The sequence below is a fragment of the Lederbergia sp. NSJ-179 genome, assembly GCF_022867885.1.
Classification (GTDB): domain Bacteria; phylum Bacillota; class Bacilli; order Bacillales; family Bacillaceae_C; genus Lederbergia.
In genome coordinates, this window is record NZ_JALIFP010000033.1 from 1 (window position 1) to 46,213 (window position 46,213).

40 protein-coding genes, 3 pseudogenes and 1 other annotated feature are annotated in these 46,213 nt (G+C 39.9%); of the genes and pseudogenes, 31 read left to right on the forward strand and 12 right to left on the reverse strand.

What is annotated here, in order from left to right; translation table 11 throughout:
• Positions 1-873 precede the first annotated feature (873 nt).
• The 6 genes and pseudogenes from MUB24_RS23540 to MUB24_RS18120 all read left to right on the forward strand — a co-directional run bounded on the left by MUB24_RS23540 (position 874) and on the right by MUB24_RS18120 (position 9,986).
• On the forward strand, positions 874-1,260 hold the full coding sequence (locus MUB24_RS23540) for a PolC-type DNA polymerase III N-terminal domain-containing protein (RefSeq protein WP_313898473.1): 387 nt from the start codon (positions 874-876) through the stop codon (positions 1,258-1,260).
• Positions 1,203-4,256, forward strand: a pseudogene (locus MUB24_RS18100) (PolC-type DNA polymerase III); the annotation flags it as partial. The gene MUB24_RS23540 and the pseudogene MUB24_RS18100, both read left to right, overlap by 58 nt.
• A 42-nt stretch (positions 4,257-4,298) precedes the next feature.
• Positions 4,299-5,267: a ribose-phosphate diphosphokinase gene (locus MUB24_RS18105; protein WP_244706548.1), complete on the forward strand. Its 969-nt coding sequence runs from the start codon at positions 4,299-4,301 to the stop codon at positions 5,265-5,267.
• Positions 5,268-5,362: 95 nt separating this feature from the next.
• Positions 5,363-5,585, forward strand: a binding site (T-box leader).
• 65 nt (positions 5,586-5,650) lie between these two features.
• Positions 5,651-8,065: a leucine--tRNA ligase gene (gene leuS / locus MUB24_RS18110; RefSeq protein ID WP_244706550.1), complete on the forward strand. Its 2,415-nt coding sequence runs from the start codon at positions 5,651-5,653 to the stop codon at positions 8,063-8,065.
• Positions 8,066-8,190: 125 nt separating this feature from the next.
• The gene (locus MUB24_RS18115; RefSeq protein WP_244706552.1) at positions 8,191-8,508 is read left to right on the forward strand and encodes a rhodanese-like domain-containing protein; all 318 of its coding nucleotides are present in this window, start codon (positions 8,191-8,193) and stop codon (positions 8,506-8,508) included.
• Positions 8,509-9,803: 1,295 nt separating this feature from the next.
• Positions 9,804-9,986 (forward strand): sporulation protein Cse60, encoded by a 183-nt coding sequence (locus MUB24_RS18120; RefSeq protein WP_244706554.1) that lies wholly within the window; start codon positions 9,804-9,806, stop codon positions 9,984-9,986.
• 303 nt (positions 9,987-10,289) lie between these two features.
• Here the strand turns inward: MUB24_RS18120 and MUB24_RS18125 are convergent, their stop codons facing one another.
• Positions 10,290-11,570, reverse strand: coding sequence for a BaiN/RdsA family NAD(P)/FAD-dependent oxidoreductase (locus tag MUB24_RS18125; protein WP_244706556.1), 1,281 nt, complete (start codon positions 11,568-11,570; stop codon positions 10,290-10,292).
• Positions 11,571-11,811: 241 nt separating this feature from the next.
• On the opposite strand from MUB24_RS18125, the gene MUB24_RS18130 reads away from it, so the two are divergent.
• Positions 11,812-13,425 (forward strand): putative polysaccharide biosynthesis protein, encoded by a 1,614-nt coding sequence (locus tag MUB24_RS18130; RefSeq protein ID WP_244706557.1) that lies wholly within the window; start codon positions 11,812-11,814, stop codon positions 13,423-13,425.
• A 171-nt stretch (positions 13,426-13,596) separates the two neighbouring features.
• On the opposite strand, the gene MUB24_RS18135 is transcribed toward MUB24_RS18130, so the two are convergent.
• A complete protein-coding gene (locus MUB24_RS18135; protein ID WP_244706559.1) occupies positions 13,597-13,905 on the reverse strand; it encodes a hypothetical protein in 309 nt (102 codons plus the stop codon).
• 107 nt (positions 13,906-14,012) lie between these two features.
• On the opposite strand from MUB24_RS18135, the pseudogene MUB24_RS18140 reads away from it, so the two are divergent.
• Positions 14,013-14,186, forward strand: a pseudogene (locus MUB24_RS18140) (16S rRNA pseudouridine(516) synthase); the annotation flags it as partial.
• Between the two features lie 47 nt (positions 14,187-14,233).
• On the opposite strand, the gene MUB24_RS18145 reads toward MUB24_RS18140, so the two are convergent.
• Positions 14,234-14,452: a DeoR family transcriptional regulator gene (locus MUB24_RS18145; protein WP_244706561.1), complete on the reverse strand. Its 219-nt coding sequence runs from the start codon at positions 14,450-14,452 to the stop codon at positions 14,234-14,236.
• Positions 14,453-14,615: 163 nt separating this feature from the next.
• Between MUB24_RS18145 and MUB24_RS23325 the strand changes: the two genes are divergently transcribed.
• The 4 genes from MUB24_RS23325 to MUB24_RS18160 all read left to right on the forward strand — a co-directional run bounded on the left by MUB24_RS23325 (position 14,616) and on the right by MUB24_RS18160 (position 17,971).
• Positions 14,616-14,747 carry a hypothetical protein gene (locus MUB24_RS23325; RefSeq protein WP_280517058.1) on the forward strand — a complete coding sequence of 44 codons (132 nt, stop codon included), beginning with the start codon at positions 14,616-14,618 and terminating at the stop codon, positions 14,745-14,747.
• Between the two features lie 50 nt (positions 14,748-14,797).
• Positions 14,798-16,219: a dipeptidase PepV gene (gene pepV, locus MUB24_RS18150; RefSeq protein ID WP_244706563.1), complete on the forward strand. Its 1,422-nt coding sequence runs from the start codon at positions 14,798-14,800 to the stop codon at positions 16,217-16,219.
• Positions 16,220-16,252: 33 nt separating this feature from the next.
• Entirely contained in the window at positions 16,253-17,107 is an 855-nt protein-coding gene (dat, locus tag MUB24_RS18155; RefSeq protein WP_244706565.1) for a D-amino-acid transaminase, read from the forward strand.
• A gap of 426 nt (positions 17,108-17,533) precedes the next feature.
• Complete coding sequence (locus tag MUB24_RS18160; RefSeq protein WP_244706567.1) at positions 17,534-17,971, forward strand: hypothetical protein; 438 nt, start codon at positions 17,534-17,536, stop codon at positions 17,969-17,971.
• Between the two features lie 84 nt (positions 17,972-18,055).
• On the opposite strand, the gene MUB24_RS18165 is transcribed toward MUB24_RS18160, so the two are convergent.
• Complete coding sequence (locus MUB24_RS18165; RefSeq protein ID WP_244706569.1) at positions 18,056-19,012, reverse strand: nuclease-related domain-containing protein; 957 nt, start codon at positions 19,010-19,012, stop codon at positions 18,056-18,058.
• A gap of 122 nt (positions 19,013-19,134) precedes the next feature.
• Here MUB24_RS18165 and thpR point away from each other — a divergent pair, with 122 nt between their 5' ends.
• The 3 genes from thpR (at position 19,135) to MUB24_RS18180 (ending at position 21,726) form a co-directional block, all read left to right on the forward strand.
• Positions 19,135-19,674 carry an RNA 2',3'-cyclic phosphodiesterase gene (thpR, locus tag MUB24_RS18170; protein WP_244706571.1) on the forward strand — a complete coding sequence of 180 codons (540 nt, stop codon included), beginning with the start codon at positions 19,135-19,137 and terminating at the stop codon, positions 19,672-19,674.
• 53 nt (positions 19,675-19,727) lie between these two features.
• On the forward strand, positions 19,728-20,678 hold the full coding sequence (locus MUB24_RS18175) for a nuclease-related domain-containing protein (RefSeq protein WP_244706573.1): 951 nt from the start codon (positions 19,728-19,730) through the stop codon (positions 20,676-20,678).
• A 232-nt stretch (positions 20,679-20,910) separates the two neighbouring features.
• Positions 20,911-21,726, forward strand: coding sequence for a phosphotransferase family protein (locus MUB24_RS18180; protein WP_244706575.1), 816 nt, complete (start codon positions 20,911-20,913; stop codon positions 21,724-21,726).
• Here MUB24_RS18180 and MUB24_RS18185 read toward each other — a convergent pair.
• A complete protein-coding gene (locus tag MUB24_RS18185) occupies positions 21,721-21,999 on the reverse strand; it encodes a YtzH-like family protein (protein ID WP_244706577.1) in 279 nt (92 codons plus the stop codon). The genes MUB24_RS18180 and MUB24_RS18185 overlap by 6 nt on opposite strands.
• A 152-nt stretch (positions 22,000-22,151) precedes the next feature.
• Between MUB24_RS18185 and trmB the strand changes: the two genes are divergently transcribed.
• Positions 22,152-22,790 carry a tRNA (guanosine(46)-N7)-methyltransferase TrmB gene (trmB, locus tag MUB24_RS18190; RefSeq protein WP_244706579.1) on the forward strand — a complete coding sequence of 213 codons (639 nt, stop codon included), beginning with the start codon at positions 22,152-22,154 and terminating at the stop codon, positions 22,788-22,790.
• Here trmB and MUB24_RS18195 read toward each other — a convergent pair.
• Positions 22,783-22,959 carry a hypothetical protein gene (locus MUB24_RS18195; protein WP_244706581.1) on the reverse strand — a complete coding sequence of 59 codons (177 nt, stop codon included), beginning with the start codon at positions 22,957-22,959 and terminating at the stop codon, positions 22,783-22,785. The two genes, trmB and MUB24_RS18195, sit on opposite strands and share 8 nt — an antisense overlap.
• 74 nt (positions 22,960-23,033) lie before the next feature.
• On the opposite strand from MUB24_RS18195, the gene MUB24_RS18200 reads away from it, so the two are divergent.
• Entirely contained in the window at positions 23,034-23,930 is an 897-nt protein-coding gene (locus tag MUB24_RS18200; protein WP_244706583.1) for a YtnP family quorum-quenching lactonase, read from the forward strand.
• A 205-nt stretch (positions 23,931-24,135) separates the two neighbouring features.
• Here the strand turns inward: MUB24_RS18200 and MUB24_RS18205 are convergent, their stop codons facing one another.
• Positions 24,136-24,447 carry a hypothetical protein gene (locus MUB24_RS18205; RefSeq protein ID WP_244706584.1) on the reverse strand — a complete coding sequence of 104 codons (312 nt, stop codon included), beginning with the start codon at positions 24,445-24,447 and terminating at the stop codon, positions 24,136-24,138.
• A gap of 103 nt (positions 24,448-24,550) precedes the next feature.
• On the opposite strand from MUB24_RS18205, the gene MUB24_RS18210 reads away from it, so the two are divergent.
• The 4 genes and pseudogenes from MUB24_RS18210 to moaA all read left to right on the forward strand — a co-directional run.
• On the forward strand, positions 24,551-25,729 hold the full coding sequence (locus MUB24_RS18210) for a hypothetical protein (RefSeq protein WP_244706586.1): 1,179 nt from the start codon (positions 24,551-24,553) through the stop codon (positions 25,727-25,729).
• Between the two features lie 89 nt (positions 25,730-25,818).
• Positions 25,819-25,959 (forward strand): hypothetical protein, encoded by a 141-nt coding sequence (locus MUB24_RS18215; RefSeq protein ID WP_244706588.1) that lies wholly within the window; start codon positions 25,819-25,821, stop codon positions 25,957-25,959.
• Between the two features lie 176 nt (positions 25,960-26,135).
• Complete coding sequence (locus tag MUB24_RS18220; RefSeq protein ID WP_244706590.1) at positions 26,136-27,206, forward strand: M42 family metallopeptidase; 1,071 nt, start codon at positions 26,136-26,138, stop codon at positions 27,204-27,206.
• Between the two features lie 313 nt (positions 27,207-27,519).
• Positions 27,520-28,347, forward strand: a pseudogene (gene moaA, locus MUB24_RS18225) (GTP 3',8-cyclase MoaA); the annotation flags it as partial.
• Positions 28,348-28,463: 116 nt separating this feature from the next.
• Here the strand turns inward: moaA and MUB24_RS18230 are convergent.
• Positions 28,464-28,916: a hypothetical protein gene (locus tag MUB24_RS18230; protein ID WP_244706591.1), complete on the reverse strand. Its 453-nt coding sequence runs from the start codon at positions 28,914-28,916 to the stop codon at positions 28,464-28,466.
• Between the two features lies 1 nt (position 28,917).
• Positions 28,918-29,661 (reverse strand): helix-turn-helix domain-containing protein, encoded by a 744-nt coding sequence (locus MUB24_RS18235; protein WP_244706593.1) that lies wholly within the window; start codon positions 29,659-29,661, stop codon positions 28,918-28,920.
• A gap of 191 nt (positions 29,662-29,852) precedes the next feature.
• Between MUB24_RS18235 and MUB24_RS18240 the strand changes: the two genes are divergently transcribed.
• Positions 29,853-31,244: an NAD-dependent succinate-semialdehyde dehydrogenase gene (locus MUB24_RS18240; protein ID WP_244706595.1), complete on the forward strand. Its 1,392-nt coding sequence runs from the start codon at positions 29,853-29,855 to the stop codon at positions 31,242-31,244.
• A gap of 27 nt (positions 31,245-31,271) precedes the next feature.
• Positions 31,272-31,802, forward strand: coding sequence for a DUF84 family protein (locus MUB24_RS18245; RefSeq protein WP_244706597.1), 531 nt, complete (start codon positions 31,272-31,274; stop codon positions 31,800-31,802).
• Between the two features lie 111 nt (positions 31,803-31,913).
• Here the strand turns inward: MUB24_RS18245 and MUB24_RS18250 are convergent, their stop codons facing one another.
• On the reverse strand, positions 31,914-32,354 hold the full coding sequence (locus MUB24_RS18250; protein ID WP_244706599.1) for a YtoQ family protein: 441 nt from the start codon (positions 32,352-32,354) through the stop codon (positions 31,914-31,916).
• Positions 32,355-32,523: 169 nt separating this feature from the next.
• Here MUB24_RS18250 and MUB24_RS18255 point away from each other — a divergent pair, with 169 nt between their 5' ends.
• The 4 genes from MUB24_RS18255 to MUB24_RS18270 all read left to right on the forward strand — a co-directional run bounded on the left by MUB24_RS18255 (position 32,524) and on the right by MUB24_RS18270 (position 39,897).
• Positions 32,524-33,543, forward strand: coding sequence for a PTS sugar transporter subunit IIC (locus tag MUB24_RS18255; protein WP_244706601.1), 1,020 nt, complete (start codon positions 32,524-32,526; stop codon positions 33,541-33,543).
• 1 nt (position 33,544) lies between these two features.
• Positions 33,545-33,862 carry a thioredoxin family protein gene (locus MUB24_RS18260; protein ID WP_244706602.1) on the forward strand — a complete coding sequence of 106 codons (318 nt, stop codon included), beginning with the start codon at positions 33,545-33,547 and terminating at the stop codon, positions 33,860-33,862.
• Between the two features lie 745 nt (positions 33,863-34,607).
• Positions 34,608-39,662 carry a GH92 family glycosyl hydrolase gene (locus MUB24_RS18265; protein WP_244706605.1) on the forward strand — a complete coding sequence of 1,685 codons (5,055 nt, stop codon included), beginning with the start codon at positions 34,608-34,610 and terminating at the stop codon, positions 39,660-39,662.
• 76 nt (positions 39,663-39,738) lie between these two features.
• The gene (locus tag MUB24_RS18270) at positions 39,739-39,897 is read left to right on the forward strand and encodes a hypothetical protein (RefSeq protein ID WP_244706606.1); all 159 of its coding nucleotides are present in this window, start codon (positions 39,739-39,741) and stop codon (positions 39,895-39,897) included.
• Between the two features lie 223 nt (positions 39,898-40,120).
• Here MUB24_RS18270 and MUB24_RS18275 read toward each other — a convergent pair whose 3' ends face one another.
• Together MUB24_RS18275 and MUB24_RS18280 are read right to left on the reverse strand one after the other, a co-directional pair.
• Positions 40,121-41,062, reverse strand: a complete 942-nt coding sequence (locus MUB24_RS18275) for a phosphatidylglycerol lysyltransferase domain-containing protein (RefSeq protein WP_244706608.1) — start codon at positions 41,060-41,062, stop codon at positions 40,121-40,123.
• Positions 41,043-42,662 carry a lysylphosphatidylglycerol synthase domain-containing protein gene (locus MUB24_RS18280; RefSeq protein WP_244706610.1) on the reverse strand — a complete coding sequence of 540 codons (1,620 nt, stop codon included), beginning with the start codon at positions 42,660-42,662 and terminating at the stop codon, positions 41,043-41,045. The genes MUB24_RS18275 and MUB24_RS18280 overlap by 20 nt, the downstream gene beginning before the upstream one ends.
• A gap of 257 nt (positions 42,663-42,919) precedes the next feature.
• Between MUB24_RS18280 and MUB24_RS18285 the strand changes: the two genes are divergently transcribed.
• The 4 genes from MUB24_RS18285 to MUB24_RS18300 all read left to right on the forward strand — a co-directional run bounded on the left by MUB24_RS18285 (position 42,920) and on the right by MUB24_RS18300 (position 45,900).
• Positions 42,920-43,735: a DUF1444 domain-containing protein gene (locus MUB24_RS18285; protein WP_244706620.1), complete on the forward strand. Its 816-nt coding sequence runs from the start codon at positions 42,920-42,922 to the stop codon at positions 43,733-43,735.
• Positions 43,736-44,338 (forward strand): YtpR family tRNA-binding protein, encoded by a 603-nt coding sequence (gene ytpR / locus MUB24_RS18290; RefSeq protein ID WP_244706612.1) that lies wholly within the window; start codon positions 43,736-43,738, stop codon positions 44,336-44,338.
• Positions 44,339-44,495: 157 nt separating this feature from the next.
• Positions 44,496-44,705, forward strand: a complete 210-nt coding sequence (locus MUB24_RS18295) for a hypothetical protein (protein ID WP_244706614.1) — start codon at positions 44,496-44,498, stop codon at positions 44,703-44,705.
• 253 nt (positions 44,706-44,958) lie between these two features.
• Positions 44,959-45,900, forward strand: coding sequence for an alpha/beta fold hydrolase (locus MUB24_RS18300; protein ID WP_244706616.1), 942 nt, complete (start codon positions 44,959-44,961; stop codon positions 45,898-45,900).
• Positions 45,901-46,213 lie beyond the last annotated feature (313 nt).

A 46,213-nucleotide genomic window follows, 5' to 3' on the forward strand; every position in this document is an offset into this window, starting at 1 on the left:
AACTTTTTCATTATAACCACCTATTGGGTGAAATGACTAAATTCACCTTTTTTTGGTATTATACCTGATTCTAATAGACTTTGAGTGGTTTTTAGAAAAAAATTAGTCACGGATTCAGGACTTATTTAAGGAATTGGACATTCTCCGAAATTATAACATCTTTTGCACAACAAGGTTTTGTGATAAAAAAGATGTATGAAGAGCCTCATAAGAGTAACCCAGATATCCCTGCTAACTATATGATCGTAGCAAAAAAACTTTGAAGGAATATTAGGTCTTAAATTAGATGAATCACTGGAGGAATGTTTAAAAAGGGAAATTTTAGAAGAAACAGGAATGGAAATATTTTCTTATGAAAGATTTGATATTTTTTCTGATCCGTCTAGAATTGTATCTTATCCAGATGGAAATAAACTTAGAATAGTGACTATAGCATTTATTGTAAAAGATTTCGAAGTGGGTGGTTTAATACTTAGTGACGAATCATTGGACACATAAGCATATAATTGAATCTTATTTAGAAAGAGTAAGGTACAAAAATATTGGTTTTAAGAAGAAAAAGGTGAAACATGCGTTTTCTATATAAAACCTATAGGTATATTCTGTCCAAAGGCCCCAAACAAGTTGAGTCATTAAAATTTTATGCTAGATTACAATTTGAATAAGAGAGCTTTGGTTTGTACGCGCTCTCATTACTTGTTGGAAATTGGAATAACAAAAAGGTGTAATTTTTGTATTGGGAATGCGTACAGGTACTTATATCACGGGTGTGCTTCAGTAAAATCATTCTTTTTAGTTGAGATAACACAAAACTACAAAGCCTACCCTTATGACAAAGATTGTAAAAATGGGAATATAGGAGGGATTACAACAATGGTTCTTAAACAACATCAAGAGGAGGTTCTAAAAAAGATATTAAAAGTGTGTAATATTGAAGACTCTATAGTAGAAAGTAATTTTAAACAAGGCTATTTAGAAAAACTTGTTTGTAATCGAACAACTAAAACATGGACGTTTCACGTAAGTAATTTAACTATTATCCCGTGTGAGGTTTACAAATTATGGAATAAAAACATAATGGTAAGATTTCCACATATTGAAAAGTGTGAAATCATTATTGATTTTGGAAAAGAAGTTGATATTAGCACTATTATTGATGAGTATTGGAATCTCCTTGAAGAATGGATTGAATCCAAAGGGAATCATTTGAAATTTTTGTTATCCCAACGACTGGGCTTTCTGTCAACCATAATAAAATAATTGAAATAGGTGCAATCAAATGTAGAAGTGGAAAAGAAATCGACAGGTTTTCAACTTTTGTAGATCCTCAAGAGAAAATACCCTATCATATTACTGAATTAACGAACATAACAGATCAGATGGTTAAAGGCGCTCTAGATATAAAGGATGCCCTAGAAAAGTTTTTGGTGTTTATAGAGGATTCTGTATTAGTTGCTCACAACGCAAGTTTTGATATGGGATTTATTAGAAAACTAGCAAAGGAATTAAAGCACCAGGATATAAGGAATCCAGTCATTGATACCCTTGAATTTGCAAGGTTTCTATTTCCCGAAATGAAGAACCACCGATTAAATACACTAGCAAATAAATTTAAAGTTCCTCTAGACAATCATCATCGTGCCATTGATGATTCGATAGCATTGAGTAAGATTTTATTCTCTTTATTAATTGAAGCAAAAAAAAGGGGGATAACCAACCTAATTCAGCTAAATAGTTACTCAGGCCTAAATTTAACCAAGTCACGACCTTTTCATTGTTGTATATACGCCAAAGATCAAACAGGGAAAAAAAACCTTTTCAAACTAGTATCCTTATCCCATACTAGATTCTTCAATAAAGTACCGTGCATACCAAAAAGTTTATTAAATACAGAAATTAGAAAAGGATTAATTATTTCTTCAGGTTGTGAAAAAGGAGAACTGTATGAAACAGCACTAAACAAAACACTAGAAGAGTTAGAAGCAATAGCTACTTTTTACGATGTACTTGAAATACAACCTGCTGACAATTATATGCATTTAGTTGAACAAAAATTAGTTGCGAGCAAAAGACATTTAGAGGAAGCCATTCAAAGGATATATACCGTAGGTAAGAAATTAAATTTGCCTATAATTGCAACAGGGAATGTTCATTACTTACATAAGCATGATAAGCTCTGTAGGGATATTATTATCAATGGAATTACTGGTTTCAGTCCATTAAAGAATATAAAAAAACCAGATTTACATTTTAGAACTACACAGGAAATGTTGGAATTATTTTCACACCTAGGAGAAAAAGCAGCGTATGAAGTTGTGGTAAAAAATACTAATGAGTTAGCGGATGAGTTCGAAAATATAGAATTGTTCCCAGAAAAACCATTTTTCCCTGTTTTTAATGGTGCCGAAAAAGAAATAAGGGACACTTGCTATAAAACTGCGGTTTCTTTGTATGGAGATAAATTACCAAATATAGTGGTGGAAAGGCTTGAGAAAGAGCTAAAACCAATTATCGAATTTGGATTTGCAACGCTGTACCTGATATCGCAACGACTAGTTAAAAAATCAAAAAAAGACGGATATCTAGTTGGATCTCGTGGGTCTGTTGGTTCATCTGTAGTTGCTTTAATGCTCGATATTTCAGAGGTGAATCCATTACCTCCTCATTATATTTGTCCATCCTGTAAATATAGTGAGTGGTTTACTGATGGAAGTGTTAGTAGTGGATTTGATTTACCCAATAAAAATTGTCCCAAATGCAATGAAGCTTTGAAGATGGATGGACAAGATATTCCCTTTGAAACATTTCTAGGCTTTAAAGGAGATAAGGTGCCAGATATCGATTTGAATTTTTCGGGTGAGTATCAACCAGTTGCACATAATTATACTAAAGAACTCTTTGGGGAGAAAAATGTGTTTAAAGCAGGAACTGTTGGGACGGTAGCAGAAAAAACAGCTTTCGGATTGGTAAAAAAATTCGAAGAAACAAATGGACTGACGTGGAGAACTGCAGAGGTACTTCGCTTAGCTGATACTTGTACTGGCGTTAAAAGGAACACGGGTCAGCACCCAGGGGGAATAATTGTTGTTCCCAATTATATTGAAGTGGAAGATATAACACCGGTTCAATTTCCAGCTGATGATGTAGATGCTGAATGGAAAACAACACATTTTGATTATCATGCCTTTGATGACAATCTTTTAAAGCTAGACATCCTTGGACATACCGATCCAACAATGATGAAAAAACTACATGATTTAACTAATATTAACCCTACTGAAATTGATATGAATGATAAAAAAGTGTTAAGTTTATTTAACTCACCAGATGCTCTAAATGTCACAGCAGAACAAATTAGGAGTGATGTCGGAGTATATGGAATTCCAGATTTTGGCTCTAGATTTACGAGAAAAATGCTGAGTGAAACAAGACCCGAAAAATTCTCGGATCTAATTCAGATATCGGGACTTTCACATGGGACGGGAGTATGGCTTGGAAATGCACAAGAGCTAATCAAAAATGGAACATGTACAATTTCAACAGTGATAGGTTGTCGAGATAATATCATGTTATATCTGATATACAACGGAATGGACTCTGCTCTTGCATTTAAAATTACTGAAAGTGTAAGACGTGGCAACGGGTTAACCGACGAATGGATAGAAGAAATGAAAAAAGTAGGAGTTCCTAATTGGTATATACAGTCTTGTCTAAAAATCGAGTACATGTTTCCGCGGGCACACGCAGCTGCATATTGTATTTCAGCGGTTCGTAGTGCTTTCTATAAACTCTATTATCCAATTGAATTTTACAGCGCTATTTTTTCAGTGAATTATAATGGGAATTTTGATATTACAACGTGTTGTCAAGGTTATGATGCCATCTTAAATAAAATAATAGAAATTGAGAGCCAGGGTAATCAAATGACGGCTAAAGATAAAAATTCATTAGAAATGTTAGAGTTAGCATTAGAAATGACAGCACGTGGATTTCATTTTAAAAATATTGATTTGTATAAATCTGCAGCAACAAGTTTTGTTATTGATGATCATTCATTAATAGTCCCTTTTTCAGCCATTCAAGGTATTGGAGATAATGCAGCAAATAATATTGTCAATGCGACTAAGACAGGAGAAATTTTATCCATAGAAGATTTCCAAAATAAAGCAAAGATTTCAGCTACAGCTATACAAGCGTTAAAAGACTTAGGGTGTTTTCATGGAATACCAGAAACCAATCAATTGACCTTATTTTAAACTATAATGGTAGAAATACGAAGATGGTAGGGGGAATTTCTTTTGACAAATACAGACATTAAAATATTCGGTGGCAGTTCCGGAAAGTCTTTTGCGCAAAAAATGTGTGATTACATAGGAATTGAAATAGGGAAATCGGAAGTCCTTACATTTTCTGATGGCAATATTTTTGTGAAAATTAATGAAACGGTTCGAGATCATGATGTTTATCTTGTTCAACCAATTGGTCTAAAGCCCAATGATGAATTTACCGAAATTCTTTTTTGGATGGACGCTTTTAAAAGAGCGAGTGCAAACTCCGTAACGGCGATTATCCCTTATTTTGGTTATTCTAAAGGGGATAAAAAAGATGAGCCTCGAGTTTCGATCAGAGCAAGGGTTTGTGCCGAATGCATGGAGTTGGCTGGAGCGGATCGAATATTGACGATGGACTTACATAGTCCACAAATTCAAGGTTTTTTCAAAAAGCCTGTGGATCATCTATTTGCACTTCCAATTCTTTGTGATTATGTCCAAAATATGAAAATAGAAGATTTAGTCGTCGTTTCGCCAGATGTTGGCTTTGCAAAAGTGGCAAGAAATTTTGCTACTACTTTACAAGTACCAGTTGCAATCGGTGATAAAATGAGGAAATCCCACGATGAAAAGGCAAAGGTCCTAGAGATTATCGGGGATGTAAAAGGAAAAAACGCACTGATTGTCGATGATTTTAGTATTTCAGGAGGTACATTAGTCGATTTAGCCAAAGGACTAAAGGAAAGAGGAGCGAACAAAATCTATGCTGCGTTATCCCATCTCATGCTTAGTAAAGCAGCAGTCGAAAAGCTGGAAAATAGTCCAATTGAATTGGTGATCGGCACAGACTCTGTTGAGAACAAAGCAACCCTTTCTAAGAAAATTAGAACGATTTCGGTAGCGCCATTATTTGCAGAGGCCGTTGTTAGAATTCATAACCGGGAATCGATTAGTTCTTTGTTTGATACCACTCCCCACAAATTTAATAGAAAATAAACCGCCCTTCCAGCCCGACATCCGAATTTTTGCTAAAACTCCGCTTGCTATTATGTATATTTTTGATTACAATTGGAAATATCTTATTGAATATAGTCGAAACGTGAACAAAGGATTAGTAATGATCTCAAACTGTAAAGAGAGTTGGCGGTTGGTGCAAGCCAATCAGAATGAATCATGAACTCGCCTTTTAGTTGTATGAATGAATCAATCAATGTAGTAGTTCATACCGTTTTCCGCGTTAAGGATCATGAAAGTGAATGCAGTTTGCATTAATGTGGGTGGTACCGCGGGAGTGTAAAGTCTCTCGTCCCAAGGGGTTTCTTTGGGATGGGGGACTTTTTTATATAAGGAAGAGTTTATGCTCGATTGGAGGAAAGAACATGACTTTTAATCATAAAGAATTAGAGAAAAAGTGGCAAATGTATTGGGAAAAGAATAAAACGTTTCAAACAGATACTCATCGGGACGGGAAGAAATTTTATGCATTGGATATGTTCCCGTATCCATCAGGAGCCGGACTTCATGTTGGGCACCCGGAAGGATATACAGCGACCGATATTTTATCACGGATGAAGCGGATGCAAGGCTATAATGTCCTCCATCCGATGGGCTGGGATGCATTCGGTTTACCGGCTGAACAATATGCTTTAGATACGGGAAATGATCCGTCTGAATTTACCCAGCATAATATTGAAACCTTTAAAAGGCAGATTCAAGAACTTGGTTTTTCCTATGATTGGGATCGGGAAATTAACACAACAGATCCCCATTACTACAAATGGACCCAATGGATCTTTTTGAAATTATTTGAAAAAGGTCTTGCGTATGTCGATGAGGTCCCGGTTAATTGGTGTCCGGCACTTGGCACTGTTTTAGCGAATGAAGAAGTGATTGATGGAAAAAGTGAACGCGGTGGACATCCGGTCGAACGGCGTCCAATGAAGCAATGGATGTTGAAAATCACAGAATATGCGGATCGCTTATTAGATGATCTAGAGGAGTTAGATTGGCCAGAAAACATTAAAGATATGCAGCGCAATTGGATCGGTCGTTCAGAAGGGGCAGAGGTTACCTTTAAGATTGCTCATTTCGCTGAGTCGTTCACAGTCTTTACGACCCGACCAGATACATTGTTCGGTGCCTCCTATGCTGTCTTAGCTCCAGAGCACCCCTTCGTGGAAAAAATCACAACAACGGAGCAGAAGCAAGCAGTGGAGACGTATATTCAGAAAATCAAAGCCAAAAGTGATTTGGAAAGAACCGATTTAGCCAAAGAAAAAACAGGTGTTTTTACAGGGGCTTATGCGATTAACCCTGTCAATGGTAAGCAAATTCCGATTTGGATTGCCGATTATGTCTTGATGTCTTACGGAACGGGTGCGATTATGGCCGTCCCAGCGCACGATGAGCGAGATTATGAATTTGCCAAAACATTCGGCTTAGAGATTATCGAAGTCGTTTCAGGTGGAGATGTGGCGAAGGAAGCATATACCAGTGATGGCAAGCATGTCAATTCGGAATTCCTTAATGGGTTAGGAAAGGAAGAAGCCATTTCTAAAATGATCGAATGGCTTGAAAAAGAAGGCGTTGGCACGAAAAAAGTCACCTACCGTCTTCGGGATTGGCTCTTTAGTCGCCAACGTTATTGGGGCGAACCGATTCCGATTATTCATTGGGAGGATGGGACAATGACAGGTGTCCCTGAAGACGAATTACCGCTTATTCTACCGAAAACCGATGAAATTAAACCATCGGGTACAGGAGAGTCGCCTTTAGCAAATATTTCGGATTGGTTGCATGTTGTGGATCCAGAAACAGGCAAGAAAGGGCGCAGAGAGACGAATATCATGCCACAATGGGCAGGTAGCAGTTGGTATTATTTACGTTATATTGATCCTCATAATGATCAGGTATTGGCTGATCCGAAATTATTGGAAAAATGGCTCCCCGTTGATATGTATATCGGTGGCCAGGAGCATGCCGTCCTACACCTACTCTATGCACGTTTCTGGCATAAATTTTTATACGATCTTGGGATTGTTCCAACAAAAGAGCCTTTCCAAAAATTGTATAACCAAGGAATGATTTTAGGGGAAAATCATGAGAAAATGAGTAAATCGAAAGGCAATGTCGTCAATCCTGATGAAGTGATCGAGAGTCATGGTGCCGATACATTGCGCTTGTATGAAATGTTTATGGGACCATTGGATGCTTCGATTTCTTGGTCTACGACAGGTCTTGATGGATCACGTCGCTTCCTTGATCGTGTCTGGCGTCTATTGATCCAAGATGATGGTACACTCTCTGATAAGATCCAGGATACAACTGGGGGCGACCTTGAAAAAGTCTACCATCAAACCGTTAAAAAAGTAACAAGTGATTATGAGCAACTGCATTTTAATACAGGCATTTCCCAATTAATGGTGTTCATTAATGAAGGCTATAAAGCAGAGGTTTTACCAAAAGCATATGTAGAAGGCTTTATTAAAATGTTGGCACCGATTTGCCCACATATTGCCGAGGAAATTTGGGAGAAACTAGGCCATACAGAGACGATCACCTATGAAAAATGGCCGGAATATGACGAAGGAAAACTCGTGGATAATGAGGTTGAGATTGTCGTTCAGTTGAATGGAAAAGTGCGCGCCAAACTAAAGGTTCCCCGTGACGCTTCCCGCGAGGAACTGGAACAATTGGCCTTGAAGGATGAAAAAGTTAAACAACAATTAGCCGATAAAACAATTCGTAAAGTGATTGCCATTCCAGGCAAACTTGTCAATATTGTGGCGAATTAAAGGGAGGTCCCATCCATCGGGAAATCGATGGGTGGGGTTTTTTCGAATAAAGCCCATTCATTTGACTAACAGAAGACGCGAATAGATAATAGAGGATAATCAATTCATTTCGAAAGGAAGATTAGATGAGTGAAATAAAAACGATTACCCCAGAAGAGCTACAGCAAGGACTGGAAGCAGGGGAAAAATATAATTTAGTCGATGTCCGTGAAGATGAGGAAGTAGCAGAAGGTATGATTTCAGGAGCCGTTCATATTCCAATGGGGCAAATTCCAGAGCACCTCGACCACTTTGATCCAGATCAAGAATATATTCTTATTTGCCGTTCAAGTGGACGAAGTGGCAGAACATGTGAATATTTGAATGAACTTGGCTACAAAGTTACAAATATGGTTGGCGGCATGTTGAAATGGCAAGGGGAAACAACGCCAAAGGAAAAATAATAGGTTGACTGAAAGAAAAATCTAGAAAATGGAGAAGGCATTACCACGTAGTGTCAGTTCTAAGGAGTAAATATTTTTCGGGCTACATTTTGCGTTTTTAGAGATGACTCGACTTTTCGTAGATCCAACTACACATTGGATCTACGTTTTTGAGGAACGCTCGACTTTTCGTAGATCCAACCACACATTGGATCTACGTTTTTGAAGAACGCTCGACTTTTCGTAGATCCAACCACACATTGGATCGACGTTTTTGAAGAACGCTCGACTTTTCGTAGATCCAACCACACATTGGATCGACGTTTTTGAGGAACGCTCGACTTTTCGTAGATCCAACTACACATTGGATCTACGTTTTTGAGGAACGCTCGACTTTTCGTAGATCCACCCACACATTGGATCTACGTTTTTGAGGAACGCTCGACTTTTCGTAGATCCACCCACACATTGGATCGACGTTTTTGAAGAACGCTCGACTTTTCGTAGATCCAACCACACATTGGATCGACGTTTTTGAGGAACGCTCGACTTTTCGTAGATCCAACTACACATTGGATCTACGTTTTTGAGGAACGCTCGACTTTTCGTAGATCCACCCACACATTGGATCTACGTTTTTGAGGAACGCTCGACTTTTCGTAGATCCACCCACACATTGGATCTACGTTTTTGAGGGTCTCTCGACTTTTCGTAGATCCACCCACACTTTAGATCTACGTTTTTGAGGAGCGCTCGACTTTTCGTAGATCCATTCTCACTTTGGATCTACGTTTTTGAGGGTCCCTCGACTTTTCGTAGATCCACCCACACATTGGATCTACGTTTTTGAGGAACGCTCGACTTTTCGTAGATCCATTCTCACTTTGGATCTACGTTTTTGAGGGTCCCTCGACTTTTCGTAGATCCACCCACACATTGGATCTACGTTTTTGAGGAACGCTCGACTTTTCGTAGATCCATTCTCACTTTGGATCTACGTTTTTGAGGGTCCCTCGACTTTTCGTAGATCCACCCACACATTGGATCTACGTTTTTGAGGAACGCTCGACTTTTCGTAGATCCAACCACACTTTGGATCTTCGTAGTGTGTGAGTGGTTGACATGATCGGTCAAATAGAAATAGTAAAGTCCTATAAACCCGCGCCATGATCGGTTTTTAGTTTTTTTAGAGGTCAACAAGATCGGCCTATTTAAGTAGCAACCCCTTTTATTGCATTCTGTAACAAAAATATATTTTCTGAATAGTATAAAATCCACCGATATTGGCAAGCATGCTAAAAAGGGGTGGAGTAATTATGGTACAAGTAAAATTGTTTGACTGTGAGCATGAAGAAGATTTGGAAGAAGAAATGAATCAATTTCTCGAACAAATCTCTCCAAGAGATGTAATTGACATTAAATATAATGTCGCTCTGATTGGGGATGCTTCTGGGGAACAAGTTTTTTGTTTTAGTGCTTTAATCATTTATAAAAATTAAAAGCAGGCGCATCTGAAAGGACGCCTGCCTTTTTGGTATTTATCTACATAGGATTGAGAATAACCGATTTTTTATCCTAACTTGTCCTGATTGTGCCCGAAATTCAGTTTTAGCCAGTAAAGGGGTAACGATTCTCTTATAATCGTGCCCGAAACTCCGGTCTTATCTCGTAAAACGGTAACGATCCCCGCATAATCATGCCCGAAATTCAGTAATCTCTCAATTCCGATAACGATTACGCTTTATAGGCCTACGAGTCAACACTCAGCGCCAACGCTTGGTACTCCAAACAAATGTCCTCCGCTATTTTATCCCTCTCGTATCATTTTTTGCTGATAAAGCCGCATTCATCCCCGCAAGTCTACCTGTCACAAGGGCTGCCGTGATATTATACCCCCCTGTATAGCCATAAATGTCCAATACTTCCCCACAAAAGTGAAGACCTGGCATAAATTTAGAAGCCATTGTCTTTGGCTCAATTTCCTTCACACTCACGCCACCACCGGTTACAAATGCCTTTTCTAATGGCAAGGTTCCATTGACTTTGAAAGTGAATTGCTTACAGGCTTTAGCAAAGGCTCGTAGTTTTTCAGTCGGAATGGTGGCAAAAACTTCTGAAGCGTCGATTCCACATTGCGTCAATAAAAATAATAAGTAACGTTCAGGCAGTAATCCCTTCAGTGCATTTTTGCCACTCTTTTTTGCTTCGTTCTTCTTTATTTTTTGGATTTCTTGAAAAAGTGCCTCCTCGCTCTGACTAGGCAGCGCATCAATGGCCATCACCACTTCATGCTGCTTTGATTTTTTCAATTGCTTCACAACAAATTGACTACAGCGCAGAGCGGCAGGGCCAGAAATACCGAAATGAGTAAAAATCATATCCATTTTATGGGTAATCAGTGGTTTTCCATTTGGTTTTAAAACACTAAGTGAGACATCTCGCAATGATAAACCTTGAAGCTGTTTTTCTTTAATAAACCGTTCATTTGAAGTGATGGGGACTTCGGTTGGGAATAATTCTGTAATCGTATGTCCTGCCGCCTGTGCCCAGGGATACCCATCCCCGGTTGAACCAGTTTGCGGAACAGATGCCCCTCCTGTAGCGATCACAACAGCAGGAGCGAAAAGTTTCTCGCCTGTTTTTAAGAGAATGCCTTTCGTTCGCTCCTCTTCATAAAGAACCTTCTCCACAGCTGTGTTTAACATGACATCTACCTTTAACTGGCTCATCCGTGTTAAAAGCGCATCGACAACCGATTGGGCTTGATTTGATACGGGAAACATGCGTCCATGATCTTCTTCTTTTAACTCAATTCCAAGCTTTTCAAAAAACCGAATGATATCCTCATTGTTAAAAATGGAGAAGGCACTGTAAAGAAAGCGGCCATTTCCAGGGATATGACGGATGATTTCCTCCAGTGGCAAACGATTAGTCACATTACAGCGACCCCCACCGGAAATCGCTAATTTTTTACCTAGTTTATTGCCTTTATCGATTAATAAAACTTTTGCCTTATATTCAGCGGCTGCAATGGAGGCCATCAATCCAGAAGGACCTCCACCAATGACGATTACATCATACATGTTCCTATTCACATCCAAGTTCAGTTTCTGTTATTTAAAATACTATGAACAATTCGCAAACTCAAGCGTGATCTCATTGTCAAATTCAGTCGATCGTTGTAAACTAGGGAAGAGTGTAGATTAGCGTTTTTAACTAGAATGAATCAGTAATGGCTTGGTGGCTATATAAGTGGAACTTTAGTCGCCTACATAGGTGCATGGATTGAAAAATGAAAATAAATAATGGAGAGTTCGAGTATGTATGTCATCTAAACTAATTCGAGGAACATTTATCTTAACGTTAGGAACCATTTTATCAAAAGTATTAGGGCTCCTCTATATCATTCCCTTCAAAGCGATTATTGGGGGAGAGGATGCGTATGCTTTATATAGTTATGGTTATACACCTTATACGATCTTTATCAGTATTGCTACGGCTGGAGTACCGATGGCCGTTTCCAAATATATTGCCAAATATAATGCGCTTGGTGAATATGAAGTAGGTCAACGACTCTTTCGCTCAGGGATGTTGGTCATGTCGTTGACCGGTGTTGTCTCTTTTTTGATTATGTATGGACTTTCTACACCGATTGCGGAAATTGTGCTCAAAGGAGCAGAAACGGAGTATACCATTGCCGATGTTGCTTCTGTCATAAAAGCGGTTAGTTTTGCTTTGATTGTGATTCCAGCGATGAGTTTAATTCGCGGTTTTTTCCAAGGTCATCAATCAATGGGACCATCTGCTGTTTCAACAGTGGTCGAGCAATTAGCCAGGATTCTTTTCTTATTAGCCGGAAGCTTTGCTGTGATTTTTATCTTGAAGGGTAGTATTGTGACTGCGATTGGGGTCGCCACGTTTGCCGCTTTTATTGGTGGAATTGCAAGTCTGGTTGTGTTGCTTTGGTATTGGAAAAAGCGAAAACCAAAATTAGATGAGCAACTTTTGCAGAATAAAGGTAACTTGCATGTGTCCCTTGGAAATATGTATAAGGAAATTGTCGTCTATGCTTTTCCTTTTGTGATGGTCGGAATTGCCAATCCGCTCTATCAATTTATTGACCAATTAACATTTAACCGGGCAATGGCCGCCGGGAGTCAAGCTGTCAATTATTTAGAAGCGTATGGAACCTTGGGGCTGACTCATAAATTAGTGATTATTCCTGTGTCCTTAGCAACGGCGTTTGCGATGACATTAGTTCCTTTGATTACAGAATCCTTTGTCAATCAAGATCGGAAAATTTTATTTCGACAACTTGATCAAACCCTACAAGTCTTATTATTTATTACATTACCAGCAGCCTTAGGACTTACCATATTAGCAGAACCTTTTTACACCGTATTTTATGGGTATTCCTCCCTTGGAACGGATGTTTTAAAAACATATGCCCCTGTCGCTATTCTATTTGCCTTATATTCTGTGACAGCCGCTATTTTACAAGGCATCAATGAACAGCGATTTACGATTTTAAGTCTCTTGACAGGGATTCTCATTAAATTAAGCTTGAATATCCCATTTATCAAAGCCTTTGGCACAGATGGGGCGGTTTACGCCACCATTCTAGGCTATTTTGTTTCGATTATCATTAATGCGATTGTCATTAAAATATTTGCCGAATATCCATTAAGGCTTGTGTTTAGAAGGGTAATTTTAATTGTGATTTTCAATATTATCATGCTAGTTCCTGTTTATTTTGTTTATCTTGGTTTGCACTCCATTATGAATCCGGAATCTAGACTGCAAGGGCTTTTACTTATTATGATTTGTGCCACAATAGGGGCAGCGATTTATGGGCTTTTAAGCTTAAAATCTGGACTAGCTGATCGTTTATTTGGAGAACGATTGACGAGGTTGAAAAGAAAGTTAGGAATGAATTAAATTTTCTAATTGAGATATATTGAGAGTCAGGATGTTTAGAGCAGATAGTATGTAAAAGCCCGATTACTCCGGGCTGAAAACTTTCCTGTGGAGACAAGACTAAGGCTAGTGAACAAGGGGAAAATATCTATTCTTTATTGAGAGCTCTTCCCCTTGTTTATTAAGCCAATTTTAGTAATAGCCAACTTCCTCATATCCTGGTTGACTAGGATATTCTGGGTATCCCCGTTGGCCTTCTAATCTTGACACTCTTCGATCGAGGCGATTGAACTGGCGTTCCAGTCTTTGCACCTGGTTTTCCAAGCGATTGACTCTGCGTTCAAGTCTTGATTGATCAGGCCAACCGGGGAAAAGTTGTTGTGGAAACATTTCCCCCTGAAAGGACTGTGGTGCCTCGCCTTGAAACTGTGGAACCTCTCCTTGAAATTGTGGTGTCATTTGGCCAGGAAACGGCATTGGCATTTGTTGGCGGTAATTCATTATACGTCACTCCATTTCATTATCTCTTGCATCATCAGCCTATGTTCATGTTGGAAAAAGTGTATAGGCTCGGGCCTACCGGAAAGGAAAAACTTAAGGGTGAGGAATTCGAGGGGAAGTTTCATCAAGTAAAAAGAATATCTGAAGCGGTTGGTAAAAAAGTGGTGTATTTGAAACGGATTTCCATGGGTCCGTTGCAATTAGATGAAGATTTGCCGTTAGGGGAGTATCGGGAATTAACGGAAAATGAAGTAAGGCAATCGCAGAATATAAAAAAATAACTGCCCCCAATATTTCTGGGCAGTCATTCTTCTTTATATGCTATCGGTCAAGTCACCTTAACCTTTTTCTCGGTTGTTGTCCATTTTCCACGTCTTGGGCTACTGATTAGGTTATTGTATTCTAACACATTCAAATCCCTTTGAATGGTGCGAGGTGTGCTTCCAAATTCATCCACAATGTCTCGTGTCGTGACGGTTCCGTTTTCCAAAATATATAAGTAAATGGATTTGATCCTGGTAAGCATTCTGTTCGTTGATGGTTTCAAATAACCACTCCCTCATCTTTAATCCCATGGCAGTCGGTTGACATCTATGCCCAGTCAAAGAGATGGTAATTCCTCGCAGACAACTCCTTTTTAAATTTATATTTTATTTTCAGACAGTTCTATTTTAACGCATTAATGGAAAAATGAAAAGGGGTTTTGATGTGTGGGCTATTTCCAAGCGAAGAAAATCGTCACGACTGTATTGCTTATTCCGTTTATCCTCATTGTAGGACTGCTAGTGATTGTGAGATTTTTCTTCTCACGCAAATTCCAATTTTATGAAATGGAAAAATAGGTATATAATATAGTGAGAAAAATGTTATTGATAAAGGAGTCATGATTTTTATGGCGAAAATCGATTGGAAAGCGGAGGTAGAAAAAAGAAAAGACAGCCTCCTTTCAGATTTACAAGGGCTTTTGCAAATTTCAAGTGTGCTTGATGAAAGAGAGGCGACGAAGGAAGCCCCTTTTGGAAAAGAAGTGAAAAAAGCCCTTGATTATATGTTAGCGCTTGGCACTCGTGATCAATTTCAAACAAAAAACACGGGGAATGTAGCCGGACATCTAGAAATGGGAAAGGGAAAAGGTTTAATAGGGATATTAGGCCATGTGGACGTTGTACCGGCTGGTGATGGTTGGTCCGTGGCTCCTTTTTCAGGCGTTGTGAAAGATGGAAGAATTTATGCCCGTGGAGCCATTGATGATAAAGGACCTACAATTGCTGCCTATTATGGCATGAGGATCGTGAAAGAACTAGGTTTGCCCCTTGAGAAAAGAGTGCGACTGATTATCGGGACAGATGAAGAAAGTGATTGGCGTTGTGTGGATCACTATTTCAAGGTGGAAGAAATGCCAGAAATGGGGTTTGCGCCTGACGCTGATTTCCCGATCATTATAGCGGAAAAGGGGATTGCTGACTTTGACCTTGTACAGGATACTAAGGATGAAACGCGAGGGCAGGCCCCTGTCACATTGGTATCCTTTATGTCTGGCTTACGCTATAATATGGTTCCTGATCATGCAAAGGCGATTCTCGATATAAAGGAAGGCAATACAGAGATTATTCAAATGTTCGAAGATTTTCTCGATAGTCAAGATCTCAATGGAAAATATTATGTCGATAGTGGCTATTCCATCATGGAGCTTCACGGGATTAGTGCCCATGGATCAGAACCAGATAAAGGAAAAAATGCTGGATTATTACTGGCGAACTTTTTGTCTACACTAGAACTTGACCCTAGGGGACAGGAGTATGTAAAAGCAGCAGTGGAATTCTTTTTTGGTGATTCACACGGACGTGCTCTTGGTGTTGCTTACCAAGATGATCTTTCAGGAGAATTGACGATAAACGTTGGAAAACTGTCGTATAACGAACACGAAGGTGGTCTGTTCGGTTTGACCATGCGGTATCCTGTGACGTTTCCGATTGATGAGGGAATGGAAACGATCCAAAGATCAAGTGCCAAATCAGGTTTTCGAGTTGGACATTACTCAAATTCGAACCCACATCATGTTCCAGAGGATTCCCCATTGATTCAAACGTTAAAGGCCGTTTACGAGGAACAAACCGGCCAAACGGCGGAACTATTAGCGATTGGTGGGGGGACGTATGCAAGATCCCTTGGTTCTGGCGTTGCCTTTGGAGCGTTATTCCCCGGCCGTCCGGATGTCGCTCATCAAAAGGATGAATATATGGAATTGGATGATCTTTGGCAAGCGACTGCGATTTATGCACAAGCGATTTATGAACTTGCGAAAAAAGGATAGAAAAAACATTTTGAAAAATAGGGGATGATCGGGATGGGAAAGGTATTAGTGAATAATCAATTAATGGATCGTACGGAGGCGATCATTGATATCGAGGATCGGGGTTATCAATTTGGGGATGGCGTTTATGAAGTGATTCGGGTCTATGACGGAGCGGTTTTTACAGCGGATGAACATTTGGACCGTTTTTTTCAAAGTGCAAATAAAATTAAAATAGACGTCCAGTTTGATCAAAAGCAATTGCTCGCGCTCATTCACCAGTTGATTGAGGAAAATAATGTGCATGATGGATCTATTTATATGCAGCTCACGAGAGGTGCCTCACCACGGAATCATATATTTCCAGGAAGTGAAATTAAACCTGTTTTGACCGCCTATACAAAGGAAGTTGCAAGACCAGAGGGAAATCTAGAAACAGGTGTAAAGGCCATGATTGCAGATGATATTCGCTGGCTCCGCTGTGATATCAAAAGTTTGAACCTATTACCAAATGTGTTAGCGAAACAGGAAGCCACAGACCATGGTTGTTATGAAGCCATTCTTCATCGGGATGGAACAGTGACAGAAGGTTCCTCCTCCAATGCTTATATAGTAAAAGATGGGAAAGTGATGACCCATCCTGCCACTAACTTGATTTTAAATGGGATTACACGACAAGTGATCTTGAAACTTTGCCAGGCGCATCAAATCCCCGTTGCAGAAGAAGAATTTCAAATAGAAGACTTAAAAACAGCGGATGAAATCTTTATTTCAAGTACAACTTCTGAAATCATGCCGATTGTGGAGCTTGATGGACAATCAATAGGAGACGGCAAACCCGGTCCGTTTACACGAAAATTACAAACCTTATTTTTAAAAGAAATAGAAGCAGCAAAATCCGATGTTTAAGGAGAGAACTCCTTAAACACCGGATTTTTCTTGGGCAAGCCTTCCCCTTGAAAATTCATCTACTTAAGACAAAGTTGAATCATAAAAACGAGTTCATAACACCGAAAATGAGTTGGTCGTTAAAGAATTGGTCCCATAGCCGGGTTTAAAGAGCCCAAAATCAGTTTGAATTCGAAAATTGGTTCCATAGTCGGGTTTATAAGGCCCAAAATCAGTTTGAATTCGAAAAATGGTCGCATAGCTGGGTTCAAAGAGCCCAAAAATAGTTTGAATTTGAAAATTGGTTCCATAGCCGGTTTCAAAGAGCCCAAAATTAGTGGGAATTCGAAAAATTGGTCCCATAGCCGGTTTAAAGAGCGCAAAATGAGTTGGAATTTGGAAATTGGTTCCATAGCCGGGTTCAAAGAGCCCAAAATGGGTTAGAATTTGAAAATTGGTCTCATAGCCGGGTTTAAAGAGCCCAAAATAAGTGTGAATTTGAAAATTGGTCTCATAGCCGGGTTTAAAGAGCCCAAAATGAGTTGGAAATCGAAAATTGGTCCTATAGCCGGGTTTAAAGAGCCCAAAATGAGTTGGAATTTGAAAATTGGTTCCATAGCCGAGTTTAAAGAGCCCAAAATAAGTGTGAATTTGAAAATTGGTCTCATAGCCGGGTTTAAAGAGCCCAAAATGAGTTGGAAATCGAAAATTGGTCCTATAGCCGGGTTTAAAGAGCCCAAAATCAGTTTGAAATCGAAGAATTGGGCCCATAGCAGGGTACATAGAGCCCAAAATGAGTTGGAAATCGAAAATTGGTCTCATAGCCGGTTTCAAAGAGCCCAAAATGAGTTGGAAATCGAAAATTGGTCCCATAGCCGGGTTTAAAGAGCCCAAAATGAGTTAGAATTTGAAAATTGGTCCCATAGCTGGGTTCATATAGCCTAAAATTAGGTAGAAATTCAAAACTGGTCAATCAGGGTTGTTTATAGTAATGATCTCCTTTTTTGGAAGATAAAAAGTGTACCTCTTTTCTCCCGCGGGCGTTAAATGGGTGGCGAGGATTTTTTGAATTGTTTTTTTAGAATAAATGGTCTCACACCATTCATGGATCCTACTAGTTGTGATTTTTCTATGAGGAAATAGGAGGGCGAATTCCTTTACACTTCGCATGACGGAAGACTCAATATTTTCTTGGCGACCACATGTTTCACATATCATTTTTTTATACGTAAAGGGCTTTAGAAAGCCTGTACATGATGGACAAATGATCCCTTTTTTCAATTTATCGTATTCATATTGTGGCAATTGTTCATAGGCGGATTGCTCTTTATGATGGACAATGAATTGGTCAACCACTCTCTTCTGTTTACGCGTGATCACCGGAGTGGAAGCATGCAGTTTTTTCAGGAATCGGTTCAATTGTGTAGGTAAAATAATCGGCAGGTTCTGGGGGGCTTGGTATAAGGTGAATTCCGGATGGATGAAGATGATATAAGGTTCAATAGGTATATCGTGTCCCCATTTTTGGAGTAATTGACGAAGTAAAAATTCGCTTCTTCTGAGTTGGAGTAAAGGGTTCTTAATTTCTTTTCCTGTCAAAGCTACATACCAATTGTCTTGTTCAAGATAAAATTCGCCTTCGAAATTTTTGACTTCAAAAAGAAATATTCTTGTTTGCCAAATAAGCAGACTGTCGATTTGAAATTCTGTATGGTTTGATGGTAAAAGTAAATCATAAAGAATCAAGTGGTTCTTTAATTCTGTTTGTTGTAAACGGTTGTAAAATTCCAGTTCACCCAAATATCCTTTGTATAGGTAATCAAGATGCTGTTTTTCTTCTGTTGCTAGCTTCATCCGCGGATGTAAATACTGAAAAATTTGTAACTCCCTGGATTTAGTAGGTTTATCGTGGCGATTTGTCGTCATTATCCCATTCCTTTCTTTTTCCAAAAATAATAATATCTCTTTAATAATAGGGAAATTTCTGACTAATATCAAGAAGAATAATTTTGTCCAGAATTTATCGACTAAAAGAAAGGATAATCCGCATGTCCAATCATTATTTTTTTGCATTGGCCTTACCAGATCAAGTGAAGCAGGAATTAGCTTCATTATGTACACAGCTCCAAGATCCCTTTCCTTTTAAAAAATGGGTACATCAAGCTGATTATCATATCACATTAGCATTCCTTGGAGCCGTCGAACAAGACAACTTAATAGAAGCTATGCAATGTATGGAGGAGAACCTTTACAAGCATAGAGCTTTTTCCCTTCGAATCGATCATCTTGATACATTTGGGAAGCGAATTTTTTGGGCAGGTGTAGAGAAGTCTGAAGCCTTATTGGATCTGCAGCAGATGGTTTTTACATGCTGTGAAATGGCAGGCTTTGAATTGGAGAAACGTTCCTTTCACCCTCATATCACCTTGGCGCGCAAATGGGATGGGGAGCAATGGATGAAGAAAGAGCAACTCAGACCCTATTATCCTTCATTATCGTTTTTAGCAGATGAGGTTGTTTTGTATCAGACCGATCCTCACCAAACACCTAAATATAAGAAAAGAAAGACGTTTCGATTAGCTCACTGATCCATATTTTTGATACAATAGATTCATCAGAATTAAGGAAGGTTACGCAAAAAATGGCTCAGCTACTTAAATTGCAAGATTATGTTTCACGATATGAAACAGACTTATCCCGCTACCCCTCTCAATTTATCCGTCTAAAGAAACAACAATGGATGAAAGTAAAAGCTGCTTGGGAAGCCCATGCAGGTACTTCCTCTATCTTTGTAGAGGAGATAGAAGAAATACCTGCTAAATCAATGAAGTACGGTAAACTCAGGCAGCTATTTAAAAGGGGCTCGCGTGACATAGAAATTCCGGATGAATCACAAAGTGAAAACATCTCTGTGCAAGACAAGGAGGAAAACCTTGACTTTTCTGCGCCCCTTGAAGCTCAAACGGAACTGGAATTAAAGCAGAGTTTTCTCGATCATTTGCTTCTATTCCAATTAAAATGGGCCAGTTCAACGATCACAGAAAAATCATTTGTGGATTCTCGTTTTTATACAGATCGACGATTAAAACATTTTCTCCAACGATTTCCAGATAATTATTTTCTTTTCTATGAACCCATTTTTTTGTTAAAAAAAGCTCCAGTAGAACTGGAAGTATTGCTTCTCTCTCCTACGGAAATTTGGTGTTTGTCTTTTTTAGAAGAAGAGGGTCAAGCAGTGTATATCGGGGATAATCAACATTTTTGGTCGATGAAAAAGAAAGAGAAAGAAAGGAAGATTTTGAATCCGATGATGTCTGTCAATCGCATGGGAAAAATCGTCACACAACTTTTTCAGTTGTATGAGGTGAATTTGCCGATTCGCAAGGCGATCGTCTCAAGGGATGGGTTTATAGACTATCCGGATGCGCCCCAGGATCTTACTATTTTAGATCAACGCACCTATGGGGATTGGTTTGAACGAGCAAGAAATACACCATCACCGATCAAAATGATGCAAATGCGGGCTGCGACAGCATTATTAGATTACGGACAATCGACTTCCTTCAACAGGCCCAATTGGGAATTGGAATAAGGATGTTTTTTCATGAAGAAGGAATCCTATTGGTTGTAAGAGAAATTTAGCGTCCTAAAATGTCGAATAGAAATCGAACTTTCAACAAATGGCACTTGACGAAAAATGACGTTTAACGATAAAATTATGAAATAGGGATGGCTATTCTATTTGAGTCAATAGCCGTCTTTTTTCTTTTATCGAAGGTTTAAAATACAATATTATTTGTTGATATAATTGAAGGTGAAATTAGGTGGAACATTTATTGGGGCAGGATTGGGAAATCATACCTGCCGGTGGAGCAACCGGTGAAGCTTTTTTTGCAATCAAAAATGATCAGAAGCTGTTTCTCAAACGGAATTCGTCCCCATTTTTGGCTGTTTTATCGGCGGAGGGGATCGTCCCGAAGTTGATTTGGACAAGAAGGATGGAAAACGGTGATGTCATAACGGCCCAGCAATGTTTAGCCGGAAGAGAGTTTACAGCGGGGGAAATGGCGGGAGAAGAAGCACCAAAACTTTTACGTAAAATTCATGAGTCTAAGCCACTTTTGAATATGATGGAACGGATGGAGAAAACACCTTATGGGCCGAATTCGATCCTTCAAGATTTAGAAGCGACATTAGATCGTGCTTTTTATTCTTTTTCCACGATAAGGGAAGCGATTCGCTTTCTCAAAAAGGAATTGACAAGTATTGCCTGCAATGAGTGGGCGGTGTGCCATGGGGATGTAAATCATAATAATTGGCTGCTAACAGATCAAGGAGAAATCTTCTTAATCGATTGGGATGGCGCCACGATCGCCGATCCCGCTTTTGACTTGGGGGTTCTTCTTCATTGGTATGTTCCAAAAAACAAATGGTCCCGGTGGCTCCATGATTATGGGAGTCCTTTGACCGAAAACTTAGAAAGGCGTATGAAATGGTATACGATTGCCCATACTTTATTATCGATTCAATGGCACGAAAAAAAGGGGCACAGGCGTGAAGTCAATTATTGGGTAAAAGACTTGGAAAATTTTATGCAGAATGATTATGCCTGTACTTATCCTTTGACGAGACATTTATGATAATGTATTGATTACTTGTACCCACTGGGAAAGCTGGTCCTGGTGGGCGTTTATATGTTGATCAAGATCGTTCTGGTTTTTTCCTGATTGAGAGTAACTGTATATATCGTGTAAAAGAGGTTCTATTTCTTGTGGGACAGCATTTTGGGCAAGCAGGGATTTAATTAATCGTTCAACTTGCTCATATTCTGCTACAGATCCACTTCTATCCTCTAAATGATTATTTAAAATATCTTGTAATAACTGGACTTGATGTTGATGATTTAAAGACATCTTTCTCTTCCTTTCCAATGAGTTGCTTGTAGTTTGCGCAGACAAAGGGCCTTTATGCGCAGCTTGATTTTGGTAAAGAACGAGAAGGAATGAAGGTTTTAGCATTTCTTGCAGACAAAAACAGGAATAAGAAATTAGAGGTGGATGGAAACATGCGTGTCAGACATAAACCATGGGCAAAGGAGAAGATTGAGCAATACCCTCAATATGTGATTCCTCATCCAACAGCCTATGCCGGAAATTGGGCGGATTTGTTCGGAAATCATCACCCCATTCATATTGAAGTAGGAACAGGGAAAGGTCAATTTATTTCGAAAATGGCAATTGCTCACCCTGAGGTAAATTATATTGGCATTGAGGTTCAACAAAGTGTGATTGTATCCGCACTGGATAAGGTCATCGAGACGGGTTTATCAAATGTCAAATTACTACATAGCGACGGGGCGGATTTACGAAAGTTTTTTGCAAAAGGGGATGTCGATCGTATTTATCTTAATTTCTCTGATCCATGGCCGAAAAATCGTCATGAAAAAAGACGGTTAACCTATCATTCCTTTTTAAACATTTATGAGGAGATTCTCATAGATCAAGGGGACATTCATTTTAAAACGGATAATCGCGGATTATTTGAATACTCTCTTGTTAGCTTCTCTCATTATGGGATGAAGTTGAATGCGATTTGGTTGGATTTGCATAATAGTGATTTTGAAGGCAATATCATGACCGAGTATGAAGAAAAATTCGCGGCAAAAGGTCATCCGATTTATCGATGTGAAGTACAGTTTAAGTAAAGATGTAAGGATCAAAGGCTAAAACCGCAACATCCTGTTGCAACGCCTTTGTGACCGACGTCCTGTCTGCCTGATCAAAGGCTAAAAACGCAACATCCTGTTGCAACGCCTTTGTGACCGACGTCCTGTCGGCCCGATCAAAGGCTAAAACCGCAACATCTTGTTGCAACGCCTTTGTGACCTGCTTCCTGCAGGCCCAAAATCCGGGGCGGGCTAGGCTCCCCATTTAGGAGGACTTTTTGTATGGAAAAATTGCAAATTGGAGCGATTACGTTGCGATGGCTCAATGGTGGAGATACATTTATGGACGGAGGAGCGATGTTTGGTGTTGTTCCTAAAGCATTATGGGCTCGGAAATATCCTGTAAATGAGAAAAATCAAATTGAGTTGCGATGTGATCCAATTTTTTTGCAAGTGAATGGGAAAAATATATTGATCGAAGCGGGGATCGGCAATGGAAAATTGACAAAGAAGCAATGGCGGAATTATGGGGTAACAGAGGAGTCAAAGCTAGAGCAGGACTTGGCAGAGCAGGGGCTCACTTCGGAAGATATCGATATCGTCTGTATGACCCATCTTCATTTTGATCATGCTTGTGGTTTGACGAAACCGACGGACAAGGGATTTGTCTCAACGTTTCCCAATGCCAAAATCTATACTTCACAAGTGGAATGGGATGAAATGCGGAATCCGAATATTCGGTCCCGAAATACATATTGGCGAGAAAATTGGGAAGCGATCGTAGATCAAGTGGTCCCGTTTCAAGAGAAAGTCGTCATTGAGGATATTCTTCAAATGGTCCATACGGGTGGCCATAGTGATGGACATTCCATTATCATCATTGAAAGTGAAGGGGAGCGGTTGGTCCATATGGCTGACTTAATGCCAACCCATGCCCATCAAAATGTCCTTTGGGTCCTAGCCTATGATGATTATCCAATGGACTCGATCCGCGAAAAACAAAAATGGATCCCAGAGGCGATTCAATCCGGTTCCTGGTTTACCTTCTATCATGATGGCTATTATCGGGCGTTGAAATGGGATAAAGATGGCAATATCATTGAGTCTGTGGAACGCAAACGAGCGGATCATGGAAAATTATTGAAGGAATTGAACAGCAATACTCAAAAAAGGAAGTAAAAGCAGAAAGCACATCAAACTTGATGTGCTTTCTGCGGTTATATGCCAACATCAAAATCGGTTTCATAGTCGCTTCCATAAAGCCCGAAATCCGGTTCGGCAGCCAAAACCTGTACCATAGCTGCTTCATCGATCTCGAAATCCGGTTCAGAGGTCCAAACCAGTCAAAAAGCAGGTTTCATAAAGCTCAGAATCTATTCCAAGATTAAACGGGATACACATCCAAGACACTACCCGTATAGGCATCGGCAATAAATTCAAATGCTTGCCGTTCCCCTTGATGGGTTCTCATGATTCCTCCGCGATAGATTTTTGTTTTGATGGCATGCTTTTGATAATCTTCTGGCTTCATTTGCAGCCATGAGCCATCAATACTACCCTCTTTTTTAAAAGCATTTTTAACACTGGTCAGCACTCTTTCTCCAGATAAAGGAACCTTTTCTTCTACTACTTTTCGCAGACAATAGCCGCCTATAAGTCCGGTTATGGATCCGGCAATAAATGATTTCCAATTCATCCTTCGCACCTCCAATATCTCTATTTTTTCAGTATACAGGAATAAGCAAGATTCTTCGAGAGTGGGCAAATAATGAATTTCTCCTATACAAGATCCCTCGATTGTGATGCTTGGAAAACACGGGATTGTCTTTTTTCTCTTATTTTTGTTGGAAATGATTTTGCTTGTTCTCTTCATCATTGCGATCACTGCTCTAGTGTATCTCCTTATTTTGCGATTTTTTGGCAGTGACCAATTAAAAGATTTAATCAACTATGTTCAGATTATATTATCGGTAGGGATCGTCGTTGGTTACCAAGTCTTTATTAGAGCGTTTAGTTTTGTCGATTTGGAGATTTCTTATGTTTTTGATTGGTGGCATCTTTTCATTCCACCGATTTGGTTTGCCGCACCGTTTGAATTATTGCTTCAGCATCATTATGCAAGCGAATATATCCTTTTATCTATTTTGGTCCTTGTGATTCCGTTTCTTTCACTCGCTATTTATATTTGGTTTATGCCGAGCTTTGAGGGAAATTTGCAGAAATTGATGGGAGAAACGGGGAATATTAAAATACGGAAATTTTCTTTCACTCGTTTTTGGGAGTCTATTATCTGTTTTGGTCAAGAAGAGAAACGGTTTTTTCGCTTTTCCTCCATTATGATGAGTAGAGAAAGAGAATTTAAATTAAAGGTCTATCCTTTATTAGGGATGGCGCTCGTTTTCCCGTTTATTTTTATTATGAATGAAGTCATGACGGAATCTATGGAAAGTCTAACCACTAGTAAAATATATTTAAATATCTATTTTAGCACGATTATAATGAGCTCGGCTGTTCACATGCTGAAATTTTCCAAAGACTATAAAGGGGGCTGGATTTTTAAGACGATTCCGATCGAACATACAGAACGATTTTATCAGGCGACTCTTAAGGTTTTTCTCGTAAAATTATATTTGCCGGTCTTTTTACTCATCTCGATTGTATTTATGGTTATTTTTTCATGGAGGATTTGGCTGGATTTATTGGTTGTATTACTAACAGCTATATTGTATACATTGCTTTGCTACAAGCTATTAAATAATGAACGTTTTCCCTTTACGGAACCGTTCGAATCCGCACAACAGGCAGTTAATACGGGAAAGTTTTTCTTGGTCATGTTTGTTGTTGGGGTGTTTGCTTTCTTTCATTTTATCGCTTTAGTGATTCCCTATGGAATACTTGGTTACTTCATTCTTCTTTTAATAGGAACGACTATTAGTTGGAAAGCCGTCTTTTCTAGTAGGGAAGCAAAGGTCAACTAAAAATATACATTTTCTTACAGGAACACTTGTTCTTTAAGCTGTGGTCTGATATAATTTAATCAACCTCCAACTGAAAGGAGGTGAGATCGATGGAGCACGTACTTCTTTTTGTTGCCTTCATGAATGTTGTCGTCGCAGGAATCAATCTTGTAACCGCGATCATGAATTATCGTAACAAAAAGAGCCTTCTTCGTCGGCAGCGAAGAAAGCTCGGTGAACTCGAGGAATAGGGGGAAACCCCTTTCCTCCTCCATCATCTTATGTATATCATACCCGATTTATGCTGTTTAGACAATGATAAGATAGGATTTCATACCTATTTACTAAACAAATCAATAGTCAACATGAAGAAAATTAGCTAACATAGGAGTATACATAAAATTTTTTTGAAGTGGGAGGAAGATTCATGAATCAAGAAACCCTTACGATGTTTAAAACTCTAACAGAGTTACCAGGGATTGCTGGGAATGAGCATGCTGTTCGTGAATACATGCTTGAAGAATTGGCAAAATATGCAGATGAACTTGTGCAGGATCGTTTAGGAGGAATTTTTGGAATAAAGCGTGGAGATGAGCAAGGTCCCACGATTATGGTGGCGGGACATATGGATGAGGTGGGCTTCATGGTCACACAAATTACCGATAATGGGATGATTCGTTTTCAAACAATCGGTGGTTGGTGGAGTCAGGTTTTACTGGCTCAGCGTGTGCAAATTGTGACAGCGACGGATAAGGTGGATGGTGTTATCGGTTCGATTCCCCCTCATCTTTTAACAGATGCTCAGCGCAATAAACCGATGGATGTCAAAAATATGTTAATTGATGTAGGGGCAGATGACCGCAAGGATGCAGAACAAATGGGTATCAAGCCTGGCCAAATGATTGTTCCTGTGTGCCCATTTACTCCCCTTGCCAATCCGAAGAAGATTATGGCAAAAGCATGGGATAATCGTTATGGCTGTGGCTTGTCGATTGAACTGTTAAAGGAATTACAAGGAGAGACTCTCCCAAATGTACTTTATTCAGGTGCAACCGTTCAAGAAGAAGTTGGTTTACGCGGGGCGGCAACCGCGGCAAACATGATTCAACCAGACATTTTCTTTGCCCTAGATGCGAGTCCGGCAAATGATGCGTCCGGTGATAAAAATGAATTTGGACAGCTCGGAAAAGGTGCCCTTCTCCGGATTTTTGACCGTTCGATGGTCACTCATAAAGGAATGCGTGAATTTGTCCTTGATACAGCCGAATCTAATAACATCGCTTATCAATATTTTGTTTCACAAGGAGGTACAGATGCTGGGCGGGTTCATACAGCGAATGAGGGTGTCCCAAGTGCGGTGATCGGTATCTGCTCACGCTATATTCACACCTCTTCCTCGATCATCCATGTCGACGATTACGCAGCAGCAAAGGAATTACTTGTGAAACTGGTTAAAGCATGTGACCATGCAAACGTAAAAGCAATTAAGCAACAATAAAAAATGACCCCTTGGGGTCATTTTTTATGGATAGCAGAAAATACGCTCGGATAGCAGAAAATACGCTCGGATAGCAGAAAATACGCTCGGATAGCAGAAAATACGCTCGGATAGCAGAAAATACGCTCGGATAGCAGAAAATACGCTCGGATAGCAGAAAATACGCTCGGATAGCAGAAAATACGCTCGGATAGCAGAAAATACGCTCGGATAGCAGAAAATACGCTCGGATAGGAGAAAATACGCTCGGATAGCAGAAAATACGCTCGGATAGCAGAAAATACGCTCGGATAGCAGAAAATACGCTCGGATAGTTTCCCTAGGAGTAAAAAAAATTCGATTAACCGGTGGGGAGCCGCTGATGAGAAGAAATCTTTCCGCATTGATTGCCCTACTTACGCAGTTAGATGAGGTAGAGGACATCGGCCTTACGACCAATGGCATGCTGTTAAAAGCACATGCGCAAGATCTTTATCAAGCTGGACTAAGAAGATTGAATATAAGTTTGGATGCATTAGATCCTCCATTATTTGGCCAGATTAATGGTCGTGGCATCAAACCTGCTTATATTTTAGAAAATATTGCCTATGCACAAAAAATGGGTTTTGAAATAAAAGTAAATATGGTTGTTCAAAAAGGAATCAATGATCAAGAAATCATCCCGATGGCACGATATTTTAAAGACAACGGGATCACGCTCCGCTTTATCGAATTTATGGATGTCGGAAATGATAATGGGTGGAGCTTCAAGAAGGTTGTAACAAAGAAAGAAATGTATGAAATGCTTAAAGAAGAATTTGAGCTCGAACCTGTCGATCCTCATTATTTTGGAGAAGTGGCAAAACTTTATCGGTATACAGATAATGGGGCACAGGTCGGATTTATCACATCGGTTTCTGAATCTTTCTGTTCAAGCTGTACAAGAGCACGGCTTTCATCAGAGGGGACATTCTACTCCTGCCTATTCGCTTCATCAGGATTTGATCTTAAAAAAATGATTCGGGACGGGGCATCCGACCTTGAATTGCGTGAGAAAATTTGCCAGTTGTGGGAACACAGGGCTGACCGCTATTCCGATGAGCGCACAGAATGGACCGCTAAAAACCGGAAGAAAATTGGCATGTCTTATATTGGGGGCTAATGGAAATAAAAGAGCATTTAACTTCATTCAGCAGAAGCCCCTACGTATATAAGTGGGGGATGGATGCCCAATAGTAGTTCATAAGACAGATATTTTCTATCTCTCGTTGTTGTGGTTTAAAACTGATTTACAAATTCAGCTACATGCTCCGGAACTTTAAAACTCATTGTCCAATCCTTGATTTCAATCTCTAAATAAGGGAGATCCCTATAGGTGACAATATTAGCGATTTCTTTCAATTCGGCTTGCTTCGTTTTTCCCTCCCCTAAACGTCTCGTGTCTTCCTGATATAAAATATACTGTAACTCTTTCTCTGCCTCTGCCGGAATTTCGGTTAATTCCCATGTATCCATTTCAAGGCTTGCGACAAAATTTTGAATTTCCTTGTTGTCTGTCAAAGTGGCCGATGCAGTAGAATCATCCCATTTCAGAGCCTCAACTTTTTGGCTTTTTCCTAAGCTATTCTTCCATTCATGCGCACTAAAATTCAGATCTTGTTTCGGGCTACAGCCCGCGAAAAAGCCTGTGATCATCAATATGGACAAGCCGCATATAAAAAGCTTCTTCATCCTACTTCTTTCCCTTCTGTATTTCTTCATTTTTGGCCAGTAATCGATACGAGCGAAGTGTCCCTAACAAATAGATAAAAAAGTAAACCGCTACCCCGCCCATAATCATACTTATCGCCAGCATCATCTCTTCTCCACCATCACTAACAAGCTCAAGCCCAACCACTGGAAGGACGAGAAAGCTGATGCAAAACAAGACAATGCTTCCTACAATAAGAACATGATATTTTTTTCTTTTCTCCATATAGTTGCTCAACAGTTCTTTTTTAAAAACATCGTCAAACAATAACGCCTCCTGTTTGATTTGTCGATAGGGATTCCCAGTCAATAGGATGGAAACAAAGAGGGCAATCGAGACAATCATCACAATTAAATATAAGAGGATCCCTGCTGTTTCATTGATAATAAAGATAAACGCCGCTCCTGCAAGCAATAAGGCAATCGCAAAGGCCATTTTTCTGTATTTTAATGTTTCGTGTAAGAGAAATCCACTCGCCATCTCCTGACTTACATATAAACCTTTTTCAGTTTCATTTCCGTTACGATTCTCTGAATCACTCAAAAGATAATCGAGTGTCACATGAAAAATTTTACTCATTTTAATGATTTTTTCTGTTTCAGGATAGCCTTTATCATTTTCCCATTTACTGATCGCCTGTCGAGATACTTGCAATTGAAAAGATAATTCTTCTTGGGAAATCCCCGCTTCTTTCCGCAATTTTTGAATTTTTTCTCCAAAAGTCATTTCAAATTCCTCCTTAACTGTACTAAGAATATAACGAAATGATTGTTCTCACCACCAAAATACAGTTGCAATTCCGCAATTTTTCGTTGCAACTGGAGGTTTCCAAGCCGTTTTATAAAAATAGCCATATTATTTCTGTTAAAATTAGGGAATATAGAGGATAAGTACAATCGGAAGGGAGTCTTTTATAAATGGTGGATGTGATTCAAGTTACAAATCCAGCAACTGGTGAGAGGGTGGCTGAAGTAAACATACAATCAGATGAGGAAATAAAAGAGGCGATAAATAGAGGCCATCATGCCTTCCAAACATGGTCCAAGATAGATGCGCATGAAAGATCGCGACTGATTCGGGCATGGAGTGCGAAGGTACAAGAACATAAAGAAGAATTAGCAAAATTAATGACCTTAGAAAATGGAAAGCCATTAAATGAGGCAAGGGGAGAAATTGACTATTCAACGGATTATTTGGATTGGTATGCGGAAGAAGCGAAACGAATTTATGGACGAACGATCCCAGCGAATACAGGGACAAAGCGGATTATTGTGACGAAAGAGCCGATTGGGCTTGTGGCCGCAATTACCCCATGGAATTTTCCAACCGCCATGATGGCAAGAAAAGCGGCTCCGGCACTAGCGGCTGGCTGTACGTTTATCGTAAAACCGGCGTCAGAAACCCCTTTATCAGGTATGAAATTTATTGATTATGCGCATGAAGTGGGAATTCCGAAAGACGTGATTCAATATGTGATGGGCCAAGGAAAAGCAGTCGGGGAAATTTTTACAGAGAGTGAGTTTGTCCGTAAAATAACGTTCACAGGCTCGACAGCGGTTGGAAAACAATTGATCAAGAATAGCTCGGACAAAATCCAACATGTCACAATGGAACTGGGTGGACATGCTCCATTGATTGTGGCGGAGGATGCGGATGTGGAAATGGCTGCTCAACAAACGATTGCCACCAAATTCCGTAATGCAGGACAAACCTGTGTCTGCGCCAATCGAATCCTTGTTCATGAAAATGTTTTGGAGGAGTTTACGGAAAAGTTTGTGGCTGAGGTGAAAAAGCTCGAGGTTGGCAATGGGTTGGAAGAAGGAGTGGATATCGGCCCGATTATTAATGAAAAAGGCTATAACAAAATCGTAAGCCAAATTGAAGATGCGATTTCAAAAGGGGCCGAAGTGTTGGTCGGCAGTCAATTTCAGTCAGACATGGAAAAAGGGTATTTCTTCGTCTATCCTACCGTTCTGAAAAATGTGACAACCGAGATGATGATCATGCATGAAGAAACCTTTGGGCCCGTTGCTCCGATTATCAGTTTTAAAACAATCGAAGAAGCCGTTGAATTAGCAAATGGGACTCCATATGGACTAGCTGCCTATTTCTTTACAAATGATTATCGAGTCGGACATTACTTGCATGAACATTTGAAATTTGGCATTATTGGTTGGAATGATGGTGGTCCTTCCGCCGCTCATGCCCCATTTGGCGGCATGAAAGCCAGCGGTCTTGGTCGGGAAGGCGGCATAGAAGGAATCGAACCGTATTTGGAAACAAAATATCTGTCCATTGGCGGGTTATAATAGATGAAGCAAAGAAGGTAAAAGGGAATGAAAATTGCAGTAGGATCGAAAAACAAAGCAAAATTAAAAGCGGTTGAATCTGCTTTACAAGAAATGGAAAAAACTGTGGAAATATATCCTGTTGATGCCCCATCCAATGTGAGTGGTATGCCTTTTTCCGATAAAGAAACGATGAAGGGTGCTATGAATCGTGCGGAATATTGTATATCCAATCATGATGTAAGGATCGGCATTGGTTTAGAAGGCGGCGTAACGGAAACATCAACAGGCTTATTTTTAATTAATTGGGGCGCCCTAGCGGAAAAAGGAAAAGAAACGCTTGTAGCGGGAGGGGCGCGCATTAAACTTCCGGAAGAAATTGCCGACAGACTGCGAAACGGAGAAGAACTTGGTCCTGTTATGGATGATTACAGTCAGCGGGAAAACATTCGTCATAATGAGGGAGCAATTGGTATTTTCACGGATGGAATGGTGACGCGAGATCTCATGTTTACTCATATTATGAAATTATTGGTGGGGCAACTTCGATATCGAAACGGAGTGGAGATTCGCTCGTAGGAAAAAGGAGAAAGGGGCCTACATGATGTAGGTCAGAACGGCGTGGCGATCATTGTCACGCCTTAGCCGCTCATCCTATTTAAAGGCGCTTTCTCCTTTTTCGCCTAACGTTTATTCAAAAATATAAGCCAAAGCTTTCATCGCTTGATCGACATTCTCCACCGTCACATTCGCTTTTTCCGAGAGTTCCTTTAGAGGATGATGTAATTCTTCTGGACGGATTAGAATCAGTGGCTTATTAAGCGTAATCGCAGCGCTTGCATCCATGGCTGTGTTCCACTGTCTATATTTGTCACCGAAGAGGGCAACCACTACATCCGACTTTCTCAATAATATTTCCGTTCGCAAATTATTAAAACTTGAAGCAGCAGCATCACGATAAACCGCATTAGGTTGCTTACCAAGAATTTCTTCTCCGATCCCATCTGATCGATCATGATCCTCCATCGGTCCAACAAAATCAATCGGCATGTTTAGAGCTTGTGCCTTTTCCTTTATATCTGACCGCCATTCACTATGAATTTCACCAGCAAGATAAACCGTTAATCTCATATTGAATTCCTCCTTATATGATATAATTTCCATTTTATCAGTTTCTTGACCGCTATGCCTTCAAAAGAAATTACTTTATTTCCCAGAAAAGAATTATTTTAAAAAAAGATAGACAAAAACGCCAACTGTCTTTACACTAGTTAAGTATAATAGTTAACAAGGGGGCAGCATGATGAGTTTTTTGGAAAAAAAGGGAGTTCGGATCTCGGTTAAAACCTATTTAGTAGATGCTTTAAGTTATATGGCTTTAGGGCTTTTTTCTTCCTTAATTATTGGCTTAATTATAAAAACGATTGGAGACGAGTTGCATTGGCCATTGTTTGTTGAAATGGGGAAACTAGCGATGGAGCTGATGGGACCAGCGATTGGAGCAGCGATCGCTGTTGGTTTAGGGGCGCCGCCACTCGTTGTTTTTGCGGCTGTTGCGACTGGAGCGGCAGGTGCAGCCCTAGGAGGAGGACCAGCTGGAAGTTATGTAGCTGCTTTGATTTCCATTGAAATTGGTAAGCTAGTCAGTAAAGAAACAAAAGTCGATATTATTGTGACTCCTTTTGTGACGATTTTCACAGGTTTTCTTGTGGCAAAATTTATCGGTCCCACGATCGGACATTTTTTAACCGTCTTTGGAGGCTGGATTGTCTGGGCAACAGAACAGAAACCGATTTTAATGGGGATCTTAGTAGCAACTCTTATGGGTCTCGCCTTGACAGCACCAATATCAAGTGCAGCGATCGCTCTTATGCTTGATTTAAGTGGTTTGGCTGCAGGTGCGGCAACGATTGGTTGCTGTGCGCAAATGGTCGGATTTGCTGTTTCCAGTTATCGTGAAAATAAGATAGGGGGCCTGCTGGCAATTGGGATTGGTACCTCCATGCTTCAGGTTCCAAATATTATTCGCTATCCATTGATATTAGTTCCACCAACGATTGCAGGTGTGATCATAGCCCCGATTGCGACCACGATCTGGCCCATGACAAGCAATGCGGCAGGAGCTGGTATGGGAACAAGTGGCTTAGTTGGGCAAATTATGACCTTTCAAACCATGGGATTTTCGGCAACTGTATTTTTGCAAGTCATTGTATTGCATATAATTGCCCCGGCTGTGATAAGCTTAGGTATATCAGAATGGATGAGGCAGCGCGGCTGGATCAAACCTGGCCAAATGCTCATCCATACAGGAGGGAAATAAATTGGAAAAACTACAATCCACAGAGCAATTTGAACAAGTTAAAAAGGAGGAACGGGCGATCTTTATGTTCTCCGCTGACTGGTGTCCGGATTGCAAATTCATTGAACCATTCTTGCCAAGATTGGAAGCCGATTATCCAGAATATACATTCATGTATGTGGACCGTGATCAATTCATCGATCTTTGCGGCCAATTAGACATCTTTGGGATCCCAAGCTTTATCGCCTACCATAGTGGAGAAGAAGCAGGCCGTTTTGTTAGCAAGGATCGCAAAACTTTGGAGGAAATTGAAGATTTTATCAATGGGCTTGCGGATTGAGTAAAGGGAAACTATTTTAAAAGTGAAGACACTGAGGAGCACATTCTAAAATTTAGGATGTGCTTTTTTCATCATATGATTTAGTGTTCCAATAAAGTTGTTTCAAAAATTCGTGCTATGAGTTATACTAAAGGTAAATTTTGGTAATTTCTAATATTTTGTTTTTGGAGGTGTAAGATGAAAGGCGAAAATCTCCTCTTCATCGGGAGATTACGTACCAAACTGCAGAGGATAACTCAATCGATCCCCATAGATACCACAACCTAGACTCCGATCGTAAGTACGACGGACTTTTTTATTGCCTTCAGAAGAAAAAAGCAGTTTTTGGTAGAGCAATTGCAAAAGCGATATAAAGCTTGAATTAACGATGACTACGGATAGCATTTGAGGAGGTGATAATGATATGGGGAATTCTGTTATGGAAGCGGTTTAGATAACGGATAAAAGTTATTTGAATTCTGAGAAACCAAAGGGAAAGAACAAAGACCCATTTTGAGAAGAAAAATCTTTGCGGTGTGAGGTCAAGGGCTAAAACAATATAAGTGGTGAAACTGCACTAAGAAAGGAATGTAATTTTATGAGAAGATTCGGAAGGCTGGTTGGATTACCGAGTATTGTTTGTCTCATGTTTGGGTTGGTTTTGGTGCCGTTTTTACCGGCACATCAAACATCAGCGGATCATTCATCCAATAACACTTCGTCCAAAACCGACTTTTTTAGTTCATTTGAAAAGGGGGATCCCCCGTTGACATGGAAGGATACAGTCGAAACCACACCTGATGGGAAAGAGAAAGCATCGGGTGTTGACGGAAACATTCCTCCAACGTCTTCTCCGTCTCCTATGAAGTCCGAACTTGGAAATGGGCCGACTAGCAGTTATATCGCAAAAACAAATGTTGGCTGGACTGGTAAAAAAGCGTTGACCTATGCCGGAACACATCTTGAGAAGGGAAGGGCTTATTCCTACAATAAATTGTTTGATGTTAATATTAAAGTAACTCCGGAAACACAACTATCGTATTATATCCATCCAGAATTTGTAGATAAAGATCAGTTGGATTATTCCAGCACCTATGTATCGATCGATTTAGCGTTTACTGATGGAACTTACTTAAGCGATCTTAGTGCGAAAGATCAACATGGGGTGAAATTGAACCCTGAGGCCCAGGGGAAATCTAATACCTTATTTCCGAATCAGTGGAATTATCGTTTGTCTGACATCGGGAAGGTCGCATCCGGAAAAACCATTAAAAGAATCCTAGTAGCCTATGATAATCCGAACGGTCCAGGTGAATTTAAAGGCAGCATCGACGATATCGATATTAAAGGTCAACCGGAACACAAAACTTACGCAAGTCCGATTGATTACGTGAATATCCTAAGGGGGACAAATAATAATAGAGAGTTTTCACGAGGTAACAATATCCCGGCTGTTGCAGTGCCGCATGGATTTAATTTCTGGATTCCCGTGACAGACGCAGGTGATAGGCGATGGATGTACAAATATCAGCAGGACAATAATGAAGACAATTTACCTGAAATTCAAAGCTTTTTGCTTAGTCACTCTCCCAGTCCATGGGTAGGAGATGGCGATCGTCAGACATTTCAAATCATGCCATCTGCTTCGGCATCAGATCTGCCACCTTTAAATCGTGACAAACGCGCACTTCCTTTCAAGCATGAGAATGAAATCGCAAAACCTAATTATTACAGTGTGACCTTTGAAAATGGAATCCAAACGGAGATCACACCGACCAACCATGCGGCGATGTTCCGTTTTACATTCAAGGACAGTGTTTCTGACCTGATTTTTGACAATTTCAACAATGATGGTGGTTTGACACTTGCCCCGGATAAACAACATATACAGGGTTACACAGATGTGGGAACAAAAACCCCAGGGGCGACGAGAATGTTCTTCTATGCAACATTTGATAAACCGGTCACGCAAAGTGGCAAATTGACTGGAGAAGATCGTGACGATGTTGCCGGTTACTTCCGTTTTGATACCTCAGGGAGTGACAAAACCGTGACAATGAAAATTGCCACATCACTTATCAGCATAGAACAAGCGAAGAAAAACCTAAATCAAGAAATTCACTCGAATGACACGTTTAAATCTGTCCAAGAAAGAGCAAAGGAGGAATGGAACAGCCTATTGAAAAAAATTGAAGTCGAAGGGGCGACAGATGAGGAACTCGTCACGTTGTATTCCAATATGTACCGGCTCTTTCTTTATCCAAATAAGTTGTATGAAAACACAGGAACAATGGAACAACCTGTATACGAATACGCGAGTCCATTCTCAGATCTGGATGGAAAACCGACGGAAACCGAAACCGGCGCGAAAATCGTTAAAGGAAAGCCATATGTCAATAATGGATTTTGGGATACGTATAGAACCGCATGGCCAGCCTACAGCCTGTTGTCACCGAACGAAACAGGTGAAATGATTGACGGTTTTCTTCAAGCGTATGAGCAAGGTGGTTGGATTCCGAGATGGTCAAGTCCCGGTCACGGAGGCGGGATGACGGGGACAAGTGCGGATGTCGCCTTTACGGATGCATACCTTAAAGGTGTGAAAAATTTCGATGTGCAAAGCTTTTACGAAGCGGCAATCAAAGACGGGTCCGTTGTGAGCCATAATCAGAAGACGGGAAGAAATGGTCTTACAACATCCATTTTTAATGGTTATACAAGTACAGATACCGGTGAAGGGTTGTCTTGGGCCATTGAAGGTTATCTCAATGATTTTGCGATCGCTACGATTTCTAAGGAACTTGCCGAACAGACAGATAAAGAAGATCCGAAATATGAGCAATACACGACCAATTACAAGTATTTTATCAATCGAGCACAAAACTATGTGAATGTTTTTAATCCAGATGTGGAGTTTTTCATGGGGAAAGACCCATCTGGAAAGTGGAGAACCACTGCCGACAAATTTGATCCGAAAGATTGGTTGGGATCAGATTATGTAGAAACGAACGCATGGGGCACGGCTTTCTCCGTTCCTCATGATGGACAGGGATTAGCCAATCTTTATGGTGGAAGCAAGGAAATGGCCAAAAAACTGGATGAGTTTTTTTCCATTCAAGAAACAGCTTTACAGCTTGGCGGACGAAATAACCCCATTCACGAAATGCGTGAAGCCCGAGATGTTCGAATGGGAATGTATGGTCACAGTAACCAAGGCGCTTATCACATCATCTATATGTATGATTATGTTGGCCAGCCTTGGAAGGCTCAGGCAAAGGTTCGTGAAGTATTATCTCGGCTCTATGTCGGAAGTGAAATCGGTCAGGGGTATGTCGGGGATGATGACAACGGAGCAGCGTCCTCTTGGTATATCTTAAGTGCGGCGGGTTTTTATCCACTTCGTGCAGGTACATCTTCTTATGCAATCGGTGCTCCTTATTTTGAAAAAATGACGATTCATTTGGAAAATGGAAAAGACATTGTCATCAACGCACCTGAAGTGAGTGACACAAACAAATATATTCAAAGTATGAAATTGAACGGGAAACCTTACAATAAATTGACGATTGCTCATGAAGATCTTGCCAATGGTGCAACCTTAGAGTTTACAATGGGACCTGAGCCATCTAAATGGGGTACCGGAAAAGATGCGGCGCTATCATCAATTACCTCAAGTTCAACGAATGGGTCGTCACTACAGCCTAACCCAATGGTTGATTTGACCGACAAAGGAAAGGGGCAATCCTATGATAACAGTGGGACGATAGCCAAAGCGCTTTTTGACAATTCATCCGATACATCGCTAACTTTGAAAGGAAAGAATCCTTGGATTCAGTACAATTTTATGGACGAAGCCCAAAAGGCGTTAATGTACACGATTACTACTGCCAAAGACGATCCGTCACAAGATCCGAAAAATTGGGTATTAATTGGATCCAAAGACGGTGAAAGTTGGACCATTCTTGACAAAAGAAATAATGAACAGTTCAAATGGCGGCAGTATACCAAGCCATTTACAATTCAAAACCCGGGTAACTATTCCTTTTACAGACTGATTATTCAGGAAAACGGCGGAGCCACGTCTACTTCGTTAGCGGAACTGGAACTGCTTGGCCTGAGGGATCTCGAAACGAAATTCGATCAAGTAGAGAAGACTTATCAAGGATATGTGGAGTCAGGAGATATTAAAGGAGCAGCTGAAAAACTGATGTCTCGCTCGTTGCACCAAGCGCAAGAGCAGTTTAAAAACGAAAACAATGAGCAGGCCATCCAGCAATTGCAGGATTTTCTGAAACAAATGGATGAAGCCAAAACCGAGGAAGTTTCTGAAAAGGTTAAAACTAAATTAGGGGCGGATATTCACGCTTTAATCGATTTGGTATCGAAGGTCACCATTCAACCGCCTGAAGGCGATTGGGAATATCATGAAGAGGTTGAAAAGATAACGGCATTCGAAATTTTCAATCTTGGTAGCGATACGATTGAGCCCGGCGAGGATGCCATCATAACCGCTTCTGTGAAAAACATCGGTTTAGTTTCGGGCGACGAGGAGATAAATTTTTATTTTGATGATAAGCTTGTCGATTCTGAAACTGTCACCCTGGAGCCCGGGGAAAGCAAAAAGGTGACGTTTACCGTTCATGCTGTGTCGCCAGGCGTACATCAGATAAAAATTAACAATCAGACTGCTACGTTAAAAGCGTTGTACGCCGAAAAACCTGTATTGTCGTTGAGTTTTGAAGAGGACGGAGAAACTGTTAAAGATTCCTCTCCATATGGGTTAGACGGTCAATTGCATGGGAATGCATCACGCGTTCAAGGCCAATTCGGCAAGGCATTGAAGCTTGATGGGGGATGGGTTGAAATCCCGAACAACAGTTTATTAAATGGGGAGGATGCTTTTACGATCACGGCATGGCTGAATCTTGAAAACCCTGATGCCAATCAAAAGATAATGGGTAAAACCACGACAAATGATGGGTATTTGTTGGGTGTTCAAAGTGGAAAAATGTATCCAGAATTATGGGATGCCAGTGGTAAGCATCACACCTTTGAAGCTGGATCTGTTCCAGCTAACCAATGGGTTCATATGGCTCTTACATGGAAACAAGATGGGAGATTCATAGGGTATATTAACGGTGAAGAGGTTCAGAATATGCCTGCAAGTTCCTATCCTATTAAAGATAACGACACTCCGTTCATTATCGGGGCTGCGCCTTGGGGTACAGAGGCATTCCAGATGAAAGGAATGATTGATGAAGTTCGCATCTATAAAAGGGAGTTAAGCTCAGATGAAATTCAACCGAATTTAAACATGAATGCCATGATAAATGATGAGGTCCTTGAAGATAGGACACAGGTACCTGATACAACAATCGCAAAATTTAGCTGGAACGTAGAAGATGAATCAGCTAAGGTATCTGCGACTTTTGACGGTGAGGCATATAAGGAAGGAACCCCCATAGATTTGGCAGGAAACATCGGGGAACATACACTGGTTGTGACCGCTGCCAATGAAGCAGGAGTCATGAAAAAAACCTATCTGATTAATGTGGCGACAAGCGTACCCGACATGAAGACACTCGTTCAGCGTTATGAAAAAGAAGGAGCGATCAAAAATCATGATGCTGCTCACGCGTTGGATTTACAATTAATAACGGTAGAACAATTCGAGAAAAAAGATGCCGCAGACAAAGTGTTGAAACACCTAAAAGGTTTCAAAGTATTAGTGGATGATCAGAAAAAGAACGAATTGATTTCTGAGGATGCATACAAAGCGTTGAAGGCGGATGCCGATTATTTGTTAAAAAAATGGCAATAGAAGCACGAAGATTGTAAAAGCAGGAGTATCGATTATAAAAGAAGATTTATCAGGTCTAAAAGCAGAAGTGTCATCCATGAAGAAAGATTTATCAAAAGTTAAAACGGATGTATCTGAAATCAAAGAGATCGTCATGAATCATGCAACCGAAAATCGCAGTCTTTTTAAGTATGTAGAGTCAAAGTTCGGTGAACAACAGCGTATTTTCAAAGTCGTAGAAAATGAACTGAAATAAGTAAACATCGCCCTTGACTATTTGAGTGCTAAGACAGGATAACACGATGCAGAAATACACAACCTCAATAAAAGAATCCGGTCCTTGTGATTGGATTCTTTTATTGATGGATCTGGAAAGGTATGCTATACCGTTACTTGCTTTCTCTTCAACAGCCAATTTGTAGGGACCAGAGAAGAAGGCCGCAGGTTTAAAATGTAAAAAAGACAATCCCTCACTGTCTTTATCGTGAGGGTGCCCTTCCCTTACTAATCATTTTTGTGACAAGAATCATAGTGGAGGCCAAGGAGTATTTATTTCGATAGGCCAAATATTTTCCAGACCAGTTGGGATGATATTTATTCTTAAAGTCTCGTAATCCACTAAACTTATACATATAGCGGACGTTGTGAAAGACGGCGGAGGCCATTCGTTCGCGCAGGAAGGAATGCTTTGTAAAGCCTACATTCGAAAGCGGGGCCATGCCAAGATTGAAATGACGATAGCCTTTTTCCTTTGCCCAGCGGAATAAGTAAATAAATAGTACATCATTTACGCCACTTGGTGCTGTTGGCAGATAACGCATTAAATCAACAGAAATACTCCCATCCTGATAAGTAGGCATAATATTCATAAAGGCTATAATCTCCCCATCTGCATCTTTTAGTACGGCAATGGGGGCATTGGATAAATAATCCTGATCAAAAAAGCCTAATGAAAATTGCTTCTCTCGCTTTTTTCCGAGCCATTCATCAGATACATGCTTGATTTTCTCTAAAAAGTCATGTGAGAAAGGGGGAGAATAAACAGAAAACGTATAGCCGTTCTTTTCAAAGCGATTGAAGGTTGATCGTAATCCGGCATTTTTCTTACCTGAAATGGTAAAGCTGTCCAGATCCACTGTTGCTTCCTCTCCAAGTTTGAAAAAATGATAGCCTAAATCATGGTAAAGAGACATCAGCTCGTCACTTACTTGATAAAAGATGCAATTGTACCCGTAATGATCCGCCATTTCATTGATTTTCATGAGTACACTTTTAAACGAGGATTTTTCTCCTTGCGGGTCACCGAGCACCACAATATTTTTCCCTTTTACAGCAAATTGCAGCATCGCTTTTCCGTCATCACTTATGAATAACCTTTTATCTCCTAAAAATCCGAGATGACTAAGCGCATGCCCCCCCATACTTTTGTAAAAACTCTGTGAGCTTTTGCGCGCTATAGGCTTCCCCAATTTTTGGCTGATGTCTTTTATCAAAGAATATAATGCTTAATACAATATAGATAAAAGCTACTAAGCACCCGGTAAAGGCTAAACCGTAAATTCCATATAAAGGCTTATCATAACCGGTTGCAAGCAATCCTTCTCGGGCTAAAAGGACGAAACCAAAGAAGCAGCCGATACATAAATACAATAATTTCCGTACACTTGCTGCTGTAAAAGGTAAGCTGTGTCGTCTAAATTGTTTTCGCAGCAAAATTAAAACGAGTAAATGAAAGGCTGCTAATAAACCAATAATAAAATTTTCCGATTGAAACAATAATAAAATAATCGATATGGCCAACGTTACGCTAACAATTTGCCAGGAACGTTTCGTCTGATAATACTGCTCCTTCATCAGGAACCATAAAGTAATCCCACAAGCAAATAAGACTAAATAATAAAAATCCAGTGTAAACAAAGATAGTTTTGATTTCTCCAACCCATGAATCGAAATGATATCAAAAATCGGAATCGTGATCAGAAAAAATCCTGAAATAAAAGCCAGCAACGATAAGGACCAATACCCTAATGGGATCAAAGCTTGCCGTTGTAATGTCCAGACAACACTTGATATTTCAATGACTGGCGTGACAATTTGGCTATCCTCTGACTTTTTTATCGCAGTGGAGGCCATTTCGATCGCTGCCAAAATTAATCCTATTATAAAAGGAATTAAATAGTAAACAAAGCGATACAAGAAAAGGGCGGTCAATAAAGGTTCTGACTCGATTCCGTATAGTTGCCCACTAGATAAAACCATCAGATCAAATGAGCCAAACCCGCCAGGAATCATACTAATAAAGCCAGTGATGGCGGCAATAATAAAGATCCCAAATACAAGGAGAAAGGATAGATGAATCCCGGCAAATACAAAAGATAGATAGAGCACGAGCCCTGCCCCAAACCATTCTAGCACTGAAACAAGTGAATATTGAACCGTAATAAGTGGTGAAAAATAGCTTGTCTTCTTCCATCTGGAAAGGCCAATATATAAAGGGGAAAGCAATGAAACAGCCACCAACACAAGCAGTATCCAGCTTTTTCCGGCAAGGATGCCCCTAATCGGAAAGATCCCGATCAAGGCCAAAATCGCAAAAACAGATAGTCCCATTGCGGCGGCTGGTGCTAACCAAGCGATCCCTTTTCCTAGTTCACCGCCCTTTTCTGAATATTTTTTGTACAGCATGCCACGAATCCCAGCACCAATTAATCCACCGAAGCCAAAGATGCCATTAAAGGAATTTGCGATCCAAGAGACGTTGAATATTTTCCGCTTTTGGATCGTAAGCTCTTGAGATCGAATAAAGAAATAATCATAGAAAAACATCGTACCAACAGATAGAAGAGCAACGATAATCAGGATCGTCATATGGACGAAAGAAATTTGATTAATTACTTGTAAAGATTCCTTTAAGGACACATCCTGTAATTCGCTTTTTCCTTGGATAAAAATAATCGAAAGAACGAGTACCATAAAGGCAATCTTCCCGATCCTAACGAATAGCTGCTTGTTTTTTAACATAAAAAAATCCCTCGCTCACATAACACTCATTATTTTCATCATACCGATCCGAAGGGATAGCTCCAATGGAATGGACTTACAAAAAGCTTACATTCTTGTAAGCTTTTCGTTTGGCTACCATCCTTCATTCTATTAAACGACATATAGGGGCAAAAAGTTTCACTTTTCGTATTTTCCTCCATCTTTGAGACTCTGGCTGATTTTGTGTAAAATAAGAAGCAGCTTATTTTTTCCCAAAGGAGGGGAGTAGCTTGAAAATGGATGAAAAGAAAATAAGGAAAAAATTGGAACAGCGACTGGCAAGATCAGGACGGAAGCTCCATTATGATCGGGAAAAAGAGAATTTACGGGTTGAAAATGATGCTACCGGAAAAGGGGTCGACATCGCGCTTTCTCCTTTAGTGGCCAAATGGCATGAGCGTAAAGAGCAAGCGATTGATGAGGTCGTTTATTATGTAGAAGAAGCGTTGCAGGTGATGGGCAGGCATCAATCAATAGCCGGGCAGGAAAAGAAAATTTATCCTGTTATTCGCTCGACTTCCTTTCCAAAGGAAACAGGGGAAGGGGTCTCCTTTCTAACGGATGATCATACGGCAGAAACGCGGATTTATTATGCCCTTGATCTTGGGAGTACGTATCGTCTTTTAGATGAGGATTTGCTTAAAAAAGAAGGATTAACGGCACAGAAAGTAAGGGAAATCGCGCGCTTTAATGTACGTTCATTGCCTGTTGACATGAAAAAAGATACAGTGCGTGAGAATGTGTTTTACTTTTTAAATACAAATGATGGTTATGATGCAAGCCGAATTTTAAATGAAAAATTTTTACAAGAAAAAGCGGAAACGATAGAAGGGGATATGATTGTTGCGGTTCCCCACCAGGATGTTTTAATTATAGGTGATATCCGCAATCCAACGGGTTATGACATTTTAGCGGAATTAACGATGAGTTTTTTTACATCAGGAAAAGTGCCGATTACGGCGTTATCCTTTACCTATGAGGATGGAAAGTTGGAGCCTATTTTTATATTGGCCCAGGATCAAAAAAGGAAGAACGAAAGGGAGAAAGAATAAATGAATGTCTTTTATAATCGAAAAGGGGTAGGCGACACCTTATTGATCGCCATTCAAGATATCGAGCATCCCACATTTGAGCGGAAAGGGGATGTTGCTCGAATTTTTGATAAAAAAACAAACAAAACAGGGGGATTCAATCTTTTTCATGCCTCCAAATATGTGGAAGTCGATGCAAATGGACAAGTTGATTTGAATGAAGCACTTGTCGATAAAATAAATGCCGCGATTAGGCAAAATGGCTTTGATGAGAAGCTTCATGCAGACTTCTCTCCAAAATTTGTTGTCGGCTATGTCAAAGAAAAAATGAAGCATCCCAATGCGGATAAATTAAGTATCTGTCAGGTGGATGTCGGAACAGAAGTACTGCAAATTGTCTGCGGCGCTCCGAATGTGGACGCCGGTCAAAAAGTCGTTGTCGCCAAAGTGGGCGCAGTCATGCCAAGCGGAATGGTGATTAAAGATGCAGAGCTTCGTGGAGTTCCTTCCAGCGGTATGATCTGCTCGGCAAAGGAATTGGATTTACCGAATGCACCTAAGGAAAAAGAAATTCTCGTGTTGGAAGCAGATGCTTATGAAATTGGACAAGCATTTATTAAATAGGAGCGGTAAGCTTTTGACTATATAACCGGGTTGCCGGATATGTAATGAGGTTCTCGCAATCCTGGCCTAAAAAAGATTTGGCTCAACTAGCCGGGAATTTGGAGTACGGACCGATTAATTGAGAGTAGTGGACCGATTAGTCGGGAGTACGGAGCGATTGTCGAGAGTTGGACCAATTAATCAAGAGTACGGACCGATTAGTCGGGAGTACGGACCAATTAATCGAGAGAATGGACCGATTAATCGAGAGTTCAGACCAATTAATCGAGAGTATGGACCAATTAACCAAAAGTTCGAACCAATTAGTCGGGAATTCTCTCAAAATACGGAGTGGAGTCCGCAAAACGGATTGAAGCTCTCGTCATAGGGATTGCTGAACTTTGGGTAGAATTGTTGAATTTTCCTAACCTAGTCAATTAAACCCCAATTATCATAGAGATATTTTCACATGGAACGGTGATTTTTAGCACTTGCAAATCACAATTATTCCGAGAAAATAATTTGAATTTAAATTTTTGGTATTCTAAAATTGTTCTGAATTTGTAGTAGATGTAAACTCAAAGTAAAGTTGTGATGTTTTAAAAAAATGCGAAGCTTTACCTCCTTTAGAGATGATTTGAATGGATGAGGAGATGAATGTAATGGGGGAGTTCATTAATATACGCGGAAAGAATTTATACATTGAAGAATTCGGAAGGCATCATGAAAATACTTTACTTTATTTACATGGGGGACCAGGGGCAAGTTGTTTAGATTTTTGTTTTTATCAGGCAAAAGCACTTTCCGAATCAGTAAGAGTAGTAGCATTCGATCAAAGAGGGGTTCTTCGTTCAGACCCGATAGAACCAGATCAACCTTTTAGTATAGACGATCTAATTGAGGATTGTGAGGAAATAAGAAAATTACTAGACATTAAGGAATGGACAGTTCTAGGACATTCCTTTGGAGGCTATTTAGCACTTAAGTATGCATATAAATACCCGTTCTATGTGAAAAAATTAATTTTCGAGGCACCATCATTTAATATCGGATTATCGGCAAAATCAATCATTCAAAAAGCTATAAATCAATTTGAAATAGAGAATCAGAAAGAATATATTTTTCAATCTAAGCGATACTTGGAGGATGCTACTTCATCAAAAGAACTTTGGGGATCGGTGGGTAAAATTTTCAAAGATTTTTTAGGAGAGAAAAAAGATTATTTATATTTAAAATCGCTAACACCAGACGAATTAAATAGTATTTATGAAGAGTCTGGTGTGTCAGATGAACTATGGCAAAGAACTCAAATACATACATACAAAATCGAGGAAGAAGGGAAGATATTTGAAAGTTTACTACCGATAATTTCGTTAGTAAATCAGCCCTCTTTACTACTACATGGGAAATTCGACCCCATTTTTTGTGAAAAACAAAAAAATATTTATATAGAAAAAGCTCCAAACAGTAAAATAATAGTATTTGAAAACAGTGCTCATTTTCCTCGGTTAGAGGAACCACAAAAATACACAGAAGAAGTAATTAATTTTATATTAGAATCTTCAAAAGCAGCTGCGTATTAAAAAGTAACATTCAGGGGACAAGCAGAAATTAACGGTATATTTTTATGCAAAGGGTGCTTATCTTCAATAAAAGATTATAAAACGATTAGGAGTCTACAAAACCATTTTTTGAATCCATCTATTCATATGGTCGATTAAAAAGAGATCGGTAAGTTATTTGATTTGCTAGTATTTTTTTTCGATATAATAATTATCTGGACAGTCAAAAGTTCTTGTCGAAAAATTGTTGAATTTTTAAATGGAAAAATAACCCAATCATGCAATCTTATGATATCCTAATGGTTCGCACACCAGAAAGGAGATCAGATCGCAG

Bases quoted from the DNA above. Each gene is read 5' to 3' on its own strand.
- MUB24_RS23540 (WP_313898473.1), top strand. From the start codon at position 874: ATGGTTCTTAAACAACATCAAGAGGAGGTTCTAAAAAAGATATTAAAA.
- leuS (WP_244706550.1), top strand. From the start codon at position 5,651: ATGACTTTTAATCATAAAGAATTAGAGAAAAAGTGGCAAATGTATTGG.
- MUB24_RS18115 (WP_244706552.1), top strand. From the start codon at position 8,191: ATGAGTGAAATAAAAACGATTACCCCAGAAGAGCTACAGCAAGGACTG.
- MUB24_RS18120 (WP_244706554.1), top strand. From the start codon at position 9,804: ATGGTACAAGTAAAATTGTTTGACTGTGAGCATGAAGAAGATTTGGAA.
- MUB24_RS18125 (WP_244706556.1), bottom strand. From the start codon at position 11,570: ATGTATGATGTAATCGTCATTGGTGGAGGTCCTTCTGGATTGATGGCC.
- MUB24_RS18130 (WP_244706557.1), top strand. From the start codon at position 11,812: ATGTCATCTAAACTAATTCGAGGAACATTTATCTTAACGTTAGGAACC.
- MUB24_RS18135 (WP_244706559.1), bottom strand. From the start codon at position 13,905: ATGAATTACCGCCAACAAATGCCAATGCCGTTTCCTGGCCAAATGACA.
- pepV (WP_244706563.1), top strand. From the start codon at position 14,798: ATGGCGAAAATCGATTGGAAAGCGGAGGTAGAAAAAAGAAAAGACAGC.
- dat (WP_244706565.1), top strand. From the start codon at position 16,253: ATGGGAAAGGTATTAGTGAATAATCAATTAATGGATCGTACGGAGGCG.
- MUB24_RS18165 (WP_244706569.1), bottom strand. From the start codon at position 19,012: ATGACGACAAATCGCCACGATAAACCTACTAAATCCAGGGAGTTACAA.
- thpR (WP_244706571.1), top strand. From the start codon at position 19,135: ATGTCCAATCATTATTTTTTTGCATTGGCCTTACCAGATCAAGTGAAG.
- MUB24_RS18175 (WP_244706573.1), top strand. From the start codon at position 19,728: ATGGCTCAGCTACTTAAATTGCAAGATTATGTTTCACGATATGAAACA.
- MUB24_RS18185 (WP_244706577.1), bottom strand. From the start codon at position 21,999: ATGTCTTTAAATCATCAACATCAAGTCCAGTTATTACAAGATATTTTA.
- trmB (WP_244706579.1), top strand. From the start codon at position 22,152: ATGCGTGTCAGACATAAACCATGGGCAAAGGAGAAGATTGAGCAATAC.
- MUB24_RS18200 (WP_244706583.1), top strand. From the start codon at position 23,034: ATGGAAAAATTGCAAATTGGAGCGATTACGTTGCGATGGCTCAATGGT.
- MUB24_RS18205 (WP_244706584.1), bottom strand. From the start codon at position 24,447: ATGAATTGGAAATCATTTATTGCCGGATCCATAACCGGACTTATAGGC.
- MUB24_RS18215 (WP_244706588.1), top strand. From the start codon at position 25,819: ATGGAGCACGTACTTCTTTTTGTTGCCTTCATGAATGTTGTCGTCGCA.
- MUB24_RS18220 (WP_244706590.1), top strand. From the start codon at position 26,136: ATGAATCAAGAAACCCTTACGATGTTTAAAACTCTAACAGAGTTACCA.
- MUB24_RS18230 (WP_244706591.1), bottom strand. From the start codon at position 28,916: ATGAAGAAGCTTTTTATATGCGGCTTGTCCATATTGATGATCACAGGC.
- MUB24_RS18235 (WP_244706593.1), bottom strand. From the start codon at position 29,661: ATGACTTTTGGAGAAAAAATTCAAAAATTGCGGAAAGAAGCGGGGATT.
- MUB24_RS18240 (WP_244706595.1), top strand. From the start codon at position 29,853: ATGGTGGATGTGATTCAAGTTACAAATCCAGCAACTGGTGAGAGGGTG.
- MUB24_RS18245 (WP_244706597.1), top strand. From the start codon at position 31,272: ATGAAAATTGCAGTAGGATCGAAAAACAAAGCAAAATTAAAAGCGGTT.
- MUB24_RS18250 (WP_244706599.1), bottom strand. From the start codon at position 32,354: ATGAGATTAACGGTTTATCTTGCTGGTGAAATTCATAGTGAATGGCGG.
- MUB24_RS18255 (WP_244706601.1), top strand. From the start codon at position 32,524: ATGATGAGTTTTTTGGAAAAAAAGGGAGTTCGGATCTCGGTTAAAACC.
- MUB24_RS18270 (WP_244706606.1), top strand. From the start codon at position 39,739: ATGAAGAAAGATTTATCAAAAGTTAAAACGGATGTATCTGAAATCAAA.
- MUB24_RS18275 (WP_244706608.1), bottom strand. From the start codon at position 41,062: ATGGGGGGGCATGCGCTTAGTCATCTCGGATTTTTAGGAGATAAAAGG.
- MUB24_RS18280 (WP_244706610.1), bottom strand. From the start codon at position 42,662: ATGTTAAAAAACAAGCAGCTATTCGTTAGGATCGGGAAGATTGCCTTT.
- MUB24_RS18285 (WP_244706620.1), top strand. From the start codon at position 42,920: ATGGATGAAAAGAAAATAAGGAAAAAATTGGAACAGCGACTGGCAAGA.
- ytpR (WP_244706612.1), top strand. From the start codon at position 43,736: ATGAATGTCTTTTATAATCGAAAAGGGGTAGGCGACACCTTATTGATC.
- MUB24_RS18300 (WP_244706616.1), top strand. From the start codon at position 44,959: ATGGATGAGGAGATGAATGTAATGGGGGAGTTCATTAATATACGCGGA.